56 protein-coding genes, 1 tRNA gene and 1 pseudogene (1 of these 58 running past the window's edge) are annotated in these 57152 nt (G+C 60.6%); 30 read left to right on the plus strand and 28 right to left on the minus strand.

Annotated features, from left to right (window positions below):
- From KYK83_RS13470 to KYK83_RS13480, 3 genes are all read left to right on the plus strand, one after another.
- A partial coding sequence (locus KYK83_RS13470; protein WP_222828610.1) for an ABC-three component system protein occupies positions 1 to 357 on the plus strand: 357 nt, incomplete at its 5' end.
- Positions 354 to 866, plus strand: coding sequence for an ABC-three component system middle component 5 (locus tag KYK83_RS13475; RefSeq protein WP_222828611.1), 513 nt, complete (start codon positions 354 to 356; stop codon positions 864 to 866). The genes KYK83_RS13470 and KYK83_RS13475, both read left to right, overlap by 4 nt.
- Entirely contained in the window at positions 853 to 2757 is a 1905-nt protein-coding gene (locus KYK83_RS13480; RefSeq protein WP_222828612.1) for an ATP-binding protein, read from the plus strand. The genes KYK83_RS13475 and KYK83_RS13480 overlap by 14 nt, the downstream gene beginning before the upstream one ends.
- 83 nt (positions 2758 to 2840) lie before the next feature.
- On the opposite strand, the pseudogene KYK83_RS13485 reads toward KYK83_RS13480, so the two are convergent.
- The 5 genes and pseudogenes from KYK83_RS13485 to KYK83_RS13505 all read right to left on the minus strand — a co-directional run.
- A pseudogene (locus KYK83_RS13485) lies at positions 2841 to 3071 on the minus strand (elongation factor 4); the annotation flags it as partial.
- A gap of 64 nt (positions 3072 to 3135) precedes the next feature.
- Positions 3136 to 3462 carry a DUF6481 family protein gene (locus tag KYK83_RS13490; protein ID WP_103023665.1) on the minus strand — a complete coding sequence of 109 codons (327 nt, stop codon included), beginning with the start codon at positions 3460 to 3462 and terminating at the stop codon, positions 3136 to 3138.
- Positions 3463 to 3775: 313 nt separating this feature from the next.
- The gene (gene lepA / locus KYK83_RS13495; RefSeq protein ID WP_222828613.1) at positions 3776 to 5611 is read right to left on the minus strand and encodes a translation elongation factor 4; all 1836 of its coding nucleotides are present in this window, start codon (positions 5609 to 5611) and stop codon (positions 3776 to 3778) included.
- 47 nt (positions 5612 to 5658) lie between these two features.
- Positions 5659 to 7884, minus strand: a complete 2226-nt coding sequence (locus tag KYK83_RS13500) for a putative bifunctional diguanylate cyclase/phosphodiesterase (RefSeq protein ID WP_222828614.1) — start codon at positions 7882 to 7884, stop codon at positions 5659 to 5661.
- A gap of 89 nt (positions 7885 to 7973) precedes the next feature.
- Positions 7974 to 10190, minus strand: coding sequence for a putative bifunctional diguanylate cyclase/phosphodiesterase (locus KYK83_RS13505; protein WP_248284472.1), 2217 nt, complete (start codon positions 10188 to 10190; stop codon positions 7974 to 7976).
- Positions 10191 to 10372: 182 nt separating this feature from the next.
- On the opposite strand from KYK83_RS13505, the gene KYK83_RS13510 reads away from it, so the two are divergent.
- The 6 genes from KYK83_RS13510 (at position 10373) to KYK83_RS13535 (ending at position 18697) form a co-directional block, all read left to right on the plus strand.
- Positions 10373 to 11683: an FAD-dependent oxidoreductase gene (locus KYK83_RS13510; RefSeq protein ID WP_222828615.1), complete on the plus strand. Its 1311-nt coding sequence runs from the start codon at positions 10373 to 10375 to the stop codon at positions 11681 to 11683.
- An 89-nt stretch (positions 11684 to 11772) separates the two neighbouring features.
- The gene (locus KYK83_RS13515) at positions 11773 to 13461 is read left to right on the plus strand and encodes a PHA/PHB synthase family protein (protein ID WP_222828616.1); all 1689 of its coding nucleotides are present in this window, start codon (positions 11773 to 11775) and stop codon (positions 13459 to 13461) included.
- 24 nt (positions 13462 to 13485) lie between these two features.
- Positions 13486 to 14352, plus strand: coding sequence for an alpha/beta fold hydrolase (locus tag KYK83_RS13520; RefSeq protein ID WP_346729470.1), 867 nt, complete (start codon positions 13486 to 13488; stop codon positions 14350 to 14352).
- Positions 14353 to 14386: 34 nt separating this feature from the next.
- Positions 14387 to 15874 carry an MFS transporter gene (locus KYK83_RS13525; RefSeq protein WP_222828617.1) on the plus strand — a complete coding sequence of 496 codons (1488 nt, stop codon included), beginning with the start codon at positions 14387 to 14389 and terminating at the stop codon, positions 15872 to 15874.
- 64 nt (positions 15875 to 15938) lie between these two features.
- Entirely contained in the window at positions 15939 to 17690 is a 1752-nt protein-coding gene (locus KYK83_RS13530) for an N-acyl-D-amino-acid deacylase family protein (RefSeq protein ID WP_222828618.1), read from the plus strand.
- Complete coding sequence (locus tag KYK83_RS13535) at positions 17687 to 18697, plus strand: zinc-dependent alcohol dehydrogenase family protein (protein ID WP_222828619.1); 1011 nt, start codon at positions 17687 to 17689, stop codon at positions 18695 to 18697. The genes KYK83_RS13530 and KYK83_RS13535 overlap by 4 nt, the downstream gene beginning before the upstream one ends.
- Positions 18698 to 18722: 25 nt before the next feature.
- Here the strand turns inward: KYK83_RS13535 and dnaN are convergent, their stop codons facing one another.
- From dnaN to KYK83_RS13555, 4 genes are all read right to left on the minus strand, one after another.
- Positions 18723 to 19847, minus strand: coding sequence for a DNA polymerase III subunit beta (gene dnaN, locus KYK83_RS13540; protein WP_196845979.1), 1125 nt, complete (start codon positions 19845 to 19847; stop codon positions 18723 to 18725).
- 201 nt (positions 19848 to 20048) lie between these two features.
- A complete protein-coding gene (gene fabG, locus KYK83_RS13545; protein ID WP_222828620.1) occupies positions 20049 to 20801 on the minus strand; it encodes a 3-oxoacyl-[acyl-carrier-protein] reductase in 753 nt (250 codons plus the stop codon).
- On the minus strand, positions 20801 to 21739 hold the full coding sequence (fabD, locus tag KYK83_RS13550) for an ACP S-malonyltransferase (protein WP_222828621.1): 939 nt from the start codon (positions 21737 to 21739) through the stop codon (positions 20801 to 20803). Before fabD ends, fabG begins: the two co-directional genes overlap by 1 nt.
- Positions 21740 to 21761: 22 nt before the next feature.
- On the minus strand, positions 21762 to 22586 hold the full coding sequence (locus tag KYK83_RS13555) for an LD-carboxypeptidase (protein WP_222828623.1): 825 nt from the start codon (positions 22584 to 22586) through the stop codon (positions 21762 to 21764).
- Positions 22587 to 22640: 54 nt separating this feature from the next.
- Here KYK83_RS13555 and KYK83_RS13560 point away from each other — a divergent pair, with 54 nt between their 5' ends.
- Complete coding sequence (locus tag KYK83_RS13560; protein ID WP_221598267.1) at positions 22641 to 24068, plus strand: glutamate ligase domain-containing protein; 1428 nt, start codon at positions 22641 to 22643, stop codon at positions 24066 to 24068.
- Between the two features lie 10 nt (positions 24069 to 24078).
- Here the strand turns inward: KYK83_RS13560 and KYK83_RS13565 are convergent, their stop codons facing one another.
- The gene (locus KYK83_RS13565; RefSeq protein WP_103023652.1) at positions 24079 to 25041 is read right to left on the minus strand and encodes a DUF808 domain-containing protein; all 963 of its coding nucleotides are present in this window, start codon (positions 25039 to 25041) and stop codon (positions 24079 to 24081) included.
- Between the two features lie 427 nt (positions 25042 to 25468).
- Here KYK83_RS13565 and rpsF point away from each other — a divergent pair, with 427 nt between their 5' ends.
- From rpsF to KYK83_RS13610, 9 genes are all read left to right on the plus strand, one after another.
- On the plus strand, positions 25469 to 25834 hold the full coding sequence (gene rpsF / locus KYK83_RS13570) for a 30S ribosomal protein S6 (RefSeq protein ID WP_103023651.1): 366 nt from the start codon (positions 25469 to 25471) through the stop codon (positions 25832 to 25834).
- Positions 25834 to 26058: a 30S ribosomal protein S18 gene (gene rpsR / locus KYK83_RS13575; RefSeq protein ID WP_086436027.1), complete on the plus strand. Its 225-nt coding sequence runs from the start codon at positions 25834 to 25836 to the stop codon at positions 26056 to 26058. The genes rpsF and rpsR overlap by 1 nt, the downstream gene beginning before the upstream one ends.
- 11 nt (positions 26059 to 26069) lie before the next feature.
- Positions 26070 to 26696 carry a 50S ribosomal protein L9 gene (gene rplI / locus KYK83_RS13580; protein WP_103023650.1) on the plus strand — a complete coding sequence of 209 codons (627 nt, stop codon included), beginning with the start codon at positions 26070 to 26072 and terminating at the stop codon, positions 26694 to 26696.
- Positions 26697 to 26817: 121 nt separating this feature from the next.
- Positions 26818 to 28257: an AMP nucleosidase gene (locus tag KYK83_RS13585; RefSeq protein WP_103023649.1), complete on the plus strand. Its 1440-nt coding sequence runs from the start codon at positions 26818 to 26820 to the stop codon at positions 28255 to 28257.
- 66 nt (positions 28258 to 28323) lie between these two features.
- Complete coding sequence (locus KYK83_RS13590) at positions 28324 to 28647, plus strand: hypothetical protein (RefSeq protein WP_222828624.1); 324 nt, start codon at positions 28324 to 28326, stop codon at positions 28645 to 28647.
- Positions 28644 to 30128, plus strand: a complete 1485-nt coding sequence (locus KYK83_RS13595) for a methyl-accepting chemotaxis protein (protein WP_222828625.1) — start codon at positions 28644 to 28646, stop codon at positions 30126 to 30128. The genes KYK83_RS13590 and KYK83_RS13595 overlap by 4 nt, the downstream gene beginning before the upstream one ends.
- 143 nt (positions 30129 to 30271) lie before the next feature.
- Positions 30272 to 30733, plus strand: a complete 462-nt coding sequence (locus tag KYK83_RS13600; protein ID WP_146029832.1) for a hypothetical protein — start codon at positions 30272 to 30274, stop codon at positions 30731 to 30733.
- Positions 30721 to 31116, plus strand: coding sequence for a hypothetical protein (locus KYK83_RS13605; protein WP_222828626.1), 396 nt, complete (start codon positions 30721 to 30723; stop codon positions 31114 to 31116). Before KYK83_RS13600 ends, KYK83_RS13605 begins: the two co-directional genes overlap by 13 nt.
- Entirely contained in the window at positions 31100 to 31471 is a 372-nt protein-coding gene (locus KYK83_RS13610; RefSeq protein WP_222828628.1) for a hypothetical protein, read from the plus strand. The genes KYK83_RS13605 and KYK83_RS13610 overlap by 17 nt, the downstream gene beginning before the upstream one ends.
- Positions 31472 to 31502: 31 nt before the next feature.
- On the opposite strand, the gene KYK83_RS13615 is transcribed toward KYK83_RS13610, so the two are convergent.
- The 8 genes from KYK83_RS13615 to KYK83_RS13650 all read right to left on the minus strand — a co-directional run bounded on the left by KYK83_RS13615 (position 31503) and on the right by KYK83_RS13650 (position 38452).
- On the minus strand, positions 31503 to 32255 hold the full coding sequence (locus tag KYK83_RS13615; protein ID WP_222828630.1) for an SIMPL domain-containing protein: 753 nt from the start codon (positions 32253 to 32255) through the stop codon (positions 31503 to 31505).
- 66 nt (positions 32256 to 32321) lie between these two features.
- Positions 32322 to 33227, minus strand: coding sequence for a 30S ribosomal protein S6--L-glutamate ligase (gene rimK, locus KYK83_RS13620; protein ID WP_103023642.1), 906 nt, complete (start codon positions 33225 to 33227; stop codon positions 32322 to 32324).
- Positions 33224 to 33688, minus strand: a complete 465-nt coding sequence (locus KYK83_RS13625; protein ID WP_103023641.1) for an ATP-dependent zinc protease family protein — start codon at positions 33686 to 33688, stop codon at positions 33224 to 33226. The genes rimK and KYK83_RS13625 overlap by 4 nt, the downstream gene beginning before the upstream one ends.
- Positions 33685 to 34680 (minus strand): YncE family protein, encoded by a 996-nt coding sequence (locus KYK83_RS13630; protein WP_222828633.1) that lies wholly within the window; start codon positions 34678 to 34680, stop codon positions 33685 to 33687. Before KYK83_RS13630 ends, KYK83_RS13625 begins: the two co-directional genes overlap by 4 nt.
- A gap of 11 nt (positions 34681 to 34691) precedes the next feature.
- Entirely contained in the window at positions 34692 to 36539 is a 1848-nt protein-coding gene (locus tag KYK83_RS13635) for a M2 family metallopeptidase (RefSeq protein WP_222828635.1), read from the minus strand.
- 67 nt (positions 36540 to 36606) lie between these two features.
- Complete coding sequence (locus KYK83_RS13640; RefSeq protein ID WP_222828637.1) at positions 36607 to 37362, minus strand: alpha/beta fold hydrolase; 756 nt, start codon at positions 37360 to 37362, stop codon at positions 36607 to 36609.
- Positions 37359 to 37808, minus strand: coding sequence for a GFA family protein (locus tag KYK83_RS13645; RefSeq protein WP_222828639.1), 450 nt, complete (start codon positions 37806 to 37808; stop codon positions 37359 to 37361). Before KYK83_RS13645 ends, KYK83_RS13640 begins: the two co-directional genes overlap by 4 nt.
- The gene (locus tag KYK83_RS13650; RefSeq protein WP_222828640.1) at positions 37805 to 38452 is read right to left on the minus strand and encodes a 2-hydroxychromene-2-carboxylate isomerase; all 648 of its coding nucleotides are present in this window, start codon (positions 38450 to 38452) and stop codon (positions 37805 to 37807) included. The genes KYK83_RS13645 and KYK83_RS13650 overlap by 4 nt, the downstream gene beginning before the upstream one ends.
- Positions 38453 to 38544: 92 nt before the next feature.
- Between KYK83_RS13650 and KYK83_RS13655 the strand changes: the two genes are divergently transcribed.
- From KYK83_RS13655 to KYK83_RS13665, 3 genes are read left to right on the plus strand one after another with little or no spacing between them, the layout of a single operon-like run.
- A complete protein-coding gene (locus KYK83_RS13655) occupies positions 38545 to 38991 on the plus strand; it encodes a MarR family winged helix-turn-helix transcriptional regulator (protein WP_103023636.1) in 447 nt (148 codons plus the stop codon).
- Positions 38984 to 40069, plus strand: a complete 1086-nt coding sequence (locus KYK83_RS13660; RefSeq protein ID WP_222828641.1) for an HlyD family secretion protein — start codon at positions 38984 to 38986, stop codon at positions 40067 to 40069. Before KYK83_RS13655 ends, KYK83_RS13660 begins: the two co-directional genes overlap by 8 nt.
- Positions 40070 to 40072: 3 nt before the next feature.
- Positions 40073 to 41662, plus strand: a complete 1590-nt coding sequence (locus KYK83_RS13665) for a DHA2 family efflux MFS transporter permease subunit (RefSeq protein WP_222828642.1) — start codon at positions 40073 to 40075, stop codon at positions 41660 to 41662.
- On the opposite strand, the gene KYK83_RS13670 is transcribed toward KYK83_RS13665, so the two are convergent.
- From KYK83_RS13670 to trmD, 5 genes are all read right to left on the minus strand, one after another.
- Entirely contained in the window at positions 41663 to 42232 is a 570-nt protein-coding gene (locus KYK83_RS13670) for a hypothetical protein (protein ID WP_222828643.1), read from the minus strand.
- Entirely contained in the window at positions 42214 to 43239 is a 1026-nt protein-coding gene (locus KYK83_RS13675; protein WP_222828645.1) for an aspartate-semialdehyde dehydrogenase, read from the minus strand. The genes KYK83_RS13670 and KYK83_RS13675 overlap by 19 nt, the downstream gene beginning before the upstream one ends.
- Positions 43240 to 43363: 124 nt before the next feature.
- Positions 43364 to 45679: a S9 family peptidase gene (locus KYK83_RS13680; protein ID WP_222828646.1), complete on the minus strand. Its 2316-nt coding sequence runs from the start codon at positions 45677 to 45679 to the stop codon at positions 43364 to 43366.
- A gap of 169 nt (positions 45680 to 45848) precedes the next feature.
- Complete coding sequence (gene rplS, locus KYK83_RS13685; protein WP_103023630.1) at positions 45849 to 46217, minus strand: 50S ribosomal protein L19; 369 nt, start codon at positions 46215 to 46217, stop codon at positions 45849 to 45851.
- Positions 46218 to 46229: 12 nt separating this feature from the next.
- Entirely contained in the window at positions 46230 to 46955 is a 726-nt protein-coding gene (trmD, locus tag KYK83_RS13690; RefSeq protein ID WP_222828648.1) for a tRNA (guanosine(37)-N1)-methyltransferase TrmD, read from the minus strand.
- A 55-nt stretch (positions 46956 to 47010) separates the two neighbouring features.
- On the opposite strand from trmD, the gene KYK83_RS13695 reads away from it, so the two are divergent.
- Complete coding sequence (locus KYK83_RS13695; RefSeq protein ID WP_222828743.1) at positions 47011 to 47931, plus strand: NAD(P)/FAD-dependent oxidoreductase; 921 nt, start codon at positions 47011 to 47013, stop codon at positions 47929 to 47931.
- Here the strand turns inward: KYK83_RS13695 and rimM are convergent.
- The 5 genes from rimM to KYK83_RS13720 all read right to left on the minus strand — a co-directional run bounded on the left by rimM (position 47928) and on the right by KYK83_RS13720 (position 51143).
- A complete protein-coding gene (rimM, locus tag KYK83_RS13700; RefSeq protein ID WP_222828650.1) occupies positions 47928 to 48413 on the minus strand; it encodes a ribosome maturation factor RimM in 486 nt (161 codons plus the stop codon). The genes KYK83_RS13695 and rimM overlap by 4 nt on opposite strands.
- Positions 48414 to 48421: 8 nt before the next feature.
- Complete coding sequence (gene rpsP, locus KYK83_RS13705) at positions 48422 to 48910, minus strand: 30S ribosomal protein S16 (protein WP_103023627.1); 489 nt, start codon at positions 48908 to 48910, stop codon at positions 48422 to 48424.
- 33 nt (positions 48911 to 48943) lie between these two features.
- On the minus strand, positions 48944 to 50428 hold the full coding sequence (gene ffh / locus KYK83_RS13710) for a signal recognition particle protein (protein WP_221598251.1): 1485 nt from the start codon (positions 50426 to 50428) through the stop codon (positions 48944 to 48946).
- A 204-nt stretch (positions 50429 to 50632) separates the two neighbouring features.
- Positions 50633 to 50708: transfer RNA gene (locus tag KYK83_RS13715), tRNA-Ala, on the minus strand.
- Positions 50709 to 50798: 90 nt separating this feature from the next.
- Entirely contained in the window at positions 50799 to 51143 is a 345-nt protein-coding gene (locus KYK83_RS13720; RefSeq protein WP_103023625.1) for a TIGR02300 family protein, read from the minus strand.
- Between the two features lie 116 nt (positions 51144 to 51259).
- On the opposite strand from KYK83_RS13720, the gene aroA reads away from it, so the two are divergent.
- From aroA to KYK83_RS13755, 7 genes are all read left to right on the plus strand, one after another.
- On the plus strand, positions 51260 to 52615 hold the full coding sequence (gene aroA, locus KYK83_RS13725) for a 3-phosphoshikimate 1-carboxyvinyltransferase (protein WP_222828652.1): 1356 nt from the start codon (positions 51260 to 51262) through the stop codon (positions 52613 to 52615).
- Positions 52612 to 52869 (plus strand): CBU_0592 family membrane protein, encoded by a 258-nt coding sequence (locus KYK83_RS13730; RefSeq protein WP_222828654.1) that lies wholly within the window; start codon positions 52612 to 52614, stop codon positions 52867 to 52869. The genes aroA and KYK83_RS13730 overlap by 4 nt, the downstream gene beginning before the upstream one ends.
- Entirely contained in the window at positions 52866 to 53492 is a 627-nt protein-coding gene (locus tag KYK83_RS13735; protein WP_222828655.1) for a (d)CMP kinase, read from the plus strand. The genes KYK83_RS13730 and KYK83_RS13735 overlap by 4 nt, the downstream gene beginning before the upstream one ends.
- Positions 53493 to 53853: 361 nt before the next feature.
- On the plus strand, positions 53854 to 55557 hold the full coding sequence (gene rpsA / locus KYK83_RS13740; protein WP_103023622.1) for a 30S ribosomal protein S1: 1704 nt from the start codon (positions 53854 to 53856) through the stop codon (positions 55555 to 55557).
- Between the two features lie 98 nt (positions 55558 to 55655).
- Complete coding sequence (gene gloB / locus KYK83_RS13745) at positions 55656 to 56411, plus strand: hydroxyacylglutathione hydrolase (RefSeq protein WP_222828744.1); 756 nt, start codon at positions 55656 to 55658, stop codon at positions 56409 to 56411.
- 2 nt (positions 56412 to 56413) lie between these two features.
- Positions 56414 to 56986 (plus strand): nucleoside 2-deoxyribosyltransferase domain-containing protein, encoded by a 573-nt coding sequence (locus KYK83_RS13750; RefSeq protein ID WP_222828656.1) that lies wholly within the window; start codon positions 56414 to 56416, stop codon positions 56984 to 56986.
- Between the two features lie 4 nt (positions 56987 to 56990).
- Positions 56991 to 57152: the 5' end (the start) of an NADPH:quinone oxidoreductase family protein gene (locus tag KYK83_RS13755; RefSeq protein ID WP_222828657.1), read on the plus strand. 804 nt of this gene lie beyond the right edge of the window; 162 of the gene's 966 nt are visible here — the first part of the coding sequence; it begins with the start codon at positions 56991 to 56993; its stop codon lies beyond the right edge, outside the window.

A 57152-nucleotide genomic window follows, 5' to 3' on the forward strand; every position in this document is an offset into this window, starting at 1 on the left:
GATGGCATCAAAGGCTTGAAAGGAAAACTTGAGGCAAGTGATCGAGGCTCGGCTTATCTAAAGGCGCTTCGGAAGAAGGAAGCATTTGCGAAGTTGCTCGAGGATTGGCGTTCATTTCCGTCGGCTCAGGAAATTATCGCCTATTTCTTGTCTCGCATCGATTCTTGTTTCGAGGCGCATATCGAACCTCTGCTCGGCATTGCCTCAAATGACGAGATTGATCGCGCTATCGACAGGCATTTAGTTCAACCCGTCCTCGAGGAGATGGGAACCGGGCCATTCATGCTAAATTCAACGCATGTGAACGGAATGATCTACTGGCTTGCCGAGCAATGCTACGTCAGGTGGCACCAATGATACAAATCGCCTTTGAACCTGCCTACGATCCATACCACACAGCATTTCGATTTTTGCTCCAGGGCAAATATGCAGCCGAGTCAATTCAAATCTCAAAAGCTCGTATATTTGACATATTTGTTCTCGAACCCTTTAGAATTGAGCGCATTCGAGTGCCAAACTCCATGAAACGCAGAAAGTCGCTGGCAGTAGCATGCCAGCCCCCGTTTTATGGCCAACGTCCAAGCACGCAATCACTCTTCAATCAAGCTCGCGCGATCCAGGATGCCGCCCTCCAAACAATGGCACTCAGAGGCCTCATCGCGTTAGACAAATATGAAATCGGACAACTTGAAGTGATTGGAGAGCGTGTGCCAGGCGAGATGTCTCGCTTAATTAATTTGGAGATTGAAAGACTCAGACCTGTTCTGCAATTTTTAAATGATGATTTGGGTCAATTTCCGTTCGATGGCGTAGGCGGCATAAAAGACCGTACGCAACTTGGTGAATTTAAATATGACGTCGTTTAGACCAAATCTAACCGTTAACCGACTGGTCGTTAAAAGGGAACGGCACATTGCTTACGATGCGCATTTTCACGCTGGTTTAAATGTTATCGCTGGCGAAAATAGCTCAGGCAAATCAACGGTATTGGACTTCCTCTTTTATGGCCTTGGCGGCGATCTATCGGACTGGCGAGAGGCGGCGCTGCTGTGCACAGAAGTGGTCTTGGAAGTAGAGATCAATGGCTTAAAGGCGACTTTGGCCAGAGAAATTTCGGATAAGTCAGGTCAGCCAATGAGGATTTCGTTGGCATCATTTGACGATAGCAATGCCAATTCCGACTGGTCGATCCACGCTTATAGACGGTCGGACAAGAAGGAGAGCTTCTCACAAGTCTTATTTCGACTGTTAGGTATGCCGGAGGTCACAGGCGATGCTAACAGCAGCATCACGATGAACCAGATGCTTCGCCTGCTATATGCAGACCAGTTGAGCCCTGTGGATCGCATCTTTTTGTTTCAGCCCTTCGATACCGCCCTTACCCGACAGACCGTTGGTGACCTACTGTGTGGGGCGTACGATAACTCGTTGTACCGCAGTCAACTCCGGTTGCGGGAAGCGGAGAAGTCGTTGTCGGCAGTGACCGCAGATTGGCGAAATGCCATATCAGTCTTTAGTGGTACCGAACATGACATCTCATCGGAGTGGATTGAGGCGGAGAGGCGCGAGGTCCAAACTGAGCTAGCCGCAGTTCGAAAACACGCTGCAGCGCTGGAAGAGCGCATTTTCAACGCAGAAGTCTCCGATGGACTCACTTTGGATGAGCAAAAGTCCGTTTACGAACAATTGTCGGAGACCCAGGCTCTTAAGCTTGATCTAGAGAGTAGAATCGACGCTATACAATTGGAGATGAAGGACTCCGAGGAGTTCATCAATGCACTTCAATCTAAATTGGACCAACTCCAAAATGCCGGCATAACAGCGAAATATCTTGACGGAATATCGTTTATTTACTGCCCATCTTGTTATGCGCCGATAGAGGAAGTCGGGGATCACGCTTGCACACTCTGCAAAGCACCTTTTGACAAAGATCGTGCTAGGTCACGGATTCTCGCGATCATCAATGAAACTGGATTGCAGATTAACCAGTCTCGACTCCTACAAGAGGAGCGGCAAAAAGATCTCCAAAAGCTGGATGCTGAATTACAGGTTGTTGACCGAAAATGGGCTTCTTTAAATGCTCGTTATGCTTTGCTGAACCGACTTCCTTCAACCGAATTCAGAGCAGATGCTCGCAAACTTTATGGTCGTGCGGGCTATCTCGAGCGACAGCTAGAGAACTTGAGCGAAAAGGCATCAGTGATCGAGCGCATCGAAGCCCTTTCCGACGCGAAAAAGCGACTAAATGCAGAAATCTTGGATCTAAAGCACACAATCGAAGCCGGTGAGAGGGTTCAGCGCAATCAACTATCAAGAGCGTATTCGGCAATTTCCGATAACACCGTTGCCCTCCTCAGGAGAGACCTTGATCGTCAGGATCTCTTTCAGAATGCACAGTCGGTTACATTCAGTTTTGGTGATGATCGTCTGGCCGTGAATGGCGAGAGCTTCTTTTCTGCAAGTTCTATGGTTTTTCTAAGAAACAGCTTTTTTGCCGCCTTCTTCAAGTCGTCATTGGAAGACCCGAAGTTCCGGCATCCACGAATTCTCCTGATGGACACGATAGAAGACAAAGGCATGGAACCTGAACGGAGTCATAGGTTTCAGTCACTACTGAGAGAAATCAGTGAAAACTCAAGAGTCGACCATCAGATAATTTATGCGACAGCAATGCTAGAGCCGTCCTTGCAAGAGAGCGATTTTATCGTTGATCGCTTCTATACACACGAGAATCGGACATTGAATATATTACCTTAAGGCCAAGAGAACTGTTCCCCAACCTTTGAAAACTATTTCTTTTGCCTGATCGCTTTTTGTTGGCAGGCGCGCGAAAAAAGTGTTTATATTCCTTGCCACTCTTCCCTCATCCGCAGCGTTTCAATAAACGCTTCCTGCGGAATGCTCATATTACCATAATCGCGCATCCGGGCCTTGCCCTTTTTCTGCTTCTCCAGCAGCTTCTTCTTGCGCGTGATGTCGCCGCCGTAGCATTTGGCGGTCACTTCCTTGCGCAGCGAGGCGATTGTTTCGCGGGCGATCTCCTTGCCGCCGATGGCGGCCTGGGTCGCGATTTATAAACGAACGAAGGCGTCACTAGTGGCGTTCAGCGGCCCGCTCTCGCAGGCCGCCCTCACCTCACCTCTTCTTGCGCGCCTTGCGGGCGGCGTATTTCGCGTCGCGCTTGGCTTTCAGTTCCGCTTCGGTCGGCTCCGGAATGGCGGCGGCTTCGGCGGCTGCCTCGGCAGCGGCGATCTTTTCGGCCTTGGCCTTGGCGATCGCTTCGCGGCGCGCGGCGCTCTTTTCGGCGGCGGCGGCTTCGCGCGCCAGGCGGGCCTCGCGGCGCTTGGCTTCGACCTCAGGGTCGACCGGCGGCTTGGCGGCCATTTTCTTCAGCGCCTTTTCGCGGGCCTTGTCGGCCATGGCTGCGCGTTCCTGGAAAGTGGGTTGCTTGAATGAAGGCATTAGGGATCGTGTCGTTTCTGGTTGGCCGGCAGGCTGCCGGCTGGAAAAATCGGGCTGCGCGGGGTGCGGCGATTACGCCTCGCCCGTCCGCAGCGCGGCAATGAAATCCTTCCGCGGAAGGCTCGCATTACGCCCCGCCTTGTGCGGGGACAGCTCGCCTTACCGCACGCGGGCGTGTTTGAGAATGGGGATCATTTCTCAGCCATCCGCAGCGTGGCGATGAACGCTTCGTGCAGAATGCTCGCATTACCCCCCGGCCTTCGCCGGGGCAGGCCGCCCTTCGGGCGCTCCCGCATCTTCGGAAATGAGAGACTCACTCTTCTCCCATACGCAGCGCTGCGATGAAGGCTTCCTGAGGGATCGAGACGTTTCCGTATTCCCTCATTCTGGCCTTCCCCTTCTTCTGCTTCTCCAGCAGCTTCTTCTTGCGCGTGATGTCGCCGCCGTAACATTTGGCGGTCACGTCCTTGCGCAGCGCGGCGATGGTTTCGCGGGCGATGACCTTGCCGCCGATGGCGGCCTGGATCGGGATCTTGAACAGGTGGCGCGGGATCAGGTCCTTCAGCCGCTCGCACATGCCGCGGCCGCGTTCTTCCGCCACGCTGCGGTGGACGATCAGCGACAGCGCGTCGACCGGCTCGTTGTTGACGAGGATGTTCATCTTGACGAGGTCGCCCTCGCGGCTGCCGATCTGTTCATAGTCGAAGCTGGCATAGCCGCGGCTGATCGATTTCAGCCGGTCGTAGAAATCGAACACCACTTCGTTCAGCGGTAGTTCGTAGCTCACCTGCGCGCGGCCACCGACATAGGTCAGATTGGTCTGGATGCCGCGGCGGTCCTGGCACAGCTTGAGGATCGCGCCGAGATATTCGTCGGGCGTGTAGATGACCGCCTTGATCCACGGTTCTTCCACCGTCTCGATCCGGTTGACGTCCGGCCAGTCGGCGGGATTGTGGATCTCGATGGTCTTGGCGTCCTCGTTCTTCGAATGGCCGAGGTGGACCCGGTACACGACCGACGGGGCCGTGGTGATGAGGTCGAGATCGTATTCGCGGCTGAGGCGTTCCTGGATGATTTCCAGGTGCAGCAGGCCGAGGAAGCCGGCGCGGAAGCCGAAGCCCAGCGCGGCGCTGCTTTCCATCTCGTAGCTGAAGCTCGCATCGTTCAGCCGCAGCTTGCCGATGCTCTCGCGCAGCTTCTCGAAATCGGCGGCGTCGACCGGGAACAGGCCGCAGAAGACCACGGGCTGGACTTCCTTGTAGCCTTTCAGCGCCTCGGGCGCCCCGTTCTTCACCGTGGTGATGGTGTCGCCGACGCGGGCCTGCTCCACCTCCTTGATCTGCGCGGTGATGAAGCCGATTTCGCCCGGGCCGAGTTCCGGCAGGTCGGTGCGCTTGGGGGTGAAGCAGCCGACGCGGTCGATCAGGTGCTGGGTGCCGCCCTGCATGAACCTGACCTGCTGGCCCTTCTTGATGACCCCGTCCATCACGCGCACCAGGATGACGACGCCGAGGTAGGGGTCGTACCAGCTGTCGACCAGCATGGCTTTCAGCGGTGCGTCGCGGTCGCCCGTGGGCGGCGGGATGCGCTTGACCAGCGCTTCCAGCGTTTCCTCGATGCCGATGCCGGATTTGGCGCTGGTGAGGACGGCGCCGCCTTCCTCCCACGGGCCGGTGGCCTCGATGCCGACGATTTCCTCGATCTCCTCGGCCACGCGCTGCGGTTCGGCGGCGGGCAGGTCGATCTTGTTGATGACGGGGACGATCTCGTGGTCGTGCTCGATGGACTGGTAGACATTGGCCAGCGTCTGCGCTTCCACCCCTTGCGCCGCGTCCACCACCAGCAGCGCGCCCTCGCACGCGGCCAGGCTGCGGCTGACCTCGTAGGCGAAGTCGACGTGGCCGGGCGTGTCCATGAGGTTAAGCTCATAGGTCTCGCCATCGCGCGCGGTGTAGTTGAGGCGCACGGTCTGCGCCTTGATCGTGATGCCCCGCTCCTTCTCGATGTCCATGTTATCAAGGACTTGCTCGGACATCTCCCGGTCGGTCAGCCCCCCGGTAAACTGGATCAACCGATCAGCCAACGTCGACTTGCCATGGTCGATGTGGGCTATGATGGAGAAATTGCGGATCTTGGAAAGGTCGGTCATTGCGCCGCCCCATTAGCCGCGCCGCGCCGCCCTGTCAGCAGACAAAGCTACACCTGTGCCGCTTCCTTGCGACCGGTCTGTCTCGGAGCGCTGGCCGAAAGGTTGAATTGCGCGAAGCCCGCCCCTGCCCCGCTATCCGGAGCCATGGCATATTTGCCCGGCGAAAGCGCGGCCAGCGGCACACCAGCCGTCGCGAGTTCGTAAGGGCTCACGCGGTGCCGCGTGCACAACCCGCCTGCCCCGTCATCGACCAGTTCCTGCTCGAATTCGAGGCCCTGCGTATCGTCCATCGTCCGGCGAACGGTACACACAGCCAGCTGGCCCTGCCCGAAGTCGAGTACGAACATCGTCCCAACCGGCACATCCTCGAGCCCCTGGATCATCGCCCCTGAACGCGAGAGATTGCGCAGGGTGACGTCGTAATAGTGATCCTCGTGGATCACGCCGATCTTGCGGAAGACCGTCCGGCGGGAAGCGCGCTGGGTACCGCTATCCGTGGGCGCAAGCGTCCATTCCCCATTGGCGAGCTCCTGACATACCTGTTCGTTCGAAAGCGCCTCGGAATAGACAAAGCCGCTGACCTGATCGATGCCGAGCCGCTTCAGTTCGTGCATGAGATCGAGCGCGTGGACGCCGGAGGCCGTCGTCTCCATTCCCATGGCGTCAGACAGCGCGATTACCGCCCGAACGAGATCCATATCGCCGAGATCGTTGCCCATGATCGGTTCGAAGAATTGCGCACCGATACGTAACGCGCTCAGCGGCGCCCGCCGCAGATAAGCGAGCGAGGAGAGCCCCGAACCGAACTGGTCGACGGTGAGCCGCACTCCGAGCTTGAACAGGCTCCCGAGCGCCTTGTCCAGTTTCGACGCATCCCCGAGGAGCACCTTTTCCGGAAAGCGCAATTCGAGCCGCGCGGGATCGAGATCCGTGTCCGCCAGCACCTGCTCGATACACTGGACAAAACCGTTGGCCTCGAACTGGACGGGGCTGATATGGAGTGACACCCGCAGACTATCCGGCCAGGAAAGCGCGTCTTCGCACGCACGTCGAATGGCCCATTCCCCGATCGGGACAATCAGGCGGCTGCCTTCGGCGACCGGCAGAAAGGTATCCGCTGGCACGCGGCCGCGCTCCTCGTCCGCCCAGCAGTACTGGGCTTCGAGAGAGAGCACGCGATTGTCTTCAAGCGAAACGACCGGCTGATATTCGAGCGTGAAGTGGCCGCTCTCGATGGCATCGGCCAGATCGTCTTCCATCCGTTTGCGCAGGTTCGCCTCGTGCTCGAGATCGGCTGCGTAAAAACGGAACTGGCCGCGCCCCCCGTTCTTTGAAGCATAAAGAGCCAGGTCGGCGGCGCGAGACAGTTCATCGCGTTCGATACCGTCATAAGGTGCAACCGCGATGCCTACCGAACAACCGATGATCGCTCGACCTTCTTCGACCGAATAGGGCTGCGAAAGGATCTGGATGATCTTCTTGGCAACTTCGCCAAGCTCTCCGCGGTCGTCCATATCAGGAACGAGTATCTGGAATTCGTCGCCACCAAGGCGGCCGATTTCCCCCCGTCCGCCGATGACGCTAGTGAGACGCTCTGCCACCTGCTGCAGCAACTGGTCGCCAGCAGCATGGCCGAGCGTGTCGTTGACCTGTTTGAACTTGTCGAGGTCTAGCATCATCAGGGCTGCACTGCGCTGCGCACTCTTGAAGGCATGCAGCGTGGAATCAATCCGCTGTTCCATCCGGTGGCGGTTTGCCAGACCGGTCAGGGAATCGAATTTGGCCAGACGGTTGGCTTCTTCTTCGCTTCTGAAATCCAGTGTGACGTCGACTGCGCTGCCGCGAAATCCGATAAAGTTCGTGTCATTGTCGTGCAGGGGCCTGCCCGAGAGCCGGAGGACGATGTCGTTCTGTGCATCACCGGCCTGTACGGTCAGATTTGCAAAACTCTTGCGGGTATTGAGCCTCAGCCCCAAAGATCGACCGTCGCCATCGCCGTCGACGGGTACCAGCAATTGCTGAAGGGGTTCGCCGGAAGCGCGTGCAAAATCTATACCCAGACCTTCGAGAATAGCCGGGCTAAGGTAAACGATCCGACCGTGGGCGTCGGTCGCCCAGAAGCCCAATGCGCCGCTGCGCTCGATTTCTTCGACCACGTCCAGCTTTTCGGAACGGGCGAAGGTAGCCGATAAAGAGCGAGATACATCTTCGGCCGGGGCCTCAGCCTCAGCTTTTCTTCCTCTCAAGAAATCGGAAAAGGGCATAGCCCCCATCGTCGTGCCGCCTCATGCAACAATTTGCCTCGGTACGAACGGCCTAGATAGTAATGGTTATTTTTAACCTAACGGCATATCCGAGACGATCAGATTCCGCTTCCGGGCTTCGGATTGCCGACTTCAACCTCGACGAACTTTTTTCGACCTGAGCCAAGCTGCTCCGCAACCATCATCGAGTAGGCATCCTGCGTGAGAGCGGCCAGGGGGCGCCCGGCTGCCTCGATCTGATAGGGCGACACACGATGACGGGTACAAAGGCCATCGGCGCCGTCGCTGATAAGCTGCGTTTCGAACTCGACGCCCTGCATCGACCCCTTCGAACGACGGACAGTCGCTACAGCCAACTGACCACCGCCGAGATCCAGAACGATATCGGTTCCTTGCGGGACATCCAGCAGACCTTCGATCATCGCGCCGGTCTTCGACAGGTTGCGCATCACCACCTTGTAACGGCTATCTTCGTGGATCAGACCGATCCGGCGGAAAACGCGCTTGCGGTCCGCGCGATATTTGGCGGGACCACGCGGTTCGTATTTGAGCTTGCCCTGTTCGAGGCGCTCCAGGAGTTCCTCGTGCGAAATCGCACGCGAGAAAATATGTCCCTGGATCAGCGTCGCGCCGCGTTCAGTGACCAGCGCCAGTTCGTCTTCCGCTTCGACGCCTTCTGCGACCGTGTCCATCTTCAGCGCTGCTGCAAGACCCGTGATGGCACTGAGAATAGCGGCGTTGTTGTTACCTTCTTCCGTAGCACCCCGGACGAAGCTCTGGTCGATCTTGATCTTGTCGAAAGGTGCCGTGCGCAGATAGCTCAGCGAGCTGTAACCGGTTCCGAAATCGTCCAAAGCCAGACGAACGCCCAGATCCTTCAGTTCTGCGAACATGCGTTGCGATCGATCAGCATCGCCGAGAAAAACGCTTTCGGTGATTTCGAGTTCGAGCCTGTCGGGTGAAAGCCCGCTATAGTGCAGCGCATTTTTCACCACATGCGCAAAGTCGTCATGCGAAAACTGGATCGCGGAGACATTGACTGCGACACGTAAATCGACCGGCCACTCCTTGGCCTGCCGACACACTTCCCTGAGCGCCCAGTCGCCCATCTCCTTGATGATCCCGATTTCCTCGGCCACCGGGATGAAGACGCCGGGCGATATGCTGCCCCGTTCGGGATGTTCCCACCGCATGAGAGCCTCGCAGGCCTGCACGGTGTGTGTCTTTGCGCAGATCAGTGGCTGATAGTGCATCGACAGTTCGCTATTGGTAATTGCGTCGCGAAGGTCTTCCTCGACCTGCCGACGATGCTTGGCGCCATCCTGCAGATCGCTCGAATAGAAACGATACTGGCCTCGCCCGCCCCCCTTGGCGGCGTAGAGCGCGAGATCGGTGGCCTTGACCAGTTCCTCGGTGTCGAGCCCGTCATACGGTGCAATCGCGATGCCAACTGATGTACCGATAATCGCGCGCGCGCCATTGATCGAATAAGGTTGGGAGATCATCTGGATCAGCCTTTGGCCCAATTCGCCCAGTGCACCCCGGTCATCGATGTCGGGAAGCATGATCTGGAATTCGTCACCGCCCAGTCGACCGATTTCGCCCTTGTCGCCGACAATACGGCCAAGTCTCGCTGCAACCTGCTTCAGCAATTCGTCGCCGGCTGGGTGGCCAAGCGTATCGTTGACCTGTTTGAATCGATCGAGATCGAGCATCAAAAGCGCGCAGGAGCGCTTGGAATTGCGGTACGCCGCGAGCGTTGCCGACAGCCGCTTGGTCATGCGGTGACGATTGGACAGCCCGGTCAGCGAATCATACTGCGCGAGCCGTTCGGCATCGCGTTGGCTTTCACGGCTGCGGGTGATGTCTTTCGCACTCCCGCGGTACCCGGTGAAGCGTTGGGCTTCATCGAATTGCGGCTTGCCGGCGATTTCCCACCACACTTCCTGGCCTGCAACGGCGAGCCTGACGTTCAACTGGCTGATCGAGTTTCGTGCACTGAGCAGGAAAGCGAGCGGCCGCTCGGTCCGGTTCGGATCATCATCCTGCTCGGTCATGAAGAGATCACCGAGGGGCTTTCCGATGGCCTCGCCGTCGTTCCAGCCAAGCTTGAGAGCGGCATTCTGGGAAAGATAGATCAGGCGACCCTGAGCGTCCGTAGCCCAGAACCAGCCGAGCCCGGCGGCTTCGAAACTGTCGAGAAGTTCAACCCGGCGCGCCGCATCGGATACGGCAATAGGGCAAAGCGGCGCATCCTCCAGCGCCTCGTCCTCCATTGTCTTGGCCCGCGTCGCCCGCGAGAAGAACCCACCCATCTAAAGCTTACCTCTAACTGAAAAACCCGGAAAGCGGCCCGAAAGCTCCGGGTAACTACTGCATTTACCGGCAATTTCTTTCCAAAGGCATAATCCCGCTGCTAGGCAGTTGGACGGCTTCGGCGAACTTGCCATGCGCACGGCAGACGTGCATCTAACGCACTGTCTTGCGGGAGAAGGACATGCGGCACATCGCAATCGTGGGTTCGGGTCCGGCCGGGTACTACACTGCGGAAGCGGCCGTTAAGAAATGGGGCGATGAGGCCCGCATCGATGTCTTCGACATGTTACCCGTTCCCTTCGGGCTGATCCGCACCGGTGTCGCGCCCGATCATCAGTCGATCAAGGGCGTTTCGCGACGTTACGAAAAAACCGCTATCGGCGACACCGTGCGTTTCGTCGGCAATATCGCGATCGGCCGCGATGTCTCGATAGAAGAACTGCAATCATTGTACGATGCGGTTATCCTTGCCACCGGCGCGCCGAAAGATCGCCTGCTGCGCATCGACGGGTCCGATGCCGAGAACGTCATCGGGAGTGCGGCATTTGTCGGGTGGTACAATGGCCATCCCGAATTCGCCAATCTGAACCCCGATCTTTCTGGCCGCCATGCGGTTGTCGTTGGCATGGGCAATGTTGCGCTCGACGTAGCGCGAATATTGTCCAAGACCGAAGACGAATTCGCCGGTTCGGACATCGTTACCCACGCGCTTGATGCACTGAGAAACAGCAGCCTCGAAAGCGTCACCATCCTTGGCCGCCGGGGGCCGCATCAGATCATGATGACCCCCAAGGAACTTGGGGAACTCATGCAGCTGGAGCGGGCCAGTCCGCAGGTCGAAAGCGCCGACCTGCCGCCGCTCGATGACGATGCCGTGCTTGAGCCGGGAATGCGCAAATCGGTAACTTTGCTGCGCGAATTTGCCGCCATTCCCCCGAATATTCATGGCGAGAAACCCATCGCGATCGAGTTCGATTTTTTCGCCAGCCCCAAGGCGATCGATGTGACTGACTGCAGAGCGACAGCCGTGGTGGTCGAACGGACCGTGGTCGAGGCTGGCCGTGCGATCGGCACCGGCGAAACCTACCGCATACCGGCAGATATCGTCATAACCTGCATCGGTTACGAGACGTCGCCCATCGAAGGCGTCCCGTTCGACGAACGTGCAGGCCGCTTCGCCAACGATCAGGGCCGCATCCTGCCCGGCCTATATTGCGTCGGCTGGGCCAAGCGGGGGCCTAGCGGGACAATCGGCACGAACCGCCCCGATGGCTATTCCGTCATCGATATCGTCGATGAAGACATCGGGTCGGGACACCGCAGACGGGGGCGCGAGGGATTCGACGATCTGGCGGCAGAGCGCCGGCTCGATATCGTCACCTTCCGCGACTGGCAAAAGATCGAGGAAGCGGAGATCGCCGCCGCGCGCGACGGGTCGCCACGAGAGAAATTCGTCGACATCGAAAGCATGATCGCTGCGCGCGGATTGTGAAGCCTGCTTGCCAAAACCGTAGCCGGCCCGCATGAATTGCCGAAATGCCGACACAGAGCGGCAGTCAAAAGTGGAGAGAACCGAAAACCATGGCGAAGCTCGAAGATGAAGCTGCCCAGTCGACCAGCGCGCTTGGGCCCCTTGTCGGCCTGACACGCGAAGACATTTTCGGTGCGGTCGCGGTCATGTTACGCGAAACGGCTTCGGACCCGCAGCGTCTGATGAAGCACAGCCGGACGATGGGCGAGGACATGATCAAGATCATGACCGGCAAGAGCGATCTCGCCCCCAATCCGAAGGACAAGCGCTTTCAGGACCCGGCCTGGCAATACAACCCGTTCATGCGCGCCGGAATGCAATATTACCTCGCCGTGCAGAAGGGCGCAGCGCACTGGCTCGAAGATCTTGAGCTGGACGAGCTGGAGCGTGATCGTGCGCGCTTCGTTTCGAATATCATCATCGACAGTCTTGCCCCGACCAATACGCTGATCGGCAATCCTTCCGCCCAGAAAATGGCCATCACCAGCGGCGGCCTGTCGCTGATCAAGGGGCTCAAGAACGCCTATGACGACATGGTCTACAACAAGGGCATGGTCAGCCAGGTCGACAAGAAACCCTTCAAGCTTGGCGAAAACGTCGCCACGTCCAAAGGCTCCGTAGTTCTGCGCACGGAGATGATGGAGCTGATCCAGTACACCCCGACGACGGACGAGGTTTACGAGATCCCCCAGCTCACCATCCCGCCGCAGATAAACAAGATGTACATCAACGATCTGTCGCCGGAAAAATCGGTGGTGAAATACCAGCTCGACAACGGCATCCAGACCTTCGTCATAAGCTGGAAGAACCCGACGAAGGATCAAGGCCATTGGGACATGGCCGATTACGTCAATTCCTGTCGGGAGGCGCTGGAAGCGGTCGCCAAGATCACCGGTAGCAAGAAGGTCAACGTTTCCGCCGGGTGCTCCGGCGGTCAGACCGCTACCATGCTGGCCAGCAAGATGGCGTCCGACAAGGACGATCTGCTCGGCGCGCTCACACTGATGGTCTGTGTCCTCCATCCCAAGCAGAACGATATCGAGGCCGGTTCGCTGGTCAGCGAAAACGGTCTTGCCCTCGCCAAACACCGCGCTGCGAAGAAGGGCGTCATCAAGGGGGACGACCTAGCCCGCGGCTTCGCCTGGCTGCGTCCGAACGATCTGATCTGGAACTACGTCATCAACAATTACCTGCTTGGACAGGACCCGCCAGCTTTCGATGTGCTGTTCTGGAATGCCGATGCGACCAATCTTTCGGGCGCGTTGATGGGCGATTTCCTGACGGTGTTCGAAACACTGGCCTTCACGAAAAAGGGCGAGGTCGAGATGGTCGATCACAAGATCGATCTGTCGAAGGTCACGAGCGATCTTTTCATCCTCGGCGGCGTCACCGATCATATCACACCGTGGAAGGCGACATACCGGTCGACCCAGCTGTTCGGGTCGAAGGACGTGACCTACGTTCTCAGCCATTCCGGCCACATGCAGGCCATTCTGAACCCTCCGGGCAATCCGAAGGCGAAATATTACATTCAGGGCGATGGCGAAAAGAAGCTCCCCGCGACGGCCGATGAATGGCTGAAGGGGACCGAAGAGGTCGCCGGTAGCTGGTGGCCTTACTGGATAGACTGGGTTCAGACGCGTTCCGGCAAGAAGAAGAAAGCCCCTGCCAAGCTCGGGACCAAGCAATACGCCCCCCTGGACCCCGCGCCCGGCCAGTACGTCTTGGAATCCTGCTGACAGGCAGTCTTGAAGGATCATTGAGTGACCGCATCGAAGAACGAACCCATGACCGCCACTATCGAAATGATGGAGGCTGGTGGGCGAACCCTGCGCGTGGCGACCTGGCGGCTGGACGACGACCTTGATCATCCCCCGATCCTGTTCTTCAATGGTATCGGCGCGAATATCGAAGCTGTCGCCCCGCTGGCCGAAAAGCTGACCGAACGCGCCTTCGTGATGTTCGACATGCCGGGAACGGGCGAAAGCCCCGATCCCGCGCTGCCGTATAATCCTTTCACGATGAGCTGGACGGCCAGGCAGGTTCTGGATCAGCTCGGGATCGCCGAAGTCGATGTGATGGGTGTTTCGTGGGGGGGTGCCATGGCCCAGCACTTCGCGCTTCAATATCCCAAGCGAACCCACAGACTGGTTCTGGCCGCCACGACGGCAGGGATGCTCATGGTGCCGGGCAATCCCGCCGCGCTGACCAAGATGGCCAATCCGCGCCGCTACATCGATCCCAAATATATGAACGAGCATTTCCAGACGCTCTACGGCGGCATCGATCCCGACGGCGGGGCAAACCAGAAGACCAGCCACATCGGCCGCCTCAAGCCGCCATCACCGCGGGGATATTTCTACCAGCTTATCGCCATGCTGGGATGGACCAGCCTTCCCGCCCTGCCCCTGATGAAGAAGGAAACGCTGGTGATGATGGGCGACGATGATCAGATCGTCCCACTCGTCAATGGGCGCATCCTCGCCTCTGCGATCCCCAATGCGCATTTGGAAGTCATAGCGGGCGGCGGCCATCTTTTCCTGCTGACGCATGCCGATCAGTGCATTGGCAAGCTGAGAGCATTTCTCGACGCTCCGACCACAGACGCGGAACTGGCCAGAGCCGCCTGAACAGCGGGACGGCCGGGATCATAAGGAATTGACGATGGCCACCGATCCCGCGCTTGCCGCAAATCCGCTCGCCAATCAGCCGATACGCCAGACCAGCGGTGAAGGCGGTGCGCTCGGCCGGACCGGATTTTCCTGGGCGATCTTCGAATGGGCCCGCAATCCCTATTACATCCTCATCGTCATCTACATCTTCGCGCCGTATTTCGCGCGGGACATCATCGGCGCGGATCTCCTCGCCAGCGGTACGCTTGCCGGTCTGCCGGACGATCAGGCGCTCGCAGCGGCCAATGCGCAGGGCCAGGCAACGATTGCCTCGGTAACGAAATGGGCCGGATTGATCGCCGCGTTAACCGCGCCGTTTCTGGGTGCCGCGCTGGACCGCGGGGGGCGACTGAAGCCCATTCTGGCAATCTTCCTCGGATCGATCGTCGTCTGTTCGGCCATGCTCTGGTTCGCGATGCCGGGCGGCCAGGGGTTGAGCGTAGGCGCGATCATGGTGCTGCTGGTCGTCGCCTATGTCAGCTACACCTATTCCGAGGTCACACATAATGCCATGCTCAGCGTTGCGGGCGAGCCCAAGCGGCTGGCGATGATCTCGGGTCTGGGCCTCGGTCTCGGCAATCTTGCTGCAACGCTAATCTTCCTCGCTATCGCGTTGCTTTTCGTTCTGCCCGCCGCGATCGGCTGGCCTTTTGCGATCCCGCAGTTCGGCGTCGACCTTTCGAAGTTCGAACATGCGCGGCTTGCCGGGCCGATATGTGCCGTCTGGCTTGCCGTCTTCTCCATCCCGTTTTTTCTCAATGCGCGCGATCCCGGCGTTCCGGGCGCGAGCTGGGCCAGCGCTTTCCGGGACGGCGCGGTAAGCGTCTGGCGCACTCTTCGTGCAGCGACCCACTACCGCGAACTGATGAAATTCCTCGTAGCACGCATGTTCTATGCCGATGGAATGGCTGCCCTCCTGGCGCTTGGCGCGGTCTATGTGGCACTCTTCCTCGGCTGGAATTTCCTGGAAATGCTGTGCTACGCCATTTTTGCCAGCGCCTGCGCCTTTGCCGGCGGGCTCATCGGCGGATGGCTTGAGTCAAAGGTCGGCGTCAAGCGCGCCCTCCTTGTCGAAATCATGTTGATGGTCCTCGCCGGGCTAACGCAGCTCAGCATAACCCGCGAAAGCCTGTTTCTCGGGCTGATCGAAAACAGTCAGGTCTGGGACGGCCCGGTCTTCCAGACACTTTCGGACATCGTCTACCTTTCGCTGATCAGCGTGGTCGCCATCACTGTTACGGCCAGCATTTCGTCTGGCCGCACGATGCTGGTGACGCTTGCCCCGCCGGGCCGCAGCGGCGAATTCTTCGGCCTCTACGCCATTGCCGGGACGATCACTGTATGGATGGGGCCGCTGCTGGTGGAACAGTTTACCCTTTGGTCGGGCGATCAGCGGATCGGCATGGTTTCGATCAACATTCTCTTCATCATCGGCTTCGCTACCCTGCTGACCGTCCGAATGCCGGAACGCGCTGCCTAATCATCGCTGGACAGGTCGGTTGCAATGTGGAACCTTCTTTCACCGGAGAGAGGAGCACATATCTATGCCCGCATACGATCTGATCATTCGCAACGGGACCATCGTCGATGGTACCGGACAGGACCGGTTCCACGGCGACATCGCCGTCAAGGATGGGCTGATCGTCCAGGTCGGCACTGTCAGCGGTGACGCCGTGGAAGAAATCGATGCTGGTGGGCATCTCGTCACTCCCGGCTTTGTCGATATTCACACCCACTACGATGGACAGGCTACCTGGGATCAGGAGATGGCTCCTTCCAGCTGGCACGGCGTGACTACGGTCGTCATGGGCAATTGCGGCGTTGGCTTCGCGCCGGCCAAGCCGGACAAGCACGAATGGCTCATCGGCCTCATGGAAGGGGTGGAGGATATTCCCGGCACTGCCCTTGCCGAAGGCATGGAATGGAATTGGGAAACCTTCCCGGAATATCTCGACGCGCTCGAAAAGCTGCCTCGCGCGATCGATGTCGGCACCCATGTCCCGCACGGCTCGGTGCGCGCCTATGTGCTGGGCGACCGCGAGCGTCCGGGCGCCGTTCCGACCGATGCCGAAATTGCCGAAATGGGCCGCATCGTCGAAGAAGGCGTTCGTGCCGGCGCTCTGGGCTTTTCCACGTCCCGCACCGTGCTTCACCGCGATATCGATGGCGAAGTCGTGCCCGGCACCACCGCGACAGCGGAAGAGCTGATCGAAATCGGCCGCGCCATGGGCCGCGCGGGCCACGGCGTCTTCGAAATGGCCTCCGACATGAAGCGCGATTGGGATGAATTCGGCTGGATGGGCAAGATGAGCCGCGAAACCGGTCTGCCCGTTACGTTCGCCGCGCTTCAGTCAATCGCCAAGGAATTACCGCTCGACGAACAGATCGCCAGCATGCGGGCGGAAAACGACAATGGTGCCAATATCGTCGCGCAGATCGCATTGCGGGGTAACGGCATCGTCATGGCCTGGCAGGGGACCGTTCATCCTTTCCGCCTCAAGCCAAGCTGGAAGGAAATCGAAAATCTGCCCTGGGAAGAACAGAAGGCAAAACTTCTCGATCCGGCATTCAAGGCTCGTATGCTCGGCGAACAGCATGACTTTTCCGACGTCAATCAGGACATCATCGGTCTCGTAATGGTCGTCTGCGGCGGCTGGAACATGCAGTTCGAAATGGACCCGGATTTCAACTACGAACCAACCATCGCCGAAAGCATCCTCGAACGCGCAAAGGCTGCCGGAGTCTCGGGCGACGAATATGCCTACGACCTGTTATGCCGCGATGATGGCAAGGGGTTCATCTATCTCCCCATCCTGAATTATGCCGACGGAAATCTCGATTTCCTGATGGATCTCCAGCAATCGGACGATACCGTCAATTCGCTGTCGGATGGCGGCGCCCATTGCGGAACGATCTGCGATGCAGCCTCCCCCACCTTCATGCTTCAGCATTGGGTGCGTGACCGGTCTCGCGGTACGATTGGTCTCGAAAACGCGATCAAGCGGCAGTGCAACGACACGGCCCGCCTCTATGGTCTCGAAGATCGCGGCGTCCTCGCGCCAGGATATCTCGCCGATCTCAACATTATCGACATGGATCGTATCCGGCTGGGCAAACCCTGGCTCGCTTTCGACCTGCCCGCCGGCGGCAAGCGTCTGTTGCAAAAGGCCGAAGGCTATATCGCCACGATCAAGAGCGGAAAAGTTACCTTCCGCGATGGCGAATGGACGGGCGAAACGCCCGGCGGCCTCATTCGCGGTCCGCAACGTGTGGAACTGCTGGAGGCAGCGGAATGAAGGCCATTCGCACAGGCGCGACACCTTCCACCCTCGATGCCCTTGTTTTTTGCGACGTGGACGGCCCGCCCGAACCGGCGGCCGGCGAGATAACCGTCGCCTTGAAAGCGAGTTCACTCAATTACCACGACTATGCAGTCGTCACCGGGATGATCCCGTCGCAGCAGGGGCGCATTCCCATGTCCGATGGCGCGGGCGTGGTTACGTCCGTGGGCGATGGTGTAACCGAGTTTTCCGTGGGTGATCCGGTGGTCAGCACCTTCTTTCCCGATTGGCTGGACGGTGCGCCCCCAAAAACGGGCTTCACCCGTGTTCCCGGTGACGGGATCGACGGGTATGCGCGCGAAGCGGTCACCGCGTCCGCTTCATCGTTCACGCGCGTTCCCAAGAGTTACAGCCATGTCGAAGCCGCAACGCTGACCTGCGCCGGTCTAACGGCATGGCGCGCCCTGTTCGTCGATAATTCGGTCAAGCCGGGCGATACGGTCCTTGTGCAGGGGAGCGGTGGAGTCTCGGTCTTCGCCCTTCAGTTTGCCAAGGCTGCGGGGGCAACGGTGATCGCCACCAGTTCGAGCGGAGAGAAGCTCGAACGTCTCCGCGACCTGGGTGCCGATCATCTGATCAATTATCGCGAGGTCGAGGAGTGGGGCGCAAAGGCTCACGAACTCACCGGCGGACATGGCGTGGATTGCGTTGTCGAAGTCGGTGGGGCCGGAACGCTGGGGCAATCGATGGTTGCGGCCTGCGTCGGTGGCCATGTCGCGCTTATCGGCGTCCTCGCAGGCTTTGCCGGACCGGTCCAGACCGGCCTTCTCATGGCGAAGAACCTGCGCGTGCAGGGCCTGACCGTGGGAAGCCGGCGCCACCAGCTAGACATGATCGCCGGGATCGACGCCAACGGAATCCGTCCGGAAATTTCCGACAGCTTCCCGCTGGAACGCCTGGCTGCCGCTTTCCGTCACCAGGAAAGCGGCGCCCATTTCGGCAAGATTGCGGTGGAAATCTGACCGGCGGAGGACCGCCAGCCGCGACCTACACCCGCATCGGCATCAGCACATAAAGCGCAGGCGAATTCTCGTCCTTGCGGATCAGCGTCGGTGCGCCGGCATCGGCAAGGTGGATTTCCACCGTGTCCGAATCGATCTGGTTGAGAATGTCTTTCAGATAGGTCGCATTGAAGCCGATTTCGAACCCGTCCGATGCATATTCGGCGGGCACTTCTTCGGTGGCTGTACCATTGTCGGGGCTGGTGACGGTCAGCGTCACCTTGTCCTTGTCGAGACCCATCTTGACCGCGCGGGTCTTCTCGGTCGCTATCGTCGCGACGCGGTCCACACCCTCGTGGAAACTCTTCGGATCAATTTTCAGGAGCTTGTCGTTACCCGTTGGAATAACACGCGAATAATCGGGGAACGTGCCGTCGATCAGCTTGCTGGTAAGGACCACACCGCCCTCGCCGCCCAGCGTGAAGCGCACCTTGCTGGCCGACAGGTCGATCTGGACATTGCCGTCCATCTTTTCTTCCAGCAGCTTGCGCAGTTCGGCCACGGCTTTGCGCGGCACGATGACGTCGGGCATGCCTTCTGCGCCTTCCGGACGCGACAGCGTGAAGCGTGCGAGGCGGTGACCATCGGTGGCCGCAGCTTTAAGCACCGGCTCGCTGTCGTCCGACACGTGGAAGAAAATGCCGTTGAGATAATAACGGGTCTCTTCGGTCGAGATGGCGAACCGCGTGCGGTCGATCAGTTCCGCCAGCGTCTTTGCCGGCAGTTCGAAACTGGTCGGCAAATCTCCTTCCACGATCACCGGGAAGTCGTCGCGCGGCAGCGTCGGCAGCGAAAAGCGGCTGCGTCCGGCCTTGATCGCCATGCGGTTTTCCGCGGCTTCCAGGCTGACCTGCGAACCGTCCGGCAGCTTGCGGGCGATGTCGAACAGCAAGTGCGCCGATACGGTGATCGACCCTGCGCTTTCGACGCTGGCGTCCATATGTTCGACGACCTGCAGGTCGAGGTCGGTCGCCATGACCTTAAGTGAATTGTCGCCTTCCGCCTCGATCAGGACGTTCGAGAGGATGGGGATGGTGTTACGGCGTTCTACGACCGATTGCACGTGGCTGAGGCAACGCAGCAGCGTAGCGCGTTCGATGGTGGCCTTCATGGTCCTACTTTCGTCCCTTTTGGGCACACAGAGGGCCGGAATCGCCCCCATCAGCGCCGGAATACGGATAATTACCCTAGCGGGGCGGTCATAGGGAGCAAGCCGCAAGCGGCCCGGTCCCGATTTCCTTGGGGAAAAGTGGTGGGTTTGTCGGACATGGCGTGGATTGCCCCCACGCCCACGCCCGCCAAAGCGCCTCCCTTATCCCATCATTGCCATTCCGCCGTTCACATGCAGCGTCTGGCCGGTGACATAGGCGGCTTCGTCGCTCGCCAGATAGGCCACTGCAGCGGCGATTTCCTCGCCCTCGCCCATGCGGCCCATCGGGATACGCGAATTGATCGCGCCCTTCTGATCGTCGTTCAGCGCATCGGTCATGGCGGTGCGGATGAAGCCCGGCGCCACGCAGTTCACCGTGATGTTGCGGCTTGCAAGTTCCTGCGCCAGGCTCTTGGACATGGCGGTCAGCCCGCCCTTGGCGGCGGTATAGTTCATCTGGCCCGGATTGCCGGTGTGGCCGACCACGCTGGTGATCGAGATGATCCGCCCGCCCTTGGCCTTCATCATGGGCCGAGCACTGGCGCGCATCAGACGGAAACTGGCTTCCAGATTGATGCGGATCACATCGTGCCATTCCTCGTCCTTCATCCGCATGGCGAGGTTGTCGCGCGTGATGCCGGCATTGTTGACCAGGATATTCATGCTGCCCAGCGTGTCGACGGTGGCCGGGATCAGTTCCTCCACCTGCTTCGCATTCGACAGGTCGCAGGTGATCTCGACATGATCGTGACCGAATTCGCTGTTCAGCTGTTCGCGAAAGGCGCGCAGCTTGTCCGAATTCGAACCCGACAGTGCCAGTCGTGCACCCTGCTTCGCCAGGGCGTAGGCAATCGACGAGCCAATGCCGCCGCTGGCGCCCGTCACGAGGGCGGTTTTTCCTTCGAGGCTGAACATCACGCGTTCTCCTTCGCGAATTTCTCGAGGTCTTCCATGGTGACGAGCGATACGGTCGCCGCGTCCTTGTCGATCCGGCCGATCATCGGGCCAAGCACCTTGCCGCCCAGTTCGACGAACCGCTCGATACCCGCTTCGCGCATGGCGATCACGCTTTCACGCCACCGCACGCGGCCGGTGATCTGTTCGACCAGCAGCGCCTGTTCCTCCGCCGGGTCGGTTACGCGCGCGGCGGTGACATTGGCGTAGAGCGGCACGGTGAACGCTTCGGGCGGCGTATCGCCCAGCGCGCGCTTCATGCGCAGGGCCGCGGGACCCATGAGCGAACAATGGAACGGCGCCGAAACGGGCAGCTTGATGCCGCGCTTGATGCCATGATCCTTGGCCATTTCGATGGCGCGGTCGATCGCTTCGGCATGGCCGGAGATGACGACCTGCGTGGGATCGTTATCGTTCGCCACTTCGCACACCTGACCCTCAGCGGCGGCTTCGGCCAGCGCGGTGGCCTTATCGATATCGGCTCCCAGCAGTGCGGCCATCGCGCCCAGTCCGATGGGAACGGCATCCTGCATGGCGATACCGCGCAAGCGCAGCAGCTTGGCCGTATCCGTCAGCGAAAATGCCCCGGCAGCACACAGCGCGCTGTATTCGCCCAACGAATGTCCGGCCACACAGTCGGCCTTGTCCGCCAGCGCGACGCCGAATTCCTTTTCCAGAACGCGCACCGTGGCGATCGAATTGGCCATGATGGCGGGCTGCGCATTGGCGGTCATCGTCAACTCGCTCTCGGGCCCGTCCTTCATCAGGCCGGAAAGATTCTGCTTCAGCGCCTCGTCGACTTCCTGAAAAACCTCGCGGGCATGCGCGCTGGCTTCGGCGAGGTCGGCGCCCATGCCGACCTTCTGGCTACCCTGTCCGGGAAAGATGAATGCAGTCATGAATTTCTCCTTGCGGGCGCGCCTAGGCCCGTGGGCCGCGCGCCTCAAGTCCGAAGGGGACAATCTTGTTGGCAGCATCGTGGCCGATATCGGCGCGGCCGAGATAGGGAATCCCGCTGCGCGCGCACCAATCCTGCGCAATGGCGATCTCGTCGCTGCCGAAAGGACGGTCGTTTTCCGGCACGTCGCTGATCCGGCCGAGCCGTAGTCCCGCAATGCCCTGCAGGTGCTGGCTGGTGTGGAAGAACAGCCGGTCCACGGCATAAAGATGCTCTGCCACTTCCTCGATCATGACGACATGGCCGGCCAGATCGGGCATCAGTTCGGTCCCCACCATCATCGCCAGCGTGGTCAGGTTGAAAGCGACCGCAGGCCGCTCGTCCAGGCCTGGTTCCAGACCGCTCGCCCCGCCTGCCAGCCAATCGAGCGCGCGTTCCACCGCCGCCTCGCCTCCGGCGCGCCTTATGTCGCCCGCCAGCGGTCCATGCGCCACCTGACCGATCCCATGGCGATACAGCGCGCCGAGCAGGAAACCCGTGTCCGAATAACCGATGAACCGTTTGCCCCGCGCATCGTCGTTCATCTGCCTCGCCGCCTCCGCCGCGATCCTGTTCGATCCGTATCCACCCATGGCAAACCAGACCGCATCGAATGCGGGATCGTTGGCACAGTCCAGCAAGGCGGCAAGGCGCACCGCGTCACTGCCGGCAAAATGCCCTTCTTCCAGAAAGCACTGTTCGTGGAACTTCAGTTCCACGTCTTCGCGGCCAGCCACCAAGGCCTGGACCGCCTCGGCCCTGTCGCGCTTCAGCCGTTTTCCGGGGGCGCAGATCGCAATTTTGACCATGTCCGTGTGCTAGCGCGCTTGTGTCGGGCGACACAACTCAATAGCTGCACCGGCATGAGCGATATGCCCACTCCAGACGAATTGTTTGCCCGCCCCTTCTTCTTCTGCGGCATCGGCGGCTCGGGAATGCTGCCGCTTGCGCAGATCCTCAAAGGGCGCGGCTGCACGGTCGAAGGATCCGATCGCAGCTACGATCAGGGCCGCACGCCGGAAAAATTCGCCGCGCTGGAAAATCAGGGCTTCACCCTGCACCCGCAGGACGGCAGCGGAATGGTTTCGGCCGAACAGATCCTCGTCGCCAGCGCCGCCATCGAAGATAGCGTTCCCGAAGTCAGCCGCGCGAACGAACTCGGGTGCCTGCGCCTTACCCGCGCGGAACTGAATTCGATCCTCTTCAATACCAGCGGCGCGGGGCTTGCCGTCGCGGGTACCAGCGGCAAATCGACGGTCACCGGCATGCTCGGGTGGATACTGCACGCCTGCGGGCGCGAACCGACGATCATGAACGGCGCGGTGATGAAGAACTTCGTGTCGCCCGAACGCCCCTTTGCCAGTGCCGTGATCGGCGGCCAGAGCCTCTATGTCAGCGAAGTCGACGAAAGTGACGGATCGATCGCGCTCTATCGCCCGGCGGTTGGCGTGCTGCTCAATGTCAGCCTCGATCACAAGAGCATGGAAGAACTGCGTCAGCTGTTCGGGGACTATCTCTCGCGCAGCCGCATCTCGGTGATCAACGCCGATGATGAAGAAGCGCTCGCACTCCTCCCGCATGCGAAGGAAGTCGTTACTTTCGGCATCGATCAGGAGAAAGCGCAGATCGGCGTGGTCCCGGGCTCGATTGCGGAAGGCCCTATGCGGCAGGCGGCATTGATCGTGGATCGCCACGATGGCAGCCAGCATCCCCTCACGCTCCACCTGCCCGGTCGCCACAATCTCTCCAACGCGCTCGCGGCGATAGCCGGCGCTGCAGCGGCAGGTATCCCGGTCGGCAAGGCGGTCGAGGCTCTGGCCGCCTTCGCCGGCCTCGCGCGCCGCTTCGACATTGTCGGCACCAGCCCCTCGGCCATTACGGTCATCGACGACTTCGGTCACAATCCCGAAAAATGTGCCGCTACGCTGCGCACCTTGAAAGCGCATCCGGGCCGCGTACTCGCGTTCTTCCAGCCTCATGGCTACGGTCCGCTCAGGCAGATGGGCGACGAACTGGCGGAAACCTTCGCCAACGAACTGGACGAAGGCGACACGGTTATTCTGTGCGATCCGGTCTATTTCGGCGGCACGGTCGACCGCAGCGAAGGCAGCGAACGGATTGTCGGCTTGATCGAACAGGCAGGCGGAAACGCCGAATATATCCCGTCGCGCGATGCGGTGGGCGATCGGCTGGCCGAAATGGCCCGCCCTGCCGATCGTATCGTCATCATGGGTGCGCGCGACGATACGCTCAGCAGTTTTGCAAGGGACCTCTTCTCACGCCTTCCGTGACGGCTGGCGATCAGTGCGCGGCAGCCTCGCCGCCATCGCCATGTCCCATGCCGAAGACCTTGTGCAGCAGGAATACGAGGACGAACCCCAGCGCAAGTCCGACCAGCGCGGATAGCCCGGCAAAGGTCAGCCAGCCCAGAACGCCGCCGGCTGCTCCGGCTACGGCGGATACGCCGTGCTCGATACCTTCGATCCAGTGCTCCGGCCCTGCAATACCGATATCCGCCAGGCCGTGCAGGATGATCCCACCGCCGACCCACAGCATGGCAATTGTGCCGATGAAGCTCAACGCCACCAGCAGATGCGGCATGAACGCCACCAGCCCGCGTCCGAAGCTCTGCGCTGCGGCCCCGTCCTTCTTGGCGAAATGCAGTCCGATATCGTCCATCTTCACGATCAGGCCGACCACGCCGTAGACGCCTACGGTCACCGCGATGCCGACGATGGCCAGAACCCCGGCGCGCGTCAGCAGATCTTCTGCCGCCACTTCGTTCAGCGTGATGGCCATGATTTCCGCAGACAGGATCAGATCGGTTCGGATCGCGCTGGAAACCCGCTGCTTCTCGAACGCGACCGGGTCCTTGATATCGTCTGCCACCGTCTGGCCATGCTTCTTGCCGCCCAGCTTCTCGGCCACCTTTTCCGCACCTTCATACGAAAGATAGGCACCGCCCAGCATGAGGATGAAAACAATCGCCTGCGGCAGGAACTCGCTCAGCAGGACGGCGCCGGGTAGCAGGATCAGCAGCTTGTTCTTCAAACTGCCCTTGGTGATGTTCCAGATGATCGGCAGCTCGCGCGCTGGCGACAGGCCGGTCACATAGCTCGGCGTAACGGCGGCGTCGTCGATGACCACGCCTGCCGTCTTGGAACCTGCCCGGCCAGCAGCCGCGGCAATATCGTCTACCGAAGCCGCCGCGGTGCGCGCAATGATCGATACGTCGTCCAGAAGGGCTACCAAACCACCGGGCATTGCGCGTCCTTGCTTATTTGAAATCCGCACCACGCTTGCCTGCCTTACGCAAACGAAGCAACTGGCGATTTCGCGCTGTCCTACATCGTGATGAAATGGCATGCAGCACCCCCTCGCCGCTGGGCGGGTCCACGGCAGGGCTTCGTCCCCCACCCCAAACGGCGGTAGCGTGGTCGCGACATGGAAGGTGACATTCCCGGCTGCCAATTCAGGACTAAATCGTTGTTTGACAAAGGGAATGACGAATGCGCGAGTTTTGAATTCACCCCCGGTCGGCGTAAACCTATTCGACCCTCGCTTGCATTCTGCGCCAATCCCGTTATGTGCGCGCATCCCCTGGGTGTACCGGGGGATTCGAAGAAAGCCGGAGGGGCCCCGCAATCCCGCGGATCAGCCAGCGATCGGCCATATGTGAAAGGACAAGGGCATGGCTCTCTACGAGCATGTTTTCCTGGCGCGACAGGACCTGAGCCAGGCTCAGGTGGACCAGCTCGCCGCCACCGCGACCGAGATTGTCGAGAATAACGAAGGCAAGGTTACCAAGACGGAAACCTGGGGCCTCAAGAACCTCGCCTACAAGATCGACCGCAACCGCAAGGCGCATTTCGTAATGCTCAACATCGAAGGCCCCGGCGCCGTCGTGGAAGAGCTCGAACGCCAGACCCGCATCAATGAAGACGTCATCCGTTACATGACCATCCGTGTCGACGAGCACGAAGATGGCCCCAGCGTGATGATGCGCAAGAACGAGCGCGATGCCAAGAAGCGCCGCGACCGCGAGGAGCGTAACTGATGGCCCGTCCGTTTTTCCGCCGCCGCAAGTCCTGCCCGTTCTCGGGCAAGAACGCCCCCAAGATCGACTACAAGGACACACGTCTGCTGCAGGGCTTCATGTCCGAACGTGGCAAGATCGTCCCCAGCCGCATCACCGCCGTCAGCGCGAAGAAGCAGCGTGAACTGGCCAAGGCCATCAAGCGCGCTCGCCACATCGGCCTGCTGCCGTACATCGTGAAGTAAGGAGAAAATCCATGGATATCATTCTCCTTCAGAGGATCGAAAAACTCGGCTCGATCGGTGACGTCGTCACCGTGAAGGACGGCTATGCCCGCAACTTCCTGCTCCCGCAGAAAAAGGCACTGCGCGCTAACGAAGCCAACAAGAAGGTCTTCGAAGCGAACCGCGATCGCCTGGAAAAGGAAAACGCGGAACGTCGTACCGAAGCCGAAAAGGCTGGCGAAAAGGTCGATGGCGTCGAAATCGTACTGATCCGCGCTGCGTCGAACACCGGCCAGCTCTACGGTTCGGTCAACGTTCGCGACATCGCTGCCGCACTCGCCGACAAGGGCCACGACATCGACAAGAAGCAGGTCATCATGGGTGATCCGATCAAGGCGATCGGCATGCATGAAGTCCGCATCGACCTCCACCCCGAGGTGTCGGTTAACATCAAGGCCAATGTCGCCCGTTCGGACGACGAAGCCGAGCTGCAGAGCCAGGGTGTCGACGTGATGGCGCAGATGTTCGAAGACGAACAGCGCGAGATCGAAGAACAGGCCGAAGCCAACCGCATCGACTCCAACCTCGAGCCGGGCGAAATTCCCGCCGACATGCTCGAAGACGGAGCGGACGAAGGCGAAGAGACAGCCGAAGGCTGATCCTCGCTTCGAAAAAGTACAATCAGGGCGCGGCGGCTTCGGTCCCCGCGCCCTTTTTGTAACAAAGCCCTGCTTATGGCAGGGAGGGACTTCATAAACACAAGAGGCAGGAGAAACGCCCATGGAATCCATCGAACAGACGCTCGACAGGCTCGAGAGCATCTATGACGCGGCAGTCGAGCGGCTGCGCGCAGACGTCATCGCCTTCGGCCGCGAACGCGAATTGCCCGCGCCGGAACGCCGCAGCGACGGCAGCTATTCCTACCCCGAACTGCGCCTGCGTTTCCGCGGCGGCGATCAGCCAGAAGACCGCAACCGCGCCTTCGGCCGCCTCAACGCGCCCGGGCTCTACACCACCACGGTCACCCGCCCGGCGCTTTTCCGCGATTACCTTCGCGAACAGCTCGAACTCATCGACGAGAATTACGAAGTCGAACTGGAAGTCGGCTCGTCACGCCAGGAAATCCCCTTCCCCTACGTCCTCGATGGCGAAGCCGGTGCGGAACTCGTCGGCGTCGATCCAAACCTCATCGCGCGTCATTTCCCCTCGACCGAACTGGCCGACATCGGTGACGAACTGGCAGACGGTATAATCCTCGGCGAACCGGACGAAGCCATCCCCCTCTCCCTTTTCGACGGCTTGCGGACCGACTTCAGCCTGGCGCGTCTTGCACACTATACGGGCACCAGCACGGAACACTTCCAGCGCTTCATCCTGTTCACGAACTACCATCGCTATGTCGATGAATTCGTGGACTGGGCCGGATCGCAGCTCGGCGCCAACGGCTACACTGCCCTGGCAGGCGCCGGCGGCCTCATGCTGACGGAAAAGACCGACAATGCCCGCGCGCAACTGTCCGATACCGCATGGCGGCGCCACCAGATGCCGGCCTATCACCTCGTCGGCCCAAACAAGGAAGGCATCACGCTGGTCAATATCGGCGTCGGTCCTTCCAATGCGAAGACGATCTGCGACCACCTGGCCGTGCTGCGGCCGGAAGCCTGGTTGATGATCGGCCATTGCGGCGGCCTTCGTCCCAGCCAGAAGATCGGCGACTACGTTCTCGCTCACGCCTATCTGCGCGACGATCACGTCCTCGACCCGGTCCTTCCGCCGGAAATCCCCCTGCCCGCCATTGCCGAAGTGCAGCAGGCGCTGGCCGGAGCGGCGGAAATGGTCTCGGGCGAACATGGGGCGGATCTGAAAAAGCGCATGCGCACCGGTACCGTGGTAACCACCGACGATCGCAACTGGGAACTGCGCTATACCAGCTCCGCCCACCGCATGAGCCTCAGCCGCGCGGTCGGTGTCGATATGGAAAGCGCAACGATTGCCGGCCAGGGCTATCGCTTCCGGGTCCCCTACGGCACGCTGCTGTGCGTATCGGACAAGCCCCTCCACGGCGAAATCAAGCTGCCGGGACAGGCCAATGCCTTTTACGAAGAAGCCATTGCTGCCCACCTCCAGATCGGTGTGACGGCCTGCAAACTGCTGCGCGATGAAGGCCCCCGCCTCCACAGCCGCAAGCTTCGCGCCTTCAACGAACCGCCCTTCCGCTAAATGGCATGATTGTGGTGCTTTAGAGGGTTAACGGTCCAATAATCCTTTTCTGCCATTTGGGCAGTAATGACCACTATCGAACTGTCGGCGGCGGCTCGCCGGCACCTGCTTGATACGTTGCAGATCGGCGCCGGCGTGCTGGCTGTCGGTGCGCTTCTGCTCGCGCCGCCTGCAAAGGGCACGATCGCATTCTATCCGTTGACGGCGTCGGCCAAGCGAAGCCTTCCTATGCTCGCCACCTCCGAAGGGCGAAAGCTCCTTTCGAAAACCGCGCTGGCCAATGGCTATATCGTCACGGGAACCCGTCCGGCTTTTGCCGATCTGCTTTTCAATCACGGCATCATTGCCCTGGCCGTCGCGGATGGCGGCTGCATCGGAACAGCTAAATGATACGAAACGAAGTCGATACCCTCAGGCAGCAGGGTATCAAATGGATTGCTGCCGCCGGATGGGGCACGACTTTCGCCATCGGCCTGCTCACCCTCTCCATGGGGCAGCAGGCTCTTCACGCATGCATGGTCAGCGCGCTGCTCAACATCGTGCCGTCGCTACACGCCTTGCAGCGCCGATCAGATCTTGCCGCACGCCTCGCAGTCGCCCTCATGGCCGCTCTGCAACCTGCATTGCTTCTTTATGCAATGCGCGGTGCCGCCTGGCAGATCGACATGCATATGTATTTCTTCGTCGGGTTGGCCCTGCTGACCGTCCTTTGCGACGCACGCCCGATCGTTCTGGCCGCCGTGGCCATTGCGCTCCATCACCTGCTGCTTGCCCTCGTATCGCCGGAATGGGTTTTCTCCGGCGGCGGCGGCATCGAACGTGTGCTGGTTCACGCGCTGGCCGTTGTTCTTCAGGCGGCGGCCTTGTGTTTCATCGCTATTCGTCTCCACGCGATCCTGTCGCATCTGGCCGATGCTCTCATGGCGAGCGAAAATGCCAATGTCCTGGCAAATGAAGCGCTCCAGCAAGCTGATGCAGAGCGATCAAAGCGTGGAATGATAGAAAACGAACAGGCCGAACGGCGCCGGGTCGAACTGCTCCGCATCGCCGAAGATTTCGAAGGGTCGGTTGCCACGGTCGCCGCCTCTGTCTCGCAAAGCGCCCTCACCCTCGACAAGGCCATGACTTCGCTTGATGGAACCGTCCGCGACACAGGCCGGCAGGCCAGCGACGTTGCCGCCTCCGCATCGCAGGTCTCGACCGCCGTAGAATCGGTGGCCAGAGGCGTTGCGGAACTGTCCCGTTCGATCAGCAGCATTGCCATAACTGCAGGACAGCAGGATCAACTTGCGAGCGAAGCTGGCGTTCGAACCAATTCTGGCGGCGAGGCAGTCACTTCGCTTTCGAAGCATTCGCAGACAATCGGCGAAGCGACCAAATCGATCGCCAGCGTTGCAGAGAAGACCAATCTGCTTGCCTTGAATGCAGCGATCGAGGCTGCGTCTGCAGGTGAAGCCGGAAGGGGCTTTGCTGTCGTGGCGCAGGAGGTCAAGGATCTGGCCAGACAGGCCGCCAAAGCAACCCAGCAAATCGACAATCTGCTGTCCGGTGTGCGTGACGGGACGGGCGAAGCGGAAACCAGTTTCGGTGAACTGAGCGAAGCGATCGAGGAGCTTGCACGGTCCGCGGCAGCAATCCGAAGGGATGTCGATGGACAGCGCGGCGCTGCAGCCATGATCGAGACGAACGCAGAAGAAACCGCCACCGGCACCGACCAGATGGCGCGGCTGAGCGCCCTTCTCGCCGAAAGTGCTGTCCAGACGGAGCACCTGTTCAGCGACGCGCGCCGCACGACCGGTGAACTCATCGCGAACATCCGCTCGCTCGAAGCATCGGCCGGTCGTTTCGTCGCCACTATAAAGGCGGCTTAACGTCATCGGCATCGGGATCGGCGCAGCATTTCACACCCGCATCGCTCGGCCTGCCACCCCCGGTATCGTACCTAACGCGCCGGGTAGGGGTCGGTTACTCTGTCCGTTTACTAAAAAGCCATCTCGTCAATTGGGAGATGGTAATGCTCAAATATCTTCTCGCTTCGGCTGTTTCGGTCGCAGGTGCACTGACCTTTCCAGCGTCCATTCAGGCGGAACCGATCAATTTTCGGGCGACGCTGCTCGTTTCGTGCATAATCGTGGTTACGGACGGAGCCTTGGCGCCCAATGGCGACTACACGTTGCTGTCATCGGAAAACACGGGCGGGCTGCCGGCGACTGCTACCGTTACCGCGCTAGGCGGCGCACCGCGCCTGACCTTTACGGCGCCGACCATAACGTCTTCGGCAGATGTTACCGGCGTGACACCCCAAATCCGGTACGTATCGCCCGGCGGGGCCAATCAACCATACACCAGCAGCCAGACGACATATAACCAGTCGGGCCTGCTCGGAACCTACACCGTCAACGCGCAGGCGTCGAAACCGACCGGTTTCAATGTCGGTACGTATACGATCGGCACGGTGCTGACATGTTCGGGCTGAGAGTTATCGCGCCGCTGCTGCTGGTCACGTCGACAGCCGCCTTGGCCGTGGGCCTTGGGCCGCTGGAAAAGAGCGGCGTGACCGCTACCGAGGCCAAGGGGTTCTATCTCACGCTGACGAACCCGTACAAGCAGCCCTTTCGCTTCCGGACATTCGTTGATGAAGAAACCCCGGCCCTGGAAGGCCGGGTCAGGATATTCCCCGAAGTCGCGCTGATGGCACCCGAATCCAATCGCAAGGTACTCGTAGTCGTGCGCGACCTTGTACCTGGCGAACAGGTCGATGTGCGCGTCTGCGCCGAAAGGATCGAAAAGAAGGAGGTCGTGGTCCATGCGAGAGTTTGTTCGAAACTCAGCGCTCGCCGTGTTGGCACTGTTCGCTAGCACCGAGGCATATGCTCAGGCGCAAGGCGTCTATCTGCCTGCGCCCCCTCAGGGGTCTGGAGGCGAAGATTCGATCGAAACTGCTGGCGGGACACGATGCCGCCACTCGATCAATTCGTCCGGTGGCTATGTCGATGTCGGGGTCAGCGGTAGCGCGGCGACGCCAGAAACCGTCGACCCGTTCCTGCAGTACCGCCCCTTTTCCAACGAGCGCGATGCACGCGCCCTGGTCTATGCCCGCGTAACGATTCCGTTGGGTCAGCGCCCGGAACGGATCGATTGCACCCGGTTGTACGAAATGGAGTTGCAGCGACTGCGCGAAGAAATCGCCCTGCTCAAGATGGCTGCCGAATAGGCTGTGCCAGTACACGTCAGGAGCGGGAACCTCACTTCGGACCGAGCGCGAAATCCACCCAGATCGTAACCTTCTGCTCCATTTCCCCGACTTCTACCGCCGGTGACGACATCGGCGGCGGTGGTGGAGGCGGAGCGCCAGCCGGCCGAATTCGCGAACCGGTCACAACGATGGATTCGTAAGTCGCAGACCGTTGCCGCTCGCTAATCCTCAGGACCTTCACAACGCGCATTCCGAAGGCAGTCGCATAAGCATCGGCCTCGGCTTTGGCCTTGGAAACCGCATCGGCCCGCGCTTTGGCGACAGCTGCGCTGTCGTCTTCAATCGAGAAGAACGGACCGTTTACATCGTTCGCGCCTGCCTCGAACAGTACTGTCAGCAATTCGGACGCCTTTGTCACATCGCGCACCCGTACCGTCACGGCATTGCGCGCCTGATAGCCAGTGATGCGTGGTGGCTCTGCGCCTTGCCGATCATAGTTGGATTGCGGGTCGAGGCTTACGCTCTGCGTCTGGATGTCGCGGGGGACCACGCCAGCCTTTTTCAAAGCCGCAACGACTTGTGCCATGGCCCGGGCGTTGCTGTCCGCAGCCTCGCGCGATGTCGTGGCAAAGGTTACGACGCCTCCTGTCAGGGTCGCCTGATCGGGCGCGACATAACTCTGACCCGTGGACTGTACTTCGAGCAGCGTCTGATTCGGTGCAAGAACCTCGGTCGGCGACGTCTGCGCCGCTGCGGTACTCGCCCCTAGCAAAGCCAAGGATATGAAAAGTGCTCTACGCATCGACTTGGGCCTCCCTGGGCATCAATGTGTTTTTCTAACGTGCGGTAGGTTGCAGTGCCCCGCGTCCTACCCCTTCCCCTTGGTCATGGTCTTGCCGTCCCGGGCACTTTTCGCAACGAAATCGATGATCATGCCGGCAATATCCTTGCCGGTCGCATTCTCGATGCCTTCCAGCCCCGGCGAACTGTTCACTTCCATGATCACCGGGCCATGATTGGATCGCAGCATATCCACGCCGCAAACGTTCAGTCCCATACGCTTGGCTGCACGCACGGCGGTGCTGCGTTCTTCAGGGGTGATCTTTATCAGCTGCGCACTGCCGCCGCGATGCAGGTTCGATCGGAAATCGTCAGGGGCACCGGTCCGCTTCATTGCGGCGACGACCTTGCCGCCAACGACCAGCGCGCGAATATCCGTGCCGCCCGCTTCCTTGATGAATTCCTGAACGAGGATGTTCACATTGGCTCCGCGAAACGCTTCGATAACTGACTTTGCGCTGCTCATGGTTTCGGCAAGCACCACGCCGATGCCCTGCGTCCCTTCCAGCAGCTTGATCACGACGGGTGGTCCTTTGACCGCCTTGATGATTTCTTCCGCCTGCTTGGGATCGTTCGCATAGGCAGTCAGCGGCAGACCCAGGCCGTGCTTTGCGAGTATCTGCATACTGCGGAGCTTGTCGCGGCTGCGGCCGATGGCGACGCTTTCGTTCAAGGGCCAGCATCCACGCATTTCGAACTGCCGCAATATGGCTAGGCCATAATTGGTGATCGATGCGCCGATGCGCGGAATGACCGCATCATAACCGACACAGGGCTCGCCGTTATAATACACCTCGGGCCGGTGGCTTGCGATATGGACAGTGCAGCGCGTCGTATTCAGAATGTCGAAATGGTGCCCACGCTCTTCCGCTGCCTCTTTAAGTCGCTGGTGCGAATAGAGGTTCGGGTTGCGCGCCAGCATGGCGATTTTCATGGTTTGTGGCCTTTCTTGACCTTCATTTCCGGCGTCTGCAGCCAGGAATAGCCGCTGTCCACGACAAACCGACGACGCAGAGACGAACGCCCGATCAGCATGGGAAACCGCATATCGCTACGGTCGGCCAGACTGATCTCGGCGCGGAATTCCACGTCCCCGATCTTGAGCGGTGTCTTGATCACGTAGCGGCTCTGGGTCTCACCATTCGAACTGGTGATTCCGCGAATGTCGACATGCACGGCTTCACATACCTGGCGCACATGCTGCCGCGAGAAATCGACCGCGAAACGCACGTATTTCTCGCCATCACGCTCGAACTCCTCAAGTACGGTGCCATGGAGAGAGGACGTACGCGCTCCCGTATCGATTTTCGCTGGAACACTGTGCAACCCCAGCTCGGGCAAATGAATCAGTTCCCGCCAACCGACGATCGGCAGTTCCTTGCGCTTCATGCTCATTCTATGATCGCCAGCCCATCGCCCCCGCCTGTTCCCGGTAGGCGGCGAAGCACCCGTCCGCTGGCAAAATCGACTTCGGCTATGGTGTTGGCCATGGTCTCAGCCACATAGATGCGCTCTCCGTTCGGTGAAAACAGGATCGTCACCTGGGTCTTCGCCTCCGCCTGATCGGGCCCCGATACCTTTATATTGCGCACGACCTTTCCGGTGGCTGTGTCGATAACGCTCAATCCGCCATCGGACAGGTTGGACGTCACCGCGTAATCACCCTGCGGTCGCACGGTAATTCGCAAGGGAAAATTGCCGGTTTCGATTCGCTGGCGCACTTCGAGAGTTCGCGGATCGAGTTTAAACGCGGCGTTTGACCCGCGAGCCGAGACCCACAGCGTATCGCCGTCATCGGACAGCCAGATCCCTTCCGGTTCCTCGCCCACCTCGACCGACTGCGGTGCACGGCGAGTCTTCAGATCGATGAGGCTGACCGTGCGAGAGCCCAGATTTGTGGTCCACGCGTGCAATCCATCGGGCGCGACGGCGAGCATGTGCGTGCCCTCCTGACCCGAACCGAATTCGAATGTTTCCGCTTCGCCCAGCGGATCGCGGATCCAGAATACCGATTTGCGGCCTTCTGCCGTTGCATAAAGATCGCCATTGGCGTGCCACACAATCCCGTGGGGGCGCGCGTTCTCGCCCAGATCGATGCTTGCCACGCGCGAAAGGTCGGCCGTGCTGAAGATATCCACTGTCTGCCCGCCGTAACAGGCAAGTGCGACATGCTTCTCGCCGGGCGAGGTTGCCAGCTCGTGCGGATTGGCACAGCTGTCGACGGTCTTCACCGCCTCGCCGCTTGCCAGATCGACTTTGGACAGCGTGTTGCCGAACTTGCCCGCAACGAACAGCGCGCCTTCGGCATCGGGAGCTGGCGACGACACGGCATCGCCGCCTCCCGCCACGGGCGCACAGGCGACCGCGAGCGGGAGGGTCAGCGACAAGGCTAAGCGGCTTACCACCCTTCGGTCTTGCCCGCGTTCTGTTCGTCCAGCCACGCCTTGAGCGGAGCGAAGTATTCGACCATCGCTTCGCCGCTCATCTGACGCTCGCCAGTGAAGGCTTCGAGCGCATCGGGCCACGGCTTGCTGGCACCCATTTCGAGCATGGCGTTGAGGTTCTTGCCCACTTCCTCGTTGCCGTAGAACGAGCAGCGATGCAGCGGCCCATCCCATCCGGCCTGATCGCAGGCAGCCTTGAAGGACTGGAACTGCAGGATCCGCGCGAGGAAATAGCGGGTGTAGGGCACATTGCCCGGCACGTGATATTTCGCGCCGGCATCGAATTTCGTCTCGTCGCGTTCGACCGGCGGGACGATACCCTGATATTCGAGCCGCAGGTCGTTCCAGCCCTTGTTGAGCTCGCCGGCGGGGATCGATCCGTCGAACAGGCCCCAGCGATACCGGTCGACCATCAGGCCGAACGGCAGGAAGGCAACTTTGTCCATCGCCTGGCGCAGCAGCAGGCCGATGTCCTTGTCGGTGCCCGGCACCTGGTTCGGCTGGAGCATATCGATCTGCACCAGATATTCGGGCGTGATTGACAGGGCGACCATGTCGCCGATGGCTTCGTGGAAGCCGTCGTTCGCGCCGTTGAGGTACAGATAATCCTGCTTGTTGTAGGCGCGCTGGTAGTAGTTGTGGCCGAGCTCGTGATGGATGGTCACGAAATCGTCGGCGTTCTTCTTGATGCACATCTTGATGCGCAGATCGTCTACATTGTCGACGTCCCACGCGCTGGCGTGGCACACCACTTCGCGGTCGCGGGGCTTCACGAACTGGCTGCGTTCCCAGAACGTGCCCGGCAGCGGCGCAAAGCCGAGCGAGGAGAAGAACTGTTCGCCCGTGCGGACCATCTGGATTTCGTCCAGACCCTTCTGCTCGATCAGTTCGGTCAGATCGTAACCGATATCGCCCGCGCCCGCCGGGGCGACGAGCGGATAGATATTACCCCATTCCTGCGCCCACATATTCCCGAGCAGATCGGCGCGGATCGGACCGGTCGCGGGCTGCACAGCGTCGCCGTATTTCTCGTTGAGCTTGCTGCGGACATAGGTGTGCAGCGCCATGTAGAGCGGCTTCACTTCCTGCCACATGCGCTCGGTTTCGGCGGCGAACTGGTCGGGGTCCATGTCGTAGTTGGAACGCCACATCGCGCCCAGATCGGCAAAGCCCAGTTCCTTGGCTCCTTCGTTGGCGATCGCCGTCATGCGCAGGTAATCGTCGCGCATCGGCGCACCGACATTGTCGTGCCAGCTGGTCCACATTTCGGCATATTCTTCGGGCGTACGGTCGAGGTTGCCCATTTCGGCTTCGATATCGCTGCCGCTGATTTCCTGCCCGTCCAGCGTGCCCTTGCCCTTGCCGTACTGGCTGTTGAGGCTGGTGGCGATCTCGTTGAGTTCGGTCGCAGCACCGTCGCGGACGGGGGCCGGCATCACGATGCCGTTGCGCAGGATGTCGAGCTTGCGCGCCACGTCGGCGTCGAGGCCCTGTACCTGTGCGTATTTGGCCGCTTCATTGGCATAGCGGACCGACATTTCGGTCGCCTGTGCGCCGTATTTTGCGGCCAGCGCATCAGTGTCGGGGGTGATATAGGTGGAATTCACCCACGACACCCGCGCGTATTCGACGCCGAAATCACCCATCTCGCTCTCGACCATGGCCACCCAGTCGGCCGCGCCCTGCGGCGTCATCGGGTAGGCGGCATCGGCAGTTGCAGCCGCGGGTGCAGCATTCTGGGCCGCAGCAGGAGCGGCCGAAGCGATGGCCAGGGCGGCGAGCGAGGTACAAAGCAATTTCATCGTGTCGATCCTCTTGGGGAGATACAAGTTACATCGGCTACCGGATTGCACCTGCCGCCACGCTTAATCAAGCGGTCTTGGCCAGCCATTCCGCGATCGCTTCGCCCAGCTCGGCCTTGGTCACGCTGCCCATGTGGGTGCCCGGTACTTCGACATATTCGGCGTTGGCAAGCAGCCCGGCAAGCTCTTCGGCCGAACCGTTTTCGCGGTCCTCGTCGCCGCACACGACCAGCGTGGGCATGGTGACATTGGCGAGCAGCGCCAGATCCAGATCGAGCATGGTGTCGAGCAGCAGCCGCGCGGCCACCCGGTCGACCCCTTGCGACTTCAGGAACTGCATCGAAAAATAATCGGGATCGCCGCGGGGGATTTCATCGAACTTCTCGATGACCCGGCGAAACTTTGCCGCGCGCCGATGCCATTCGCCAAGGCCCGCCGTGCCCATTCCGCCCACCACCAGATGCGCGGGCTGCAAGACGCCATGTGCCGTTGCATGGAGCGATGTGCGGGCGCCCAGCGAGAATCCGCCGAGGTCGTAATCCTCCAGCGCCAGATGATCGACCAGTGCCGCTACATCGCGCACAAGAACATTGGTGGGATATTTTTCCGGATCCTGCGGTGCGTCGCTGTCACCGTGAACCCTGAAATCGAGCATGATGACCTCGTACCCTTTTTCCGCGATCGCTTCATGGTGGTCCCACTTGATCCAGTTCATCTGCGCGCTGGAAAACAGGCCGTGCAGCAGGACGAAGGGCCTGCCATTACCATGACGATGCACGGCAAGCCGCGTGCCGTCGAAACTTTCGAAATATTCGGTATTCATTCGGGCACTGCTCCGGTTGCGTCGATCCATCGTTGGCTAAGCGCCGCATGCTCGCTCAGGGGCATTCGTTTCAACCCGGACGTGTCGATCCAGGCTTCGTGAATCTTCTCCGATGCGAAATGCCAGTGCGGTTCGATCCCATAGGGTTCGTCCAGACTGCCAACGGTGATGTCCATATTCTCGCCCTCCTTGAACACAAAGCCCAGGGGCGTGCCGCACTTGCTGCAAAACGGCCTGCGGGCAATGGGCGAACTTTCATACCAGTCTGGCCCGCTCTCCCAGCTCATGTCGGATTTGGGCAGACCGATGAAGGCGATCGATACGCCGCCCGTGGCCCGCTGGCACATACGGCAATGGCACAGATAGGCCTGTGTCACATCGACTTGCGCAGTGTATCGCACGGCGCCGCACTGGCAGCCGCCCGTCATTGCCTTCTTGTCGCTCATCGCCTCGTCAGCCCTCTTTGTTCCATTCGCCATTGCGCCATTTCTATACGATCCTGACCGAAGAACGGTTCGCCTTCGAAGACCAGTGTCGGCACACCCCAATGGCCGGACTTTTCGAGCGCATCCTGATTGTCGGCTATTTCCGCGTCGAGCGCTTCGGGCTGATCCTTTACTTCGGCCTCGATTTCCCCCGCATCCAGCCCGGCACGTTCCAGAGCGCGGGCAAGGTGGTCTCCCTCGTGCCAGTCCGGCTGTCCGCCCCAGATCAATTGTCCTGCCTCGTGGGCAAAGGCGATGCCCCTGCCTTTCCGCGCTGCCGCTTGGCCCATGCGGGTCACACGGCGGATGTAGGGCTGCTCTGCGGCAATTTCGCGCGTTGCGGGGTTCTGCACGATCGGATCGGGCCGCGGCGCTCCGAAAGGAATGTCATGGAACTGCGCCACCCGCATCATGTCGCGGATCGTATAGCTCAGCCAGTTGGGGTGGTTCTTCTCGAAGAAGTCAGGCTGCCTGATGGCAAGGGGATAGACCGGCCTTAAAGCTAAAGTGAGATTGAACTTCTCGCTCATCGCGCGATAGCGGCCCACAGACAGATAGCTGTAAGGGGACCGGAAGCTGAAATAGAGATCGGCGGTCAGCGTCATCCTGCAACCCTAACCCTCGATTGCCTTGCTTGCCATACCGTTTGCTTTAATTGCAACTTGCAATAATAAGCTATGTTATTATATCGCCGCGCATGGAAAACAACATCGGCTATCTTCTGTCCGACAGCGGCCGCCTGCTTCGCAAGACGTTCGACGAACGCGTGCGCGATCTCGGGCTTACCGCCGTGCAGGCGCGCCTTATGCTCAGCCTCGTCAAATTCCCGGACAATAATCAGGCTTTCTATGCGGAACGGATCGAAGTCGAACCGATCACACTGACCCGCATCGTCGACCGGATGGAAGAGGCTGGATGGGTCGAACGCGTCGCCGATCCGAACGACAGGCGCGCTCGCCTGCTGCACCTTACCGACAAGAGCCGTGAAATCGTCGAACCCCTGCGCGCCATCGTGAACGCTCTGGTCGAAGATATGGCCGAAGGGCTCACTTCGCGGGAGCAGGATCTGCTCGCGGAACTGCTTGGCAAAATATCGGCCAATCTGTCGGCCGAACGTGAATACAGGAATGTCGTAAATGTCTGAGGCCGATCCCCAGATCCCGGTCGAACCCGTGGACGAAACCGAAACCGTGGTCGAAACCGAAGCTCCCGCACCCAAGCGGAACAAGCGCCGCTTGCTGTTGATGCTCAGCGTGCCGCTGCTGCTGCTCATCGCCGGCGGCGTCTACTGGCTCTCTCTGCAGGGCAAGGTGACGACCGACAACGCCTACATCCAGCAGGACAAGGTCGCCGTCAGCGCACAGGTCGGCGGCGAGATCACCGAGATATTCGTGGGCGAAGGCGACACGGTAAAGGCGGGCGACCTGCTGTTCCGGATCGATCCAGAACCGTACAAGCTGCAGATCGCACAGGCCAACGCCGCCATCGCCGGGGCGCAGGCCAATGTCACCGCCTTGTCGAATTCATCCGATCTGTCGGGCGCCGACATTTCCGCCGCGCGCGAGGACATCGCCTTTGCACAGTCCGATTTCGAACGGAACGATGCTCTCTACAAGCGTGGTTTCGTGACCAAGGCGGATCACGATGCGGCGCAGCACCGTGTCAATCAAGCCAGGGAAGCTCTGCGTCAGGCTCTCGCTCGTCAGGAAGCCGCCCGCGCCAAGCTCGCTACGGGGAGCGCGGTTCCGGGGGAAAACCCGCAGGTTGCCGCCGCCCAGGCCGAAAAGGCCGTTGCCGAACTATCTCTCAGCCGGACCGAAGTGCGCGCGCCGTCTGCCGGACGTATCGCTCAGGCCGATCGCCTGCAGCTCGGCCAGCAGGTCGTTCAGGGGTTGCCCGTCCTCACGCTTGTCGGGGATGGCACCAGCTATATCGAAGCCAACTTCAAGGAAACCGACCTGGCAGACATGCAGGTTGGCCAGCCCGCAGAAGTGCATTTCGATGCCTATCCCGGCCTCAAGCTCCGAGGCCATGTGGAATCGATCGGTGCCGGTACGGGTAACGAATTCTCGGTGATCCCTGCGCAGAATGCCACTGGCAACTGGGTGAAGGTGACGCAGCGCGTGCCCGTGCGCATCGCCATCGACGAAAAGAGCGCTCGCCCGCTCATCGCCGGACTCTCTACCGAAGTCACCGTCTTCACCGACGGCAAGAAGCACTGATTCATGGCTAGCCGCGCCGCCCCTGCGGGATCCGCCGCCGCGACGGCGCCGGACCCGGCGCACGATGTCGCGCAGCTTCCGGTAGCCAATCCGGGGATACTGATCGTCGGCATCATGGCGGCATCGCTGCTGCAGGTGCTCGACACGACCATCGCCAACGTCGCCATTCCGCACATGCGCACCGCGCTGGGCGCGACGACGGAAACGATTACCTGGGTCCTCACCAGCTACATCATCGCCAGCGCCGTTGCTTTGCCGATCACCGGCTGGCTGGCCGATCGTGTGGGCGGGCGGCGGCTGTTCATTCTCTCCGTTGCGGGCTTCATCATGTCATCCATGCTCTGCGGCATGGCGCAGAATCTGGAAGAGATGGTCTTGTTCCGCGCCTTGCAGGGGGTGACCGGCGCGTTCATCGCCCCGCTCAGCCAGGCCTTCATGCTCGACACCAACAAGCCGAGCAAACACGCGCAGATGATGGCGCTATGGGGCATGGGGATCATGATCGGCCCCATCCTCGGCCCGGTACTGGGTGGCTGGCTGACGGAACAGGCGAATTGGCGCTGGGTCTTCTACGTCAACCTGCCTGTCGGCATCCTCAGCCTCGCCATCCTGATATCCCAGCTCCCGACCCGCGAAACGGTGAAGCGCAAGTTCGATCTCACCGGCTTCATCCTGCTCGGTGTGGCTCTGGCAAGCTTCCAGATGCTGCTGGATCGCGGGCAGACGCTCGACTGGTATGACAGCTACGAAATCTGGCTCTGGACCTTCCTGTTCATCTCCGCTGCCTGGATGGCGGTCATCCATCTGGGCACAGCAAAGGACGGCCTGTTCGACCGTGCGCTGTTTCTCGACCGCAACTTCGCGATCGCCATGGGCTTCATGCTGGCCATCGGCGTGGTCATGTTTGCCACCATGGCGCTGCTGCCACCGATGCTGCAGCAATTGATGGGCTACGACGTGATCGACACGGGCCTTGTCCTCATGCCGCGCGGGATCGGGGTCCTCATATCCATGCAGTTCGCGGGTATGGCCATGCGGCGTGGGATCGATTCCCGGCCTGTCGTGGCGACCGGCTTCCTCATCTGCGCGCTGTCTCTGTACGAAATGGCGCAATGGTCCCTGGGCGTCGATCAGTTCCATATCGTCGCCTCCGGCCTGGTTCAGGGCCTCGGCATGGGGCTGGTCTTCATTCCGCTCAACGTCAGCGCGTTTGGTACCCTCCCCCCGCGTCTGAGGACGGATGGGTCGAGCCTTCTGAACCTGTTTCGCTCGCTCGGCGCCTCGGCCGGCATCTCGCTGACCACGGTCATGCTGGCGCGCAATATCCAGATCGCCCACTCCGACATCGCCTCGAACGTCACCGGTGCCTCCGTGTCGAGCATGATCGATGTCAGCACGGTCGACCGGTATCAGAACCTCGGCCAAGTCGCGCTCAGCATGCTCGATCTCGAAGCGAACCGGCAGGCAGCAATGGTCGCCTATATCGACGATTTCTGGATGATGATGTGGATCACGCTGGCTGCGGTCCCGCTGGCCTTCATCATGCGCAAGCCGAAACCGGCGAAGGGACCCATGCCCCCGCCGGGCGAATGATCAGCGCAAGAAACAGGTCACGCCGGCCGCCAGGCCGGTGATGGTCCCATCGGGGTCGGCAAAGCCTGTGATCGTGCCGTAATCGGCGCTGGTGTACTGGAATTCGCCGTCGAGCGTCGTGTCGAGTTCCTGCACCTGACGTTCCAGCTTGAGGCTCTCCAAGCTCGTGACACCGGGTGCGACGCCATCCGACGTCACCACCCCTTGCCCCTTGCCCAGGAACCAGCCCGCCAGCTTGTCGTCCTGATAGCCGACCTGGAGCGGCCCGAACTGGCTGAATTCCATCGGTCCGGCGCCGCATTCGTCGTTTCGGGTGGTGTTCGGCGCACTGCCGAACGCCGATTCAAGCGTATGATCGACATCCGTTCGCAGTGTTCCGAAGCGCATCGGGTCGCCTTTCGCACCCACTCCGTTGGCATCGACCACGATTTTCGCATCGGCCAGCGACGCCTCGATAGGCGCGGAATCCGCGGTTTGCTCGCCGTCCGCGCCCTCTTGCTGACCGCAGGCTGCAAGCGCCAGCGGCAGGGCGAACAATGCGCCCTTCCGGATCATCCCTTCTTCAGACATTCGCGCCCCAGCAGCTCCGCGATCTGCACGGCATTGAGCGCCGCGCCCTTGCGCAGATTGTCCGATACGCACCACAGGGTGATGCCGTTATCAACGGTCGGATCGTCCCGCACACGGCTGACGTAAGTTGCGCTATCGCCAGCACTTTCCACCGGGGTAACGTATCCCTCATCCTCTCGTTTGTCGATCAGCATGATGCCCGGCGCCTCGCGCAGGATTTCCTGCGCCTGCTCGGCGGAGAGCTCGTTTTCGAACTCGATATTCACCGCTTCGGAATGGCCGACGAAGACCGGCACCCGCACGCATGTCGCGTTCAGCTTGATCTTCGGATCGAGGATTTTCTTGGTCTCGACCATCATCTTCCATTCTTCCTTGGTCGAACCATCGTCCATGAAGACATCGATATGCGGAATGACGTTGAAGGCGATCTGCTTGGTGAATTTCACCGGCTCGATCTGATCGCCCACGAAGATGGCGCGGCTCTGCTGGAACAGTTCATCCATGCCCGCCTTCCCCGCGCCGGAGACCGACTGGTACGTCGAAACGATCACCCGCTTGATCGTCGCCGCATCGTGCAAAGGCTTCAGCGCCACGACCAGCTGCGCGGTCGAGCAGTTCGGATTGGCGATGATGTTACGCTTCTTATAGTCGTGGATCGCTTCGGGATTGACCTCGGGCACGATCAGCGGAACGTCCGGATCCATCCGGTAGAGCGAGCTGTTGTCGATCACGATGCAGCCGGCGGCGGCTGCCTTGGGCGCATAGTCCTTCGCCGGGCCGCTTCCGGCTGCGAAGAGGGCGATGTCCCAGCCAGACCAGTCGAAATGCTCGATGTTCTGGCATTTGAGCATCTTGCCGGTATCGCCGAATTCGACTTCCGACCCGTGCGAACGGCTCGAGGCGACGGCAGCGATCTCGTTGATCGGAAACTCGCGCTCGGCGAGCACCATCATCATTTCACGCCCGACATTTCCGGTCGCGCCGACTACGGCAACACGATAACCCAATTCAACGTCTCCACTATGAGTGCGCCGTCGAGATAGCGATTACCTCCATGCCCGCAAGCGCACATTCGATTGCGGGGCCTAAAGATCAGACGAGGTCGGTGCGATCCGAGCGCATGTGGTCAGGTCAATCCGGCGGCGTCACGCCGTTCTGCTCGAGAAACCGGAAAACCGTATTGTACCGATGGGGCGAGATTTTCTCGCCCGAAACGCGGTGCGTGTAACCGGGATAAAGCATCATCTCGAAGGGCACATTCGCTTCCTGCATGGCAGAAATGACCTCGGTCGCATTTTCGAAAACGACATTGTCATCCGCCATGCCGTGAATGATCAGCAGGGGATCGGTGACCTTGGTCGCATCCGGGATGGCACTGGAAAGCTCATAGGCTTGCGCATCCGCCTGCGGCGTTCCCATGAACCGCTCGGTGTAGTGGGTGTCGTACAGTTCCCAGCGGGTCACGGGCGCGCCGCTGATCCCTGCAGCGTAGAGGCCCGGGTCGGCCTGCAACTGCTTTAGAGTCATGTAACCGCCGTAGGACCAGCCATCGATGGCGATCTTGTCCGGGTCCACGAAATCCAGCGTCTTGAGATACTCCGCCCCCGCTTTCTGGTCCCGCACCTCGACGCCGCCCATCGCACGATAGATCGGCTGTTCGAAAGCGACGCCGCGATTGGCGCTGCCGCGATTGTCGAGCGCGAACCAGATATAGCCCTTGTCGACGATCGCCTGCCGCAGCGCGCCATCCCAGCCCTTGCTCACGACCTGCGGCCCCGGCCCGCCATAATGGTAGAAATAGACCGGATACCGTTTGCCCGGCTCCAGTTCCGGTGTGACCATTTCCCAGTAAAGCGGAGTACCATCATCGGCCTCGATGGTGCCGTATTCCACCGGCCTATGGCTGGCGAGATATGGCGCATAGGGATGATCGGAATCGAGCGCATTTTCCTCGACCCAGGCTAGGCGGTTGCCCTGCTCATCGGCAATATAGGTCTGCGGCGGGGAATTGTCGCTGGAACGGGTGATCAGCAACGTCTGCCCCTTCGCATCCATCTTAGCCGTATGCATGAAGCCGGGCTCCGTCAGACGCTGGGCCGTCGCTGGGCCTTCCGCATCGAGATCGAGAGAATAGACATGCTGTTCAAGCGGGTCGTCTTCGCTGGTCGCAAGGTAGAACAAGTGTCCATCCTGTTCGTTCACGCCCACCAGTTTGGTGACAACGAAATTACCCTTGGTCAGTCGCTGATAGCCGCGCCACCCTTCGTCACCGAGGTATCGATACAAATGTCCGAAGCCATCGCGTTCGGACCACCAGATCAGATCCCCGTTATCGAGAATGCGGTAATTGTCGGACAGGTTGATCCAGTATCCTTCGCCTGAATGGGCCTGCGATGCTTCTTCCTGCAGCACGATCTCGCTCGCTCCAGTGGAAGGGTCCACCTTCAGCACATCCATCCATGTCTGCTGTCTATTCTGGCGCTGCACGTACAGCGCCCGGCCATCGGGCGCCCAGTCTACCCGTGCCAGATAGAAATCGTCGGGATCTTCTGCACTGTAATAATCGGGTGACTGGTTGCTGCGCAAGTCGACCTCGACCCGGTCGCCCCCATCGGGGTTCATGACAAAGAGCTCGACCTTGGCATTCTGGCTGCCTGCGACCGGGTAACGCTGATCGAACACCTTTGTCCCGGTGGCCCCGATGGCGGCGCGCGTAACAATGCCGACCATGCTTTCGTCGAACCGTTCAACGGCGACCCGTCGGTCATCCGGGCTCCACCAATATCCGGTGTGGCGACTCATTTCTTCCTGAGCGACGAACTCGGCCTCACCCCAGCGGATCGCCTCGCCCTCTTTCGGGGTGATCGGCTGCGCATCGGCGCCTACCTCGCCAACCCAGAGCTGGCGATCCCGCACGAAGGAGACGTAACGCCCCTTGCTACTGAGCGCCGGATTGAGTTCACTTTCCTCGGTATCCGTCAGCCGCACCACATCACCGCCCAGGCGCGCAAGATAGAGGTCACCGTCGAGCGGGACCAGCACGCCCGTACCATCTTCGGTCCATTGATAATCGATAATGCCCTTCAGATTGCCGACGCGTGCGCGCTCGCGCTGCATCTTCTCGTCTTCGGACAGCTCCCGTCCGCTGCCCAGCGCCTTGCTGTCGACCAGCATGGCCCACTGTCCCGCTTCGCGATCGAAAGCCCACAGATCGTAGCGCTCGCGGTCATCTTCGCGGTTGCGCAGCACCGTCAGGTAGCGCCCGTCCGGCGAAAGCTTGACCGCCCGCGGCGTCGGCCCATCGAGGCTTGGCGAGGCGAAGACACGTTCGAAAGTCAGCTCCATGGGCGCGGTCTCCGTCGATTGGGCAGCAAGGGGCGCAGACAGACACGTGCTCAAAGACAGTGCGGCTGCGAGGGTCAGATGACGCAATTTCTTTTCCTCCATCAATGCGATGCTTGATGGACAAGCGCGCGCGCAAGCGCAAGCGGCCCGCAAACCCATACCCTATTGTTCCGGATCTCCGGTAAGTCGGCAGGCTGAACGCACGAAAAAGGGCGGCTTCCCGATCGGGAGGCCGCCCTTCGATCTCTCGCGTGGAGAAACTCGTGTCTGCTTACGCCTTCGGGGCGTTGTCGCGACGCTCGGCGATACGAGCGCGCTTACCGGTACGGCCACGCAGATAGTACAGCTTGGCGCGACGCACGATACCGCGACGAACGACGGTGATGCTGTCGACGATCGGCGAATAGAGCGGGAACACACGTTCCACGCCTTCACCGAAGCTCATCTTGCGGACAGTGAAATTGCTGTTGATCGAGCGGTTCGAACGGGCGATCACGACGCCTTCGAACATCTGGACGCGTTCGCGCGTGCCTTCGATAACCTTCACGCCAACGCGAACGGTGTCACCGGCACGGAATGCCGGAATGTCTTTTCCCAGGTTCTCGACGGCTTCGGCCTCGAGCTGCTGAATGAGGTTCATCGAACCATATCCTTAGTCTTTTCGCCGCGCGCCAGAGGCAGATCGGTCCCGAGCGTCACTATAACGCTCCCAAAGGTCCGGCCTGCGTAACCGTGTATCGTCTTCGCTCCTTGCCTTGCGCCAAGCAGCGATCTTCGCATGATCCCCCGATCGCAGCACTTCAGGGATCGTGCGCCCTTCCCATTCCTGAGGTCGGGTATATTGCGGGTATTCGATGAGGCCGTTTTCGTAGCTCTCTTCGACTCCGCTATCGGGCGCGCCCATTACGCCGGGGAGCAAGCGAATGCAAGCGTCGAGTATGGCGAGCGCGGCCGGTTCTCCGCCCGAGAGGACGATATCGGCCAGGCTGACCTCTTCGACCTGCGGGAAAGCGTCGAAAATCCGCTCGTCGAAGCCTTCGAACCTGCCGCACAGTACAGCGACGCCGGGGCCCTCCGCGATCTCGCGGATGCGCGCCTGACTGATCGGCTTGCCGCGCGGCGTCATGGCGAGGACAGGCCTGCCTTCGCCCACGCTGGCAAGAGCAGCGCCGATAACATCGGGCTTCAATACCATCCCTGCCCCGCCCCCGGCCGGCGTATCATCGACCGTCCTGTGCCTGTCTTTCGCAAAGTCGCGGATCTGCACCGTTTCGCAGGACCAGTCTCCGCGTTCCAGAGCCCGACCGGCCAGGCTGATACCCAGGGGGCCAGGAAACATCTCGGGATAGAGGGTGAGAATGGTGGCCGCAAATGTCATGCTGCGCCCGATAGCCCGCCGGGCACAGCTTTGCCATCCCGGCGTTTACTTGCCGATGACCGACCAAATCGATGACTGCATTATCGTGGGGGCCGGGCCTGCCGGGCTCACCGCCGCGATCTATCTGGCACGCTTCCACCTTGCCATCCGCATGTTCGATTGCGGCACCAGTCGTGCGAGCTGGATACCGACCAGCCACAACCATGCGGGTTTTCCAGACGGTATCCATGGTGAAGACCTGCTCGACCGAATGCGCGAACAGGCGGCAAAGCATGGGGCTTTGCGTGAACCCAAACGCGTTACCGATCTGGCGAAAGACACCGACTGCTTCATCGTTTCCTGCGATGATGAAGAGTACAGAGCCCGCACGGTGCTGCTGGCCACAGGCGTGGTAAACAACCGGCCGCAGGGGATCGACGATCAACTTCATCGGGAAGCACTGGCAAGGGGGCTCCTACGCTATTGCCCGGTCTGCGATGGCTACGAGGTTACCGACAGGCGCGTCGGTGTGATCGGCACTAGCGATCATGGCACGGCCGAGGCACAGTTTCTGCGCGGCTACACTACCGATCTTACGCTGATCTCGCCGCATGGCGATCACGACCTCTCGGATGCCTGTTCTAACGCGCTGGAGGATGCCGGCATCGTGCGGGTGGCAGGGCCTTGCGGTGCCTTTGAAATCAGGGGCGACAAGCTGGCAGTCGAAACCGCCCAAGGATGGCTGGAATTCGATTCCGTCTATCCGGCACTCGGTTCGGTCGTTCGCTCGGGTCTAGCCCGATCCTGCGGCGCAGATGTCAGCGAAGGGGATTGCATTCTCGTCGGCGATCACATGGAAACCAGCGTCCCCGGCCTGTTCGCAGCCGGCGATGTCGTGCTGGGTCTCGACCAGATCAGCCACGCCATGGGTCAGGCCGGCGTCGCGGCCACCACGATACGCAATCATTTGGCCGATCAGAAGCCGATCAGGCGTTAATCCACGAAATCGGCGTTGAGCGTGAGACGGGCATCGTCCCACCCGGGGACGGCCTGCTTGGTCAGCGGCACCATGAACTTTGCGCCATCGGCCTTCTCGATCTCGATGATGTCCGTTGCGCCGTAATTCTCGACCGCACACACGCGGCCGACGGGCTCGCCTGATTCCGTGACCACCGCGAGATCGATCAAATCCGAAAAATAGAATTCGTCTTCCTCAAGGTCCGGCAAGACCTCCCGGGAAACAGACAGGGCAGTGCCACGCAGCTGCTCGGCCGAAGTCCGATCCATGACCTCGGCAAAGCGCGCAATGGCACCGCCCTTGTTGTCGCTGCGAATTTTTACGAGGTTCAGCGCGCCCTCGTTGAAGCGCTTGTGCGGTTTGAGCGCGTCCACGCCCTCGCCGAACAGCTTCAGACGGACTTCGCCCGCCACACCATGCGCGCCGGTTACGGCTGCGAGCGTGACGGGCTTGTCCGACATGGGTGCGATTACTCGCCCTTGTTTTCAGCGGCTTCGTCAGCCGGTGCTTCTTCTGCTGCAGCTTCCTCGGCGGGAGCTTCTTCAGCAGCAGCTTCTTCAGCCGGAGCTTCGGCAGCGGTCTTGGCTTCTTCCTCGGCAGCCTTCTTGGCTTCTTCGGCTTCAGCGATCTTGGCGGCCTTTTCTTCGGCGCGTTCCTTGGCGGCTTCGCCCGGTTCACCCTTCTTGGGGTTGTTGCGCGCTGCGCGCTCCAGGATACCGGCGGCATCGAGGAAACGATGGACGCGGTCCGAAGGCTGTGCACCGACCGACAGCCAGTGACGGGCACGGTCTTCGTTGAGCTTCACGCGCTCGCCCGAATCCTTCGGCAGCATCGGGTTGTAGGTGCCGATCTGCTCGAGATACTTGCCGTCACGTGCCGAACGCGAGTCCGAAACCACGATACGATAGTAGGGGCGCTTCTTGGCACCACCACGCGAAAGACGGATTGCAACTGCCATTTGATATTACCTTTCGAATATAAACGTCTGAAATTATTTCTTTTTGAGAAGGTCCTGCAAGTCCGGCGGAAGCGTGCTGGGATCCACACCGGGACCCTTTGCACCACCCATACCGGGCATGCCGCCCGGACCGCCGAGTCCGGGCATCGCTGCCCCCATGCCCCCGCCGCCGAACAGCGCGCCGAGGCCCTTGAGACCGCCCATCTTCTTGATCTGCTTCATTGCGCGCGACATCTCCTGGTGCATCTTCAGCACCTTGTTGACGTCCTGCACCTGCGTTCCGGAACCTGCCGCCACACGCTTCTTGCGTTTGGCATTCAGCAATTCGGGGCGCTTTCTTTCCTTCGGCGTCATCGATCCGATGATCGCATCCATGTGCAGCAATACCCGGTCGTCCATATTGGACGCCGCCATTGCCGCCTTGGCCTTCTTCATGCCCGGCAACATGCCGGCCAGCATGCCGAGGCCGCCCATGTTCTGCATCTGACGAAGCTGCATGCGCAGGTCCTCCAGGTCGAACTTGCCCTGCGCCATCTTCTTTGCGAGCGCTTCGGCCTCGTCCTGCTTGATGGTTTCGGCAGCCCGCTCGACCAGCGATACGACATCGCCCATGCCGAGGATGCGGCTCGCCACGCGCTTGGGGTCGAACGCCTCGATCGCGTCGAGTTTCTCGCCCGTACCTGCAAACTTGATCGGCTTGCCGGTTACGTAACGCATCGACAGCGCCGCACCGCCGCGCGCATCGCCGTCCATCCGGGTCAGCACCACGCCGGTCAGCGGCACTTCGCCGGTGAAGCTCTGAGCAACGTTGACGGCGTCCTGGCCGGTAAGGCTGTCGACGACCAGCAGAACTTCGGTCGGCGTAGAGACGCTGGCAATGGCCTTCATCTCGGCCATCAGCGCTTCGTCGACATGCAGACGGCCCGCAGTATCGAGCAGCAGCACGTCGGCCGACTGCAGCTTGGCACTTTCCATTGCGCGGCGAGCGATGTCGACCGGCTGCTGACCTTCGATGATCGGCAGCGTGGCCACGTCAACCTGCTCGCCCAGCACCTTGAGCTGTTCCTGCGCGGCAGGACGGTTCACGTCGAGCGACGCCATCAGCGCCTTCTTGCCGTGCTTGGCCTTGATCAGCTTGCCGAGCTTGGCCGTCGTCGTCGTCTTACCCGAGCCTTGGAGGCCCACCATCATGATGACGACCGGGGGCTTGGCAGCGAAATTCAGTTCGCGGTCCTTGGGGTCGGCGTCTTCGCCCCCGCCAAGCATGGCAGTGAGTTCGTCGTCGACGATCTTGACGACCTGCTGACCGGGCGTAACCGACTTCAGGACTTCAGAACCGATCGCCTTTTCGGTCACCGCATCGATGAAGCGCCGAACAACCGGCAATGCGACATCGGCTTCGAGCAGGGCGATGCGAATCTCGCGCATCGCTTCGCGCACGTCGTTTTCCGACAGCGCTCCGCGCCCTTTCAGGCGATCGAAGACATTACCTAGGCGGTCGGACAGATTGTCGAACATGCCTGTTACTCCTCATCGAACCGTTGCCGGATCGAATAAACGCGAAAAACGCCGGCGGACGAGAACTCGTCGGCCAGCGTGGGGAATTCCCCGATGAAACCCAAACTATTGCCCGGGTGTGGTGGAAGCAAGCCGGCGCCGTTGCCACGGCAAGCTACCATCAAACTCGAACACGGATCTGCCGACTGGCGGAAAATCCGGAAATGGTGGAGCCTAGCGGGATCGAACCGCTGACCTCTACAATGCCATTGTAGCGCTCTCCCAGCTGAGCTAAGGCCCCGAGCCATTTCATACGGCGCACCCTGGGAGGCGCGCCAGCCTTGCGGAGGCAGCCCTTTATGAGGCCGCCCCGCGCAACGCAAGAGAAAAATCAGCTCTCGTCGACGTCGTCGTCGTCACCCTTCGACTTCGTCTCGACGCCGAGATCGTCGTCGCCGCCGAGATCGACTTCGTTATCGGGAGAATCGTCGTCCTCGTCGATATCGATATCCAGATCGTCGTCGTCATCGCCGCCCAGATCGCTATCTGCTTCGGCGTCCTTCTTCTTCTTGGCTTCTTCTTCGGCCAGAATCGGCTGCTTGGACTTGAGCACCGGTTCCGGCGTCCATTCTTCACCGCATTCGATGCAGGTGACGGGATCTTCCTTGTTCAGATCGTAGAAGCGGGTGCCACAGTTCGGGCAGGTCCGCTTGGTGCCCCATTCAGGTTTGACCATGTGTAATCCTTGGCTTTGCCGCCCCCGGCATTGCGCCGCAGGGCCATGAATTCGTAATTGTATTGATGGGTACCTGCCGGGCAGGAATCAACAGCGCGCGCGCCTTGCCAGAACGCATGTGCGCTGTCAAAGCGCCGCCTTCATATGGATACCCATTCGTGACCGCTCATCGCTTTCTGCCCTCAGCCCCCTTGACCGGACGCATCCGTGTGCCCGGCGACAAGTCGATCAGTCACCGCTCCTTGATGTTCGGAGCGCTGGCCATCGGGCGCAGCCGCATTTCCGGGCTGCTCGAGGGCGAAGACGTTCTTGCCACCGCCGCGGCCCTGCGCGCAATGGGCGCAACGATCAACCGTGATGGTGACGATTGGGTCGTCGACGGGGTTGGCGTCGGGGGACTGCTGCAGCCGGAACAGGCGCTGGAAATGGGCAATTCCGGCACATCGACCCGGCTTCTGATGGGCTTGGTGGCAAGCCACGGCATCACCGCAGCTTTCACCGGCGACGCTAGTCTTTCGAAACGGCCTATGGGCAGGGTTATCGACCCGCTGTCGACCATGGGGGCCAGTTTTACGGCTTCGCCCGGCGGCACACTCCCCCTGATGATGGAAGGGATGGAACCGGCCGTGCCCATCACCTACGAACTGCCGGTCGCCAGCGCTCAGGTAAAGAGCGCGGTTCTCCTAGCCGGCCTCAACACGCCGGGTACCACGACAGTGATCGAACCGGTCCCGACGCGCGATCACACCGAACGCATGTTGCGCGGGTTCGGTGCAGAACTGACCGTCGAGGAGGTGGACGGCAATCGAGTGGTCCGCATCCACGGCCCCGCCGATCTTCACCCTTGCGACATCACCGTCCCCGGGGACCCGTCTTCGGCAGCCTTCTTCGCCGTTGCCGCCAGCGTCGTACCAGGCAGCGATCTGGTGGTCGAGAATGTCGGTCTCAACCCGACACGAAGCGGCATATTCACGGTCCTCGAACAGATGGGCGCAACCATAGAGAAGCTGGACGAACGCGACGTCGGCGGCGAACCGGTCGCCGATCTTCGCGTGCGCCACGCCGCCCTCAAGGGGATCGACGTCGATCCCGCCGTCGCGCCCAGCATGATCGATGAGTTCCCGATCCTGTTCGTCGCAGCCGCCATGGCGAGCGGCACGACCGTCACCAGCGGGCTCGACGAATTGCGTGTCAAGGAAAGCGACCGCCTTTCGGCCATGGCTGCCGCGCTCTCGGCATCCGGCGTGAACGTGGAAGAACGCGACGACGGCCTCGTGATCGAAGGCAGCGGCGGCTTGCCTCTTCGCGGGACCGCGAATGCGAAGGTTGAAACACATCTTGATCACCGCATCGCCATGAGCATGGCAATTGCCGGTCTCGTCAGCAGTGACGGTGTCGAAATCGACGATGTGGAACCAATCGCCACCAGCTTTCCTAATTTCACAGCGCTGCTGGACGCTGCGTCCTCATGATCGATATCGACATCTATACTGCGGTGGGCTTTGTGGGCATGGCCTGCATTATCGGCGCCTATGGCTATCTCACGTGGAAGGAAGACCCAAATCCCTATATTCTTCACGGTACCAATCTTGCGGGCGCGGCCCTTTTGACCGTTTCACTGCTAATCCATACGAACTGGCCCAGCCTTGTTCTCGAAGGTTTCTGGGCCGCGATTGCGATCTGGGGTCTTGCCAAGGCGCTCCGCTACCGCAGGACGCAGGCATGATTATCGCCGTCGACGGGCCGACCGCTTCCGGCAAGGGCACGATTGCCAAGGCACTCGCCGCGCATTTCGGTCTGCCCCATCTCGATACCGGCCTTCTTTACCGTGCGGTCGGCAGACAGGTTTTCCTCGACGGGGGCGATCCCGACAACGGCGGGGACGCCCTGGCGGGCTGCGCTTTTCCCGATACGCTGCTGAACGACCCGCAGCTGCGCGACGAAGAAACCGGTGGGCTGGCAAGCCGCGTCTCGGTCCATCCGCCGGTGCGCCAGGCCCTGTTCGACCGCCAGCGCAAGTTCGCCGAACAGGCTGGCGGCGCTGTCCTCGACGGGCGCGATATCGGCACGGTCATCGCACCGGAAGCGGAAGCGAAATTATTCGTAACCGCCAGCGTGGAAGCCCGCGCGCAGCGCCGCTTCCTCGAAATGCGGGAACGGGGCGCCGGCGTTACGTTGCTGGAAATTCAGGACGATCTCCGCCGGCGTGACGAACGCGATCGCAGCCGGGCAGTCGCTCCGCTGGTTCCGGCCGAGGATGCGATGGTGATCGACACCAGCGCCCTCGACAGGGACGAAGCAATTTCGGCAGCGATAGAGGCGGTGAAGCAGGCGACGGTCGCAAACTAGCGCTTTCCTACACACCCATTACGGTGGCACGCCTGCCTCTTACCTCCGCCTTCAGTCGAAGCTCCCCAGCCCAGCCCAATGCCACTTCGCCACTGCCCGATATTATTGCTCCTTGGACGGTGTAACAGGCGGTCCATGTCTCGGTCGCGGCGTTGCAATTCGCTTGCTATTACGACGGGTTTCGCCTAGGCGCGCGCCCGTTCATGCAATCTGTCGATTGAAGGACCCGTGCGAAGGCATTCGGCCCCGCGCGGTATTCGGCCTCTTGCCCCGTTGGCCTGCGTAATGGTGCGCAGAGACGGGTAAAGACCCCGGGAAAACCGGTGGCCGGTAGCAAAACGAACGTTAGGACTACTCACATATGGCAACTGCAGCCAACCCCACTCGCGATGATTTCGCGAAAATGCTCGACGAGCAGCTCGGCGGCGCCGGCGACGAAGGCTTCGAAGGCCGCGTCGTAAAAGGCACCGTCACCGCCATCGAAAACGGTATGGCACACATCGATGTCGGCCTGAAAAGCGAAGGCCGCGTCGATCTCAAGGAATTCCAGCGCTCCGAAACCGAAACCGCACCCGGCGTCGGTGACGAAGTCGAAGTGTTCGTCGATCGCGTTGAAAACGCCGAAGGCGAAGCAATGCTCAGCCGCGACCGCGCCCGCCGCGAAGCCGCCTGGGACAAGCTCGAAAGCGAATTCGGCGAAGGCAAGCGCGTCGAAGGCCGCATCTTCGGCCGCGTCAAGGGTGGCTTCACCGTCGACCTCGACGGCGCCGTGGCCTTCCTGCCCGGCTCGCAGGTCGACATCCGCCCCGTGCGCGACGTCACCCCGCTCATGGACATGGCGCAGCCGTTCCAGATCCTCAAGATGGACCGCCGCCGCGGTAACATCGTCGTTTCGCGCCGTGCGGTTCTCGAAGAAACCCGCGCCGAACAGCGCAGCGAGCTGATCGACAAGCTGGCCGAAGGCGAAGTGATCGACGGCGTCGTGAAGAACATCACCGATTACGGTGCCTTCGTCGACCTCGGCGGTATCGACGGCCTGCTGCACGTCACCGACATGAGCTACAAGCGGGTCAACCACCCGAGCGAAATGATCGAAATCGGCCAGACCGTGACCGTTCAGATCATCCGCATCAACGAAGATACGCAGCGCATCAGCCTCGGCATGAAGCAGCTCGAAAGCGATCCGTGGGATGGCGTTGCCGCCAAGTACCCGATCGGCATGAAGATGACGGGCACCGTCACCAACATCACCGAATACGGCGCGTTCGTCGAAATCGAACCGGGCATCGAAGGCCTGGTCCACGTTTCGGAAATGAGCTGGACCAAGAAGAACGTCCACCCGGGCAAGATCGTCTCGACCTCGCAGGAAGTCGAAGTCATGGTCCTGGAAGTCGACAGCGAAAAGCGTCGCATCAGCCTCGGTCTCAAGCAGGCCCAGCGCAACCCGTGGGAAGAGTTCGCCGAGAAGCATCCGGTTGGCTCGAAGGTCGAAGGCGAAGTCAAGAACGCCACCGAATTCGGCCTGTTCATCGGCCTCGACGGCGACGTCGACGGCATGGTTCACATGTCGGACATCGCATGGGGCATCTCGGGTGAAGACGCCCTCGCCCTGCACCGCAAGGGCGAGCAGGTCGAAGCCGTCGTTCTCGATGTCGACACCGACAAGGAACGCATCAGCCTCGGCATGAAGCAGCTCGAAAAGGGTGCGCCGACCGAAGCAGGTGCCTCGGGCAGCCTGCGCAAGGGCGAAACCGTCACTGTCACCGTTCTCGAAGTCCGCGATGGCGGCCTCGAAGTTCAGGTTGGCGAAGACGGCGCGACCGGCTTCATCAAGCGTAGCGACCTCGGCCGCGACCGCGACGAACAGCGCCCCGACCGCTTCCAGGTTGGCGGCAAGGTCGACGCGATGGTCACCGGCTTTGATCGCTCGAAGAAGCCCAACTTCTCGATCAAGGCGCGTCAGATCGCCGAAGAGAAGGAAGCTGTTGCACAGTTCGGTTCGTCGGATTCGGGTGCCTCGCTCGGCGACATCCTCGGCGAAGCGCTGAAGAAGAAGGAAGACTAAGCTCTTCTCCCCCTTTTCAGGGTAATCAGAAAGGCCCGCCCGCTCACTCGAGCAGGCGGGCCTTTCCTATGGCGCCAAGGCAAACTACATTGGCCGTCATGCTTGAAGTTCATCAATTCCCGTGCCTGTCCGATAATTACGGATACCTCCTCCACGATCCCGCCAGCGGGGAAACCGCCGCGATCGACACGCCCGATGGCGCGGAATATCTGAAACAGGCGGACGCCAGGGGCTGGAAGATAACCCAGATCTGGAACACCCACTGGCACCCCGATCACGCCGGTGGCAACAAGACGATCGTCGAAGCGACCGGTGCGACCATCACTGCACCTCAAGAGGTGGAGAAGCTCAGCCCGATCGATCGCATCGTCGGTAACGGCGACAGCGTATCCCTGGGCGACTGGACGGCCCGCGTAATCGACGTGTCCGGCCATACCAACGGACACATCGCATTTTATCTGGCAGAGGCAGACATGGCCTTCGTAGGCGACAGCGTCTTCGCCCTTGGCTGCGGCCGCATGTTCGAAGGCGAACCCGAACAGTTCTGGAACAGCCTCGACCGTATCCGCCAGCTGCCCGACAACACCATGCTGTATTGCGCGCATGAATACACGCTGGCCAACGCCAAATTCGCGCTGCATGCCGATCCGGACAACACCGAACTGAAACTCTACGCGAACCGCATCGATGAAAAGCGCGCAAAGGGCGAACCAACAGTGCCCACCATCCTGTCGCGCGAACTGGAAACCAATCCCTTTCTCCGCGCAGACAAGGCCTATATGCGCGACCGCTGGGGCGGAAACAGCCCATCCGAAACTTTCGCTGCGCTACGTGCGGCGAAGGATAATTTCTGACAATGAATTTGCTTCAGCTGGCGGCGGTGTCCGCCCTGATTTGCGGATCTATCGGGATCGGGAGCGAGCCCCTTTCAGCTGCGCCGCAATCGACATTCACCGTCATCACGTCACCCGAACTGTTGCCGGAAGCCGACGGTCGTTTGCGCGTGTTTCTCGGCGGTAGCATCGAGATGGGCGCAGCCCGCGACTGGCAGAGCGAGATCATCGAGGCACTTCAGCTGGCCCCGGTCGTATTGCTGAATCCGCGCAGAACGGACTGGGACCCAGCCTGGCTTCCTAGCGCCGACAATCCGGAATTTCGCAGGCAGGTCGAATGGGAGCTCCACGCACTCGATAATGCCGACATCATCGTGATGTACCTCGCGCCAGGGACCAAAAGTCCCGTGAGCTTGATGGAACTTGGCCTTCACGCGCAAAGCGGCAAGGTCATCCTGTATTGCCCTGATGGCTTCTGGCGAAAGGGCAATGTCGACATCACCGCGGAACATTACGGTATCGAACAGGTCAGCTCGATCGAAGAACTCATCGCCGAAGTCAGGGCCCGGGTCGGTCACAGCGATGGTGCAAGCTGACGCGATGAAGGCTGTTCTGGTTCGCCATCTTTCACCCGATCTGTCAGGTGTCGAACTCGCCGAAATCGAGAGGCCCCAAGGGGATATCCTGATACGCGTGCGCGCCGCTTCACTGAATTACCCGGACCTGCTGATGACGCAGGGCAAATACCAATTCAAACCCGAC

The organism is Qipengyuania pacifica (assembly GCF_019857205.1).
Taxonomy (GTDB): domain Bacteria; phylum Pseudomonadota; class Alphaproteobacteria; order Sphingomonadales; family Sphingomonadaceae; genus Qipengyuania; species Qipengyuania pacifica.

Coding starts and splice junctions, on each gene's coding strand:
- KYK83_RS13645 (WP_222828639.1), bottom strand. CDS start 37,808: ATGAGCGACAAGAAGGCAATGACGGGCGGCTGCCAGTGCGGCGCCGTG.
- KYK83_RS13535 (WP_222828619.1), top strand. CDS start 17,687: ATGAAGGCCATTCGCACAGGCGCGACACCTTCCACCCTCGATGCCCTT.
- KYK83_RS13680 (WP_222828646.1), bottom strand. CDS start 45,679: ATGGAGGAAAAGAAATTGCGTCATCTGACCCTCGCAGCCGCACTGTCT.
- rpsP (WP_103023627.1), bottom strand. CDS start 48,910: ATGGCAGTTGCAATCCGTCTTTCGCGTGGTGGTGCCAAGAAGCGCCCC.
- KYK83_RS13555 (WP_222828623.1), bottom strand. CDS start 22,586: ATGGTCAAAATTGCGATCTGCGCCCCCGGAAAACGGCTGAAGCGCGAC.
- KYK83_RS13605 (WP_222828626.1), top strand. CDS start 30,721: ATGTTCGGGCTGAGAGTTATCGCGCCGCTGCTGCTGGTCACGTCGACA.
- KYK83_RS13595 (WP_222828625.1), top strand. CDS start 28,644: ATGATACGAAACGAAGTCGATACCCTCAGGCAGCAGGGTATCAAATGG.
- KYK83_RS13695 (WP_222828743.1), top strand. CDS start 47,011: ATGACCGACCAAATCGATGACTGCATTATCGTGGGGGCCGGGCCTGCC.
- rimK (WP_103023642.1), bottom strand. CDS start 33,227: ATGAAAATCGCCATGCTGGCGCGCAACCCGAACCTCTATTCGCACCAG.
- KYK83_RS13735 (WP_222828655.1), top strand. CDS start 52,866: ATGATTATCGCCGTCGACGGGCCGACCGCTTCCGGCAAGGGCACGATT.
- KYK83_RS13530 (WP_222828618.1), top strand. CDS start 15,939: ATGCCCGCATACGATCTGATCATTCGCAACGGGACCATCGTCGATGGT.
- rplI (WP_103023650.1), top strand. CDS start 26,070: ATGGATATCATTCTCCTTCAGAGGATCGAAAAACTCGGCTCGATCGGT.
- KYK83_RS13600 (WP_146029832.1), top strand. CDS start 30,272: ATGCTCAAATATCTTCTCGCTTCGGCTGTTTCGGTCGCAGGTGCACTG.
- trmD (WP_222828648.1), bottom strand. CDS start 46,955: ATGACATTTGCGGCCACCATTCTCACCCTCTATCCCGAGATGTTTCCT.
- KYK83_RS13475 (WP_222828611.1), top strand. CDS start 354: ATGATACAAATCGCCTTTGAACCTGCCTACGATCCATACCACACAGCA.
- KYK83_RS13635 (WP_222828635.1), bottom strand. CDS start 36,539: ATGAAATTGCTTTGTACCTCGCTCGCCGCCCTGGCCATCGCTTCGGCC.
- KYK83_RS13615 (WP_222828630.1), bottom strand. CDS start 32,255: ATGCGTAGAGCACTTTTCATATCCTTGGCTTTGCTAGGGGCGAGTACC.
- gloB (WP_222828744.1), top strand. CDS start 55,656: ATGCTTGAAGTTCATCAATTCCCGTGCCTGTCCGATAATTACGGATAC.
- KYK83_RS13525 (WP_222828617.1), top strand. CDS start 14,387: ATGGCCACCGATCCCGCGCTTGCCGCAAATCCGCTCGCCAATCAGCCG.
- KYK83_RS13560 (WP_221598267.1), top strand. CDS start 22,641: ATGAGCGATATGCCCACTCCAGACGAATTGTTTGCCCGCCCCTTCTTC.
- KYK83_RS13625 (WP_103023641.1), bottom strand. CDS start 33,688: ATGAGCATGAAGCGCAAGGAACTGCCGATCGTCGGTTGGCGGGAACTG.
- aroA (WP_222828652.1), top strand. CDS start 51,260: ATGTGCGCTGTCAAAGCGCCGCCTTCATATGGATACCCATTCGTGACC.
- KYK83_RS13500 (WP_222828614.1), bottom strand. CDS start 7,884: ATGGGGGCTATGCCCTTTTCCGATTTCTTGAGAGGAAGAAAAGCTGAG.
- KYK83_RS13750 (WP_222828656.1), top strand. CDS start 56,414: ATGAATTTGCTTCAGCTGGCGGCGGTGTCCGCCCTGATTTGCGGATCT.
- rpsF (WP_103023651.1), top strand. CDS start 25,469: ATGGCTCTCTACGAGCATGTTTTCCTGGCGCGACAGGACCTGAGCCAG.
- KYK83_RS13585 (WP_103023649.1), top strand. CDS start 26,818: ATGGAATCCATCGAACAGACGCTCGACAGGCTCGAGAGCATCTATGAC.
- KYK83_RS13480 (WP_222828612.1), top strand. CDS start 853: ATGACGTCGTTTAGACCAAATCTAACCGTTAACCGACTGGTCGTTAAA.
- KYK83_RS13655 (WP_103023636.1), top strand. CDS start 38,545: ATGGAAAACAACATCGGCTATCTTCTGTCCGACAGCGGCCGCCTGCTT.
- rimM (WP_222828650.1), bottom strand. CDS start 48,413: ATGTCGGACAAGCCCGTCACGCTCGCAGCCGTAACCGGCGCGCATGGT.
- dnaN (WP_196845979.1), bottom strand. CDS start 19,847: ATGAAGGCCACCATCGAACGCGCTACGCTGCTGCGTTGCCTCAGCCAC.
- KYK83_RS13510 (WP_222828615.1), top strand. CDS start 10,373: ATGCGGCACATCGCAATCGTGGGTTCGGGTCCGGCCGGGTACTACACT.
- KYK83_RS13515 (WP_222828616.1), top strand. CDS start 11,773: ATGGCGAAGCTCGAAGATGAAGCTGCCCAGTCGACCAGCGCGCTTGGG.
- KYK83_RS13660 (WP_222828641.1), top strand. CDS start 38,984: ATGTCTGAGGCCGATCCCCAGATCCCGGTCGAACCCGTGGACGAAACC.
- KYK83_RS13665 (WP_222828642.1), top strand. CDS start 40,073: ATGGCTAGCCGCGCCGCCCCTGCGGGATCCGCCGCCGCGACGGCGCCG.
- fabD (WP_222828621.1), bottom strand. CDS start 21,739: ATGACTGCATTCATCTTTCCCGGACAGGGTAGCCAGAAGGTCGGCATG.
- KYK83_RS13650 (WP_222828640.1), bottom strand. CDS start 38,452: ATGACGCTGACCGCCGATCTCTATTTCAGCTTCCGGTCCCCTTACAGC.
- KYK83_RS13720 (WP_103023625.1), bottom strand. CDS start 51,143: ATGGTCAAACCTGAATGGGGCACCAAGCGGACCTGCCCGAACTGTGGC.
- ffh (WP_221598251.1), bottom strand. CDS start 50,428: ATGTTCGACAATCTGTCCGACCGCCTAGGTAATGTCTTCGATCGCCTG.
- fabG (WP_222828620.1), bottom strand. CDS start 20,801: ATGTTCAGCCTCGAAGGAAAAACCGCCCTCGTGACGGGCGCCAGCGGC.
- rplS (WP_103023630.1), bottom strand. CDS start 46,217: ATGAACCTCATTCAGCAGCTCGAGGCCGAAGCCGTCGAGAACCTGGGA.
- KYK83_RS13590 (WP_222828624.1), top strand. CDS start 28,324: ATGACCACTATCGAACTGTCGGCGGCGGCTCGCCGGCACCTGCTTGAT.
- KYK83_RS13565 (WP_103023652.1), bottom strand. CDS start 25,041: ATGCCCGGTGGTTTGGTAGCCCTTCTGGACGACGTATCGATCATTGCG.
- KYK83_RS13670 (WP_222828643.1), bottom strand. CDS start 42,232: ATGTCTGAAGAAGGGATGATCCGGAAGGGCGCATTGTTCGCCCTGCCG.
- rpsR (WP_086436027.1), top strand. CDS start 25,834: ATGGCCCGTCCGTTTTTCCGCCGCCGCAAGTCCTGCCCGTTCTCGGGC.
- rpsA (WP_103023622.1), top strand. CDS start 53,854: ATGGCAACTGCAGCCAACCCCACTCGCGATGATTTCGCGAAAATGCTC.
- KYK83_RS13640 (WP_222828637.1), bottom strand. CDS start 37,362: ATGAATACCGAATATTTCGAAAGTTTCGACGGCACGCGGCTTGCCGTG.
- KYK83_RS13505 (WP_248284472.1), bottom strand. CDS start 10,190: ATGGGTGGGTTCTTCTCGCGGGCGACGCGGGCCAAGACAATGGAGGAC.
- lepA (WP_222828613.1), bottom strand. CDS start 5,611: ATGACCGACCTTTCCAAGATCCGCAATTTCTCCATCATAGCCCACATC.
- KYK83_RS13490 (WP_103023665.1), bottom strand. CDS start 3,462: ATGCCTTCATTCAAGCAACCCACTTTCCAGGAACGCGCAGCCATGGCC.
- KYK83_RS13730 (WP_222828654.1), top strand. CDS start 52,612: ATGATCGATATCGACATCTATACTGCGGTGGGCTTTGTGGGCATGGCC.